The 55944-nt window shown below is 47.7% G+C and carries 62 protein-coding genes, 1 pseudogene and 1 riboswitch (1 of these 64 only partly in view); of the genes and pseudogenes, 20 read left to right on the forward strand and 43 right to left on the reverse strand.

Annotation, left to right across the window (positions count from 1 at the left end; translation table 11 throughout):
• Window positions 1–493: 493 nt before the first annotated feature.
• Window positions 494–1360, reverse strand: coding sequence for a nucleotidyltransferase-like protein (locus J7E21_RS14940; RefSeq protein WP_215109405.1), 867 nt, complete (start codon window positions 1358–1360; stop codon window positions 494–496).
• A gap of 187 nt (window positions 1361–1547) precedes the next feature.
• Here J7E21_RS14940 and J7E21_RS14945 point away from each other — a divergent pair, with 187 nt between their 5' ends.
• Window positions 1548–1901: a YgzB family protein gene (locus J7E21_RS14945; protein WP_215109225.1), complete on the forward strand. Its 354-nt coding sequence runs from the start codon at window positions 1548–1550 to the stop codon at window positions 1899–1901.
• A 33-nt stretch (window positions 1902–1934) separates the two neighbouring features.
• Here the strand turns inward: J7E21_RS14945 and perR are convergent, their stop codons facing one another.
• The 4 genes from perR to bcp form a co-directional block, all read right to left on the reverse strand.
• On the reverse strand, window positions 1935–2378 hold the full coding sequence (gene perR / locus J7E21_RS14950; protein ID WP_215109234.1) for a peroxide-responsive transcriptional repressor PerR: 444 nt from the start codon (window positions 2376–2378) through the stop codon (window positions 1935–1937).
• Window positions 2379–2478: 100 nt separating this feature from the next.
• Window positions 2479–3030: a cob(I)yrinic acid a,c-diamide adenosyltransferase gene (locus J7E21_RS14955; protein ID WP_215109236.1), complete on the reverse strand. Its 552-nt coding sequence runs from the start codon at window positions 3028–3030 to the stop codon at window positions 2479–2481.
• A gap of 2 nt (window positions 3031–3032) precedes the next feature.
• Entirely contained in the window at window positions 3033–3974 is a 942-nt protein-coding gene (locus J7E21_RS14960) for a D-2-hydroxyacid dehydrogenase (RefSeq protein ID WP_215109238.1), read from the reverse strand.
• A gap of 15 nt (window positions 3975–3989) precedes the next feature.
• Entirely contained in the window at window positions 3990–4466 is a 477-nt protein-coding gene (bcp, locus tag J7E21_RS14965) for a thioredoxin-dependent thiol peroxidase (RefSeq protein ID WP_215109240.1), read from the reverse strand.
• A gap of 119 nt (window positions 4467–4585) precedes the next feature.
• Between bcp and J7E21_RS14970 the strand changes: the two genes are divergently transcribed.
• Together J7E21_RS14970 and J7E21_RS14975 are read left to right on the forward strand one after the other, a co-directional pair.
• Window positions 4586–5872 carry a glutamate-1-semialdehyde 2,1-aminomutase gene (locus tag J7E21_RS14970; RefSeq protein WP_215109242.1) on the forward strand — a complete coding sequence of 429 codons (1287 nt, stop codon included), beginning with the start codon at window positions 4586–4588 and terminating at the stop codon, window positions 5870–5872.
• A gap of 33 nt (window positions 5873–5905) precedes the next feature.
• Entirely contained in the window at window positions 5906–6991 is a 1086-nt protein-coding gene (locus J7E21_RS14975) for an FUSC family protein (RefSeq protein WP_215109244.1), read from the forward strand.
• Window positions 6992–7023: 32 nt separating this feature from the next.
• Here the strand turns inward: J7E21_RS14975 and nikC are convergent, their stop codons facing one another.
• The 9 genes from nikC to mutY all read right to left on the reverse strand — a co-directional run bounded on the left by nikC (window position 7024) and on the right by mutY (window position 17059).
• Window positions 7024–7908 carry a nickel transporter permease gene (gene nikC, locus J7E21_RS14980; RefSeq protein ID WP_215109246.1) on the reverse strand — a complete coding sequence of 295 codons (885 nt, stop codon included), beginning with the start codon at window positions 7906–7908 and terminating at the stop codon, window positions 7024–7026.
• A gap of 17 nt (window positions 7909–7925) precedes the next feature.
• On the reverse strand, window positions 7926–8930 hold the full coding sequence (locus tag J7E21_RS14985; protein WP_215109249.1) for an ABC transporter permease: 1005 nt from the start codon (window positions 8928–8930) through the stop codon (window positions 7926–7928).
• Window positions 8931–9010: 80 nt separating this feature from the next.
• Window positions 9011–10594 (reverse strand): ABC transporter substrate-binding protein, encoded by a 1584-nt coding sequence (locus J7E21_RS14990; RefSeq protein WP_483313501.1) that lies wholly within the window; start codon window positions 10592–10594, stop codon window positions 9011–9013.
• A gap of 65 nt (window positions 10595–10659) precedes the next feature.
• The gene (locus tag J7E21_RS14995) at window positions 10660–11643 is read right to left on the reverse strand and encodes an ABC transporter ATP-binding protein (RefSeq protein ID WP_215109253.1); all 984 of its coding nucleotides are present in this window, start codon (window positions 11641–11643) and stop codon (window positions 10660–10662) included.
• On the reverse strand, window positions 11618–12637 hold the full coding sequence (locus J7E21_RS15000) for an ABC transporter ATP-binding protein (RefSeq protein WP_215109255.1): 1020 nt from the start codon (window positions 12635–12637) through the stop codon (window positions 11618–11620). The genes J7E21_RS14995 and J7E21_RS15000 overlap by 26 nt, the downstream gene beginning before the upstream one ends.
• A gap of 159 nt (window positions 12638–12796) precedes the next feature.
• Window positions 12797–14542 (reverse strand): ABC transporter ATP-binding protein, encoded by a 1746-nt coding sequence (locus J7E21_RS15005; protein ID WP_285228757.1) that lies wholly within the window; start codon window positions 14540–14542, stop codon window positions 12797–12799.
• Between the two features lie 60 nt (window positions 14543–14602).
• Window positions 14603–15148, reverse strand: coding sequence for a nucleoside tri-diphosphate phosphatase (gene ntdP, locus J7E21_RS15010; RefSeq protein ID WP_215109257.1), 546 nt, complete (start codon window positions 15146–15148; stop codon window positions 14603–14605).
• 103 nt (window positions 15149–15251) lie between these two features.
• The gene (gene fabL, locus J7E21_RS15015) at window positions 15252–15998 is read right to left on the reverse strand and encodes an enoyl-[acyl-carrier-protein] reductase FabL (protein ID WP_215109259.1); all 747 of its coding nucleotides are present in this window, start codon (window positions 15996–15998) and stop codon (window positions 15252–15254) included.
• Entirely contained in the window at window positions 15995–17059 is a 1065-nt protein-coding gene (gene mutY / locus J7E21_RS15020; RefSeq protein ID WP_215109261.1) for an A/G-specific adenine glycosylase, read from the reverse strand. Before mutY ends, fabL begins: the two co-directional genes overlap by 4 nt.
• A 137-nt stretch (window positions 17060–17196) precedes the next feature.
• Here mutY and J7E21_RS15025 point away from each other — a divergent pair, with 137 nt between their 5' ends.
• Complete coding sequence (locus tag J7E21_RS15025) at window positions 17197–18177, forward strand: metal-dependent hydrolase (protein ID WP_215109263.1); 981 nt, start codon at window positions 17197–17199, stop codon at window positions 18175–18177.
• A gap of 51 nt (window positions 18178–18228) precedes the next feature.
• Here the strand turns inward: J7E21_RS15025 and J7E21_RS15030 are convergent, their stop codons facing one another.
• The 3 genes from J7E21_RS15030 to recX are packed head-to-tail and all read right to left on the reverse strand — an operon-like array spanning window position 18229 to window position 19619.
• Window positions 18229–18483: a YfhJ family protein gene (locus J7E21_RS15030; RefSeq protein ID WP_215109265.1), complete on the reverse strand. Its 255-nt coding sequence runs from the start codon at window positions 18481–18483 to the stop codon at window positions 18229–18231.
• A gap of 4 nt (window positions 18484–18487) precedes the next feature.
• Window positions 18488–18820, reverse strand: coding sequence for a YfhH family protein (locus J7E21_RS15035; protein ID WP_215109267.1), 333 nt, complete (start codon window positions 18818–18820; stop codon window positions 18488–18490).
• The gene (gene recX, locus J7E21_RS15040; RefSeq protein ID WP_215109269.1) at window positions 18813–19619 is read right to left on the reverse strand and encodes a recombination regulator RecX; all 807 of its coding nucleotides are present in this window, start codon (window positions 19617–19619) and stop codon (window positions 18813–18815) included. The genes J7E21_RS15035 and recX overlap by 8 nt, the downstream gene beginning before the upstream one ends.
• Before the next feature lie 102 nt (window positions 19620–19721).
• Between recX and J7E21_RS15045 the strand changes: the two genes are divergently transcribed.
• The 3 genes from J7E21_RS15045 to J7E21_RS15055 all read left to right on the forward strand — a co-directional run bounded on the left by J7E21_RS15045 (window position 19722) and on the right by J7E21_RS15055 (window position 22869).
• Window positions 19722–20621, forward strand: a complete 900-nt coding sequence (locus tag J7E21_RS15045; RefSeq protein WP_215109271.1) for a TIGR01777 family oxidoreductase — start codon at window positions 19722–19724, stop codon at window positions 20619–20621.
• A 41-nt stretch (window positions 20622–20662) separates the two neighbouring features.
• A complete protein-coding gene (gene rlmD, locus J7E21_RS15050; protein WP_215109273.1) occupies window positions 20663–22027 on the forward strand; it encodes a 23S rRNA (uracil(1939)-C(5))-methyltransferase RlmD in 1365 nt (454 codons plus the stop codon).
• Between the two features lie 305 nt (window positions 22028–22332).
• A complete protein-coding gene (locus J7E21_RS15055) occupies window positions 22333–22869 on the forward strand; it encodes a flavodoxin family protein (RefSeq protein WP_215109275.1) in 537 nt (178 codons plus the stop codon).
• Between the two features lie 284 nt (window positions 22870–23153).
• Here the strand turns inward: J7E21_RS15055 and J7E21_RS15060 are convergent, their stop codons facing one another.
• Entirely contained in the window at window positions 23154–24326 is a 1173-nt protein-coding gene (locus J7E21_RS15060; protein ID WP_215109277.1) for an MFS transporter, read from the reverse strand.
• 79 nt (window positions 24327–24405) lie between these two features.
• Between J7E21_RS15060 and J7E21_RS15065 the strand changes: the two genes are divergently transcribed.
• The 3 genes from J7E21_RS15065 (at window position 24406) to J7E21_RS15075 (ending at window position 27356) form a co-directional block, all read left to right on the forward strand.
• Window positions 24406–24786, forward strand: a complete 381-nt coding sequence (locus J7E21_RS15065; protein WP_215109279.1) for an OsmC family protein — start codon at window positions 24406–24408, stop codon at window positions 24784–24786.
• A 320-nt stretch (window positions 24787–25106) separates the two neighbouring features.
• The gene (locus J7E21_RS15070) at window positions 25107–25304 is read left to right on the forward strand and encodes an SE1561 family protein (protein ID WP_215109281.1); all 198 of its coding nucleotides are present in this window, start codon (window positions 25107–25109) and stop codon (window positions 25302–25304) included.
• A gap of 177 nt (window positions 25305–25481) precedes the next feature.
• The gene (locus tag J7E21_RS15075) at window positions 25482–27356 is read left to right on the forward strand and encodes a heavy metal translocating P-type ATPase (protein WP_483313499.1); all 1875 of its coding nucleotides are present in this window, start codon (window positions 25482–25484) and stop codon (window positions 27354–27356) included.
• 31 nt (window positions 27357–27387) lie between these two features.
• On the opposite strand, the gene J7E21_RS15080 is transcribed toward J7E21_RS15075, so the two are convergent.
• Entirely contained in the window at window positions 27388–28305 is a 918-nt protein-coding gene (locus J7E21_RS15080) for a YihY/virulence factor BrkB family protein (RefSeq protein WP_215109285.1), read from the reverse strand.
• A 9-nt stretch (window positions 28306–28314) separates the two neighbouring features.
• Window positions 28315–28752: a YtxH domain-containing protein gene (locus J7E21_RS15085; protein ID WP_215109287.1), complete on the reverse strand. Its 438-nt coding sequence runs from the start codon at window positions 28750–28752 to the stop codon at window positions 28315–28317.
• A 195-nt stretch (window positions 28753–28947) separates the two neighbouring features.
• On the opposite strand from J7E21_RS15085, the gene J7E21_RS15090 reads away from it, so the two are divergent.
• Together J7E21_RS15090 and J7E21_RS15095 are read left to right on the forward strand one after the other, a co-directional pair.
• Window positions 28948–30309, forward strand: a complete 1362-nt coding sequence (locus J7E21_RS15090; protein ID WP_215109289.1) for an alanine/glycine:cation symporter family protein — start codon at window positions 28948–28950, stop codon at window positions 30307–30309.
• A 58-nt stretch (window positions 30310–30367) separates the two neighbouring features.
• Window positions 30368–30589, forward strand: a complete 222-nt coding sequence (locus J7E21_RS15095; protein ID WP_215109291.1) for a DUF1128 domain-containing protein — start codon at window positions 30368–30370, stop codon at window positions 30587–30589.
• 293 nt (window positions 30590–30882) lie between these two features.
• Here the strand turns inward: J7E21_RS15095 and J7E21_RS15100 are convergent, their stop codons facing one another.
• The 4 genes from J7E21_RS15100 to J7E21_RS15115 all read right to left on the reverse strand — a co-directional run bounded on the left by J7E21_RS15100 (window position 30883) and on the right by J7E21_RS15115 (window position 35286).
• Complete coding sequence (locus J7E21_RS15100; protein WP_215109293.1) at window positions 30883–31869, reverse strand: class I SAM-dependent methyltransferase; 987 nt, start codon at window positions 31867–31869, stop codon at window positions 30883–30885.
• Window positions 31866–33173, reverse strand: a complete 1308-nt coding sequence (locus J7E21_RS15105; protein WP_215109295.1) for an FAD-dependent oxidoreductase — start codon at window positions 33171–33173, stop codon at window positions 31866–31868. Before J7E21_RS15105 ends, J7E21_RS15100 begins: the two co-directional genes overlap by 4 nt.
• Before the next feature lie 110 nt (window positions 33174–33283).
• Entirely contained in the window at window positions 33284–34195 is a 912-nt protein-coding gene (locus tag J7E21_RS15110; RefSeq protein WP_215109297.1) for a pseudouridine-5'-phosphate glycosidase, read from the reverse strand.
• Window positions 34192–35286, reverse strand: coding sequence for a carbohydrate kinase (locus J7E21_RS15115; protein WP_215109299.1), 1095 nt, complete (start codon window positions 35284–35286; stop codon window positions 34192–34194). Before J7E21_RS15115 ends, J7E21_RS15110 begins: the two co-directional genes overlap by 4 nt.
• 148 nt (window positions 35287–35434) lie before the next feature.
• Between J7E21_RS15115 and J7E21_RS15120 the strand changes: the two genes are divergently transcribed.
• The 4 genes from J7E21_RS15120 (at window position 35435) to J7E21_RS15135 (ending at window position 38630) form a co-directional block, all read left to right on the forward strand.
• Window positions 35435–36667, forward strand: a complete 1233-nt coding sequence (locus J7E21_RS15120; RefSeq protein ID WP_215109301.1) for an aminopeptidase — start codon at window positions 35435–35437, stop codon at window positions 36665–36667.
• An 84-nt stretch (window positions 36668–36751) separates the two neighbouring features.
• Window positions 36752–36892, forward strand: coding sequence for a hypothetical protein (locus J7E21_RS15125; RefSeq protein WP_215109303.1), 141 nt, complete (start codon window positions 36752–36754; stop codon window positions 36890–36892).
• Between the two features lie 124 nt (window positions 36893–37016).
• On the forward strand, window positions 37017–38024 hold the full coding sequence (gene mreBH, locus J7E21_RS15130; protein WP_215109305.1) for a rod-share determining protein MreBH: 1008 nt from the start codon (window positions 37017–37019) through the stop codon (window positions 38022–38024).
• Window positions 38025–38054: 30 nt separating this feature from the next.
• Window positions 38055–38630 (forward strand): beta-class carbonic anhydrase, encoded by a 576-nt coding sequence (locus J7E21_RS15135; protein ID WP_215109307.1) that lies wholly within the window; start codon window positions 38055–38057, stop codon window positions 38628–38630.
• Between the two features lie 8 nt (window positions 38631–38638).
• Here J7E21_RS15135 and J7E21_RS15140 read toward each other — a convergent pair whose 3' ends face one another.
• The 3 genes from J7E21_RS15140 to J7E21_RS15150 all read right to left on the reverse strand — a co-directional run bounded on the left by J7E21_RS15140 (window position 38639) and on the right by J7E21_RS15150 (window position 41540).
• The gene (locus J7E21_RS15140) at window positions 38639–39121 is read right to left on the reverse strand and encodes a DinB family protein (protein ID WP_215109308.1); all 483 of its coding nucleotides are present in this window, start codon (window positions 39119–39121) and stop codon (window positions 38639–38641) included.
• Between the two features lie 78 nt (window positions 39122–39199).
• Window positions 39200–39748 (reverse strand): GNAT family N-acetyltransferase, encoded by a 549-nt coding sequence (locus J7E21_RS15145; RefSeq protein ID WP_215109310.1) that lies wholly within the window; start codon window positions 39746–39748, stop codon window positions 39200–39202.
• 1 nt (window position 39749) lies between these two features.
• Window positions 39750–41540 (reverse strand): M3 family oligoendopeptidase, encoded by a 1791-nt coding sequence (locus tag J7E21_RS15150; RefSeq protein ID WP_215109312.1) that lies wholly within the window; start codon window positions 41538–41540, stop codon window positions 39750–39752.
• A 187-nt stretch (window positions 41541–41727) separates the two neighbouring features.
• On the opposite strand from J7E21_RS15150, the gene J7E21_RS15155 reads away from it, so the two are divergent.
• The gene (locus tag J7E21_RS15155) at window positions 41728–42468 is read left to right on the forward strand and encodes a tryptophan-rich sensory protein (protein WP_215109314.1); all 741 of its coding nucleotides are present in this window, start codon (window positions 41728–41730) and stop codon (window positions 42466–42468) included.
• A gap of 52 nt (window positions 42469–42520) precedes the next feature.
• On the opposite strand, the gene map is transcribed toward J7E21_RS15155, so the two are convergent.
• Both map and thiT read right to left on the reverse strand, forming a co-directional pair.
• Window positions 42521–43273, reverse strand: a complete 753-nt coding sequence (gene map / locus J7E21_RS15160) for a type I methionyl aminopeptidase (RefSeq protein WP_215109316.1) — start codon at window positions 43271–43273, stop codon at window positions 42521–42523.
• Between the two features lie 118 nt (window positions 43274–43391).
• Entirely contained in the window at window positions 43392–43967 is a 576-nt protein-coding gene (gene thiT / locus J7E21_RS15165; protein ID WP_215109318.1) for an energy-coupled thiamine transporter ThiT, read from the reverse strand.
• 98 nt (window positions 43968–44065) lie between these two features.
• Window positions 44066–44164, reverse strand: a riboswitch (TPP riboswitch).
• 139 nt (window positions 44165–44303) lie between these two features.
• On the opposite strand from thiT, the gene J7E21_RS15170 reads away from it, so the two are divergent.
• Together J7E21_RS15170 and J7E21_RS15175 are read left to right on the forward strand one after the other, a co-directional pair.
• The gene (locus J7E21_RS15170; protein WP_215109320.1) at window positions 44304–45386 is read left to right on the forward strand and encodes a M20 family metallopeptidase; all 1083 of its coding nucleotides are present in this window, start codon (window positions 44304–44306) and stop codon (window positions 45384–45386) included.
• 62 nt (window positions 45387–45448) lie between these two features.
• The gene (locus J7E21_RS15175) at window positions 45449–45598 is read left to right on the forward strand and encodes a hypothetical protein (RefSeq protein WP_215109322.1); all 150 of its coding nucleotides are present in this window, start codon (window positions 45449–45451) and stop codon (window positions 45596–45598) included.
• 78 nt (window positions 45599–45676) lie between these two features.
• Here the strand turns inward: J7E21_RS15175 and J7E21_RS15180 are convergent, their stop codons facing one another.
• The 4 genes and pseudogenes from J7E21_RS15180 to J7E21_RS15195 form a co-directional block, all read right to left on the reverse strand.
• Window positions 45677–46621 (reverse strand): SGNH/GDSL hydrolase family protein, encoded by a 945-nt coding sequence (locus J7E21_RS15180; RefSeq protein ID WP_215109324.1) that lies wholly within the window; start codon window positions 46619–46621, stop codon window positions 45677–45679.
• Window positions 46622–46633: 12 nt separating this feature from the next.
• Window positions 46634–47857: an aminopeptidase gene (locus J7E21_RS15185; protein WP_215109326.1), complete on the reverse strand. Its 1224-nt coding sequence runs from the start codon at window positions 47855–47857 to the stop codon at window positions 46634–46636.
• Window positions 47854–49014 (reverse strand): DEAD/DEAH box helicase, encoded by a 1161-nt coding sequence (locus tag J7E21_RS15190; protein ID WP_215109328.1) that lies wholly within the window; start codon window positions 49012–49014, stop codon window positions 47854–47856. The genes J7E21_RS15185 and J7E21_RS15190 overlap by 4 nt, the downstream gene beginning before the upstream one ends.
• Before the next feature lie 109 nt (window positions 49015–49123).
• Window positions 49124–49854: pseudogene (locus tag J7E21_RS15195) on the reverse strand (MFS transporter); the annotation flags it as partial.
• 63 nt (window positions 49855–49917) lie between these two features.
• On the opposite strand from J7E21_RS15195, the gene J7E21_RS15200 reads away from it, so the two are divergent.
• Window positions 49918–50586, forward strand: coding sequence for a TetR/AcrR family transcriptional regulator (locus J7E21_RS15200; protein ID WP_215109330.1), 669 nt, complete (start codon window positions 49918–49920; stop codon window positions 50584–50586).
• A gap of 46 nt (window positions 50587–50632) precedes the next feature.
• Here the strand turns inward: J7E21_RS15200 and J7E21_RS15205 are convergent, their stop codons facing one another.
• The 10 genes from J7E21_RS15205 to rlmD (J7E21_RS15245) all read right to left on the reverse strand — a co-directional run.
• Window positions 50633–52078 carry an amidase family protein gene (locus J7E21_RS15205; RefSeq protein WP_215109332.1) on the reverse strand — a complete coding sequence of 482 codons (1446 nt, stop codon included), beginning with the start codon at window positions 52076–52078 and terminating at the stop codon, window positions 50633–50635.
• A gap of 110 nt (window positions 52079–52188) precedes the next feature.
• Complete coding sequence (gene fbpA / locus J7E21_RS15210) at window positions 52189–52347, reverse strand: Fur-regulated basic protein FbpA (RefSeq protein WP_215109334.1); 159 nt, start codon at window positions 52345–52347, stop codon at window positions 52189–52191.
• Between the two features lie 96 nt (window positions 52348–52443).
• On the reverse strand, window positions 52444–52866 hold the full coding sequence (locus J7E21_RS15215) for a DUF1801 domain-containing protein (protein WP_215109336.1): 423 nt from the start codon (window positions 52864–52866) through the stop codon (window positions 52444–52446).
• 109 nt (window positions 52867–52975) lie between these two features.
• Window positions 52976–53647 (reverse strand): class I SAM-dependent methyltransferase, encoded by a 672-nt coding sequence (locus J7E21_RS15220; RefSeq protein WP_215109338.1) that lies wholly within the window; start codon window positions 53645–53647, stop codon window positions 52976–52978.
• A gap of 128 nt (window positions 53648–53775) precedes the next feature.
• A complete protein-coding gene (locus tag J7E21_RS16470; RefSeq protein WP_353047798.1) occupies window positions 53776–53991 on the reverse strand; it encodes a GNAT family N-acetyltransferase in 216 nt (71 codons plus the stop codon).
• Between the two features lie 18 nt (window positions 53992–54009).
• Entirely contained in the window at window positions 54010–54255 is a 246-nt protein-coding gene (locus tag J7E21_RS16475) for a hypothetical protein (RefSeq protein ID WP_285228759.1), read from the reverse strand.
• Between the two features lie 281 nt (window positions 54256–54536).
• Window positions 54537–54914 (reverse strand): hypothetical protein, encoded by a 378-nt coding sequence (locus J7E21_RS15230; protein WP_215109340.1) that lies wholly within the window; start codon window positions 54912–54914, stop codon window positions 54537–54539.
• Window positions 54904–55071, reverse strand: coding sequence for a hypothetical protein (locus J7E21_RS15235; RefSeq protein WP_215109342.1), 168 nt, complete (start codon window positions 55069–55071; stop codon window positions 54904–54906). Before J7E21_RS15235 ends, J7E21_RS15230 begins: the two co-directional genes overlap by 11 nt.
• Before the next feature lie 67 nt (window positions 55072–55138).
• Window positions 55139–55618 carry a flavodoxin family protein gene (locus tag J7E21_RS15240; RefSeq protein ID WP_215109344.1) on the reverse strand — a complete coding sequence of 160 codons (480 nt, stop codon included), beginning with the start codon at window positions 55616–55618 and terminating at the stop codon, window positions 55139–55141.
• A gap of 257 nt (window positions 55619–55875) precedes the next feature.
• Window positions 55876–55944 carry the end of a 23S rRNA (uracil(1939)-C(5))-methyltransferase RlmD gene (rlmD, locus tag J7E21_RS15245; protein ID WP_215109346.1) on the reverse strand. The gene runs 1293 nt beyond the window's last position, so only the last 69 of its 1362 coding nucleotides appear in the window; the start codon falls outside the window, past its right edge; its stop codon occupies window positions 55876–55878.

Consider the following 55944-nt stretch of genomic DNA (forward strand, 5'->3'; position numbering starts at 1 on the left):
ATTTGATTGCTCAATACTGCTGGCGTATCGCCGTCCGAAGACGCACGATTCGCTTTGATCTGCACAAGGGCTGATCAGTAAGTTAAGTCACGAACACCGAGATGATCGAAAAGCTGTGCGGTGATCGCCAAAGGCGACCCTCGCAAAAGCCGTTCGCACGCCTAAGCGCTCGTGACGTCTTTCGTTGACGTTTTGCTGTTCAGTTTTCAAGGTTCAAATGTTTCGGTTGCTTCAAGAGCAACTCCTTTAATTTAGCATCGCTGTATGAAAGAGTCAAGCATTTTTTATTATTGTGAAAAACTGAATCTGTTCGAGCGACGTGTATTATCATAATACATTCCTTTAATAAAAGTCAACACAAAAGAGAAAGGATTTATCCGGAATAACTATAGCTCATAACTCTTTGCTTAAATCCACCACCATTGCACAACACGCTATAATGAAGAAAGCTGACAGAGTTGATCTCTGCCAGCTTTCAAATCCATTGAATTTTTTAACGCTTCACCGAATAATAGCGATGGAATATGCCTTCACTTTTCGTCTTTACTCCGTTGATTGCGATTAAATCTTTTTCAATCAGGAACTCAATCAGCACTTCAAGATTAGAAGAATAGTTTTTCAACTCTTCTTGTTCATGCAATTGCTGTATTGTCCAGCTGCTCTGCTTCTCCATTACTTCGCGGATATGGCGTGAACCATCCTGAGTGCGTGAATGGATAAAGAATTCGCTCGCCAAAAACAATAACTCCAGCCGTTTGTCGATCGGCTCATCACTTGAAATGAGCTCTTCGTATAGTTTATAGATGGCAGGCTCCATCTTTTTCACTTGCGACCAGACCGTCACTTCCGGAGGCAACCCGTTCTCAAGCACTGCCAAACGCGCTAAGTGGTGAAGCGATTCTACCATGTGATGATAGGCATCTAGATAGTTTTTTTCTTCGAAGAACATTTTCCCTTCGAGGTAACGGCGAATCAATTTGGCAAACTCCAAGCCCATTTTGATTTTTCTGCCATAGAAAGGATATTCTTTCAGCTCGGTCTTAAGCTTCTCCATAAATTCATTGCGATCGTAAATGACTCGGCCGTTAAAAAGCCAGTCCACAATTTTGCGATTCGTTCCCAGCAGCAACCATTTGTGCAATTGCTTTTCGGTGATAATATGCATCGCAGCCTTTTTATCCAAGTAAGTATAGTGCTTCGTAAAGACCGGCGTCTCATTTTCTTTTGTGATGATGAGAAGAATCGAATCGAATGTATCCGTGATCGGGCTGATGTCTTCTCTCTTCTCTACAAGAATGACACCGAGCGTTGTTTCCTGGCTCGCACGCTCTTGATATAGCGGTCTCAATATTTGTTCCATCATCGTCACTCCCTGCTGTCTATCTTCTTATGTTTTGAAAGTTGCCGGCTGCTCTGTTGGAACGCAGTTGTTCTATGGCGTTTTTCTTTATTTCGACATATTTCCACATAATCCTTTAACAGAATCGGCATAACCCTTTTTCACATCGTTTATGATATAGTATGATGTACGCAAGGAGGGACCGTTCATGAAATCTTATAAAAATAAAATTAACCGCATCCGGACCTTCGCCTTGGCATTGATTTTCATCGGTATCGTCATCATGTACGTCGGCATTTACTTCCGTAATCAGCCCGTCATCATGCTCATCTTTATGCTACTTGGCGTTATCGCCATCATCGGAAGCACCGGTGTCTATGCATGGATTGGCTTGCTCTCGATGAAAACTATTCCAGTCCAGTGTCCGAATTGCGAACGCCATACAAAAATGCTCGGACGTGTAGATATTTGCATGCATTGCAATGAACCGTTGACGATGGACTCTTCACTTGAAGGAAAAGAATTCAACGAACAATACAACAAGAAAAACCCACAATTATAAAAAGAATGTCCGCCTAATAGGCGGACATTCTTTTTATTGTGCTTTAGCGGAATCGCCGATGCAATCGCGGCAAGTTCCATAAATCTCTAATCTGTGGTAATCAACTTGGAATCCCGTTACATGGGAGGCCAAATGCTCCACTTCATCCAGGCCAGGGTAATGGAAGTCGACGATTTTGCCGCAGTCGTTGCAGATCATATGGTAATGGTCGTGTGTCACAAAATCGAAACGGCTGGAAGAATCACCATAGGTGAGCTCTTTGACAAGCCCGGCCTTTTTGAATACACGCAAATTATTATAAACAGTCGCTACACTCATATTCGGAAACGCTTTTTCAAGCGCGCGATAAATTTCGTCAGCTGTCGGATGCGATGTAGAATGGATTATATACTCCAAAATCGCATGACGCTGGGGTGTTATTCGAACACCTGTTGACTTTAATGTATCAAGCGCGTCTTTCAACTGGACTTCAGACATCGCTGGCACCTCACTTCATATAGATTCTTACATTGTAATCGTTATAATTAGTGTACCCAAACGAATGCCTAGATGTCAAGAAATCGCTATAGACCGCAATCTATTCCGCGTGCAAACCTTTTTCTTTTGAACCTAATTGCAGATTGACATAGCGCGCAGCGACAAATAAGAAATCGGATAACCGATTCAAATAAGCCATTACGGACGGAGAAACACCTTCACCGATGGCAATAACATTGCGCTCAGCGCGGCGCACGACTGTCCGGGCAACGTGTAGCGCAGCCCCCGCTGGATGCCCCCCCGGCAAAATGAAATTAGTGAGCGGCGGCAGTTTGGCATCATACTCGTCAATCCACACTTCTAATTGTGCAATATGGGCAACTTCTAGCTTCCACTTTACTTCTTTGCCTTTTGGTGTGGCAAGTTCAGCTCCGACATGGAATAGAACCGTTTGGATTTTGTGGAACGCTTCACACATAACTTCTTTTTCCTCAAAAAACTCCCCGTTCAAATGGCCGACAGCAAGTCCGATCATCGTGTTAGCTTCATCACAGGTTCCGTATGCTTCAACTAGCGGATCATTCTTTTTGACTCTGTCACCGTATACAAGTGATGTCGTTCCTTTATCGCCTGTTTTCGTATAAATTTTCATCGTCAATAGCCCCTTTCCATATCCACTGGATTTGTCGGAGTCGTCCCGCCTTCAAGCCATGCACGTAAATTCGGGATGAAGACGTCCAATGCCCGTTCGACATATTTCCCCGAATGGCTTGAAACGTGTGGTGAAATGACCACATTGTCCATCCTCCAATATGGATGATTGTCTGGCAGCGGCTCTTCTTCAAATACGTCCAATACCGCATGGGCAACTTCCTCATTTTCCAATGCTTCCAGCATGACACGATCTTCCACAAGATCACCGCGGCCTAAATTCATGAAAATAGCTGTTTCTTTCATCGCTTGAAAATGTTCTTCCTTTAACAGGTGGTAAGTTTCTTTTGTGCTCGGCAATACAGAAACGATGATATCTGCGCTTGGCAATACGCTTAAGGAATTGTCAAATGAAACTATTTCATCCATATAATCGGATTCTTTTCCAGTTCGGTTGCAGCCGATTGTGCGGACGCCGAACGCCTGCAGCAGCCTGCCGATTTCCGAACCGATAGCACCAGGACCGAAAATGACAGCGGTCGAACCTGACAGCTCAGATGATTTGGTTTTGCGGTTCCATTCCTTTTTCCGCTGGTTGGCGTATATAAACGGCAATGAGCGTTTAATCGACAATAAATGGGCCAACGCCGATTCAGCCATTGGTGTTTTATGGATCCCTTTAACATTCGAAACGATGATTCCTCTTTCGGCAATGGCAGAGTGCGGCATTTTTTCGATCCCCGCACTCGCGACCATAATCCATTTTAAGTTTTTAGCGCTTCCAATATCTCCTGCTGTCAGATCTTCTCCGTATGTGACGACGATATCCGCTGTCGGCAAATGGGATTTATCCTTGTAAAGAAAGTGGAAATTCACTTCGGGGAATTCGGCTTGTAGCCGCTCCTGCTGATTTTCTCTTGGCAAAAATGTAAACAGAACTTCCATCGGATTCTTCCTCTCTTATTGGCTGCTTAGTTGTTTCACTGTTTCCAATACTTTCTGTATATGTTCCTTCACTTTTACTTTTCGCCATTCTTTGACGACAGTTCCTGTCGGGTCGATCAAAAACGTCGAACGCTCGATTCCCCAGAATTCTTTGCCGTACATTTTCTTCAGCACCCATACCCCGTAGGCTTCGGACACTTGATGGTCTTCATCAACCAAGAGCGAAAACGGCAAGCCATGCTTATCGATGAATTTCTGGTGGCGCTCTTTGGAATCGGCACTGACGCCAAGGATTTCTGCATTGAGTTCTGAAAAATCCTCCTGTGCATCACGGAAATCACACGCTTGCGTCGTACAGCCTGGCGTCATGTCTTTCGGGTAAAAATAGAGTATGACGTATTTCTTACCTGCAAAATCGGAAAGCGAAACCGTTTCCCCCTGTTCGTTCTGCAATGTGAATTCCGGTGCTGCCATTCCTTCTAATGTACTCAAATCCTTCACTCCTTTTCTTTCTTCTATCGTACCGGACGGCTCAACTACTTTCAATTTCTTTGGCGTTTGTCCCCGTTATTGTCTACAATAAGGAATAGATTATTATAGGAGGCTGTTTCATGGATCACTCGTTTTCCGAACAACTGCACGAAGAAGCATTAAAACATATCGTCGGAGGGGTCAACAGCCCTTCCCGTTCTTATAAGGCTGTAGACGGCGGCTCACCGATTGCGATGGATTACGGAAAAGGCGCCCATTTTTACGATGTCGACGGCAATAAATACATCGATTATCTCGCAGCATACGGCCCGATCATCACAGGCCACGGCCATCCGCATATCGCAAAGGCGATTGCCCATGCCGCTGCAACCGGCGTCTTGTTCGGCACGCCGACCAAACACGAAGTCACTTTCGCCAAAATGCTGAAACAGGCGATGCCCGCGATGGACAAAGTACGCTTCGTCAATAGCGGAACAGAAGCCGTCATGACGACGATCCGAGTGGCGCGCGCTTATACCGGCCGCACTAAGATCATGAAGTTCGCCGGTTGCTACCATGGACACTCCGATTTGGTGCTGGTCGCTGCGGGTTCCGGCCCTGCGACACTCGGCATCCCCGATTCAGCGGGTGTCCCGAAATCGATTGCGGATGAAGTCATTACAATCCCCTTTAATAATCCGAAAGCATACGAAGAAGCAATGGAACGCTGGGGCGATGAACTTTCCTGCATATTGATCGAACCGATTGTCGGCAATTTCGGCATTGTCGAACCGGAACCCGACTTTCTCGAACAAGTCCATGCGCTAGCGAAAGAAAAAGGTGCATTGATCGTCTACGACGAAGTCATTACGGCTTTCCGCTTTCATTACGGCGGTGCCCAGAACCTACTTGGCCTAGAACCCGATTTGACGGCACTCGGCAAAATTATCGGCGGCGGCTTGCCGATTGGAGCTTACGGCGGAAAACGGGAAATCATGGACACTGTCGCCCCACTCGGACCCGCTTACCAAGCGGGAACAATGGCCGGTAACCCCGCTTCGATCCAAGCCGGAATTGCCTGCCTTGAAGTGCTTCAGGAAAAGGGCGTATACGAGCGCATGGACCACCTTGGCAAGCGCTTAGAAGAAGGCATTTTGGCGGCGGCTAATACGCACGGTGTCACCATCACCATTAATCGTTTAAAAGGCGCTTTGACCATTTACTTCACCGATCAAAAAGTGAAAAATTACAAGCAGGCGGAAGCAACGGATGGCGAGATTTTCGGCCGCTTCTTTAAACTGATGCTCGAACAAGGCATCAACTTGGCTCCTTCCAAATATGAAGCCTGGTTTTTGACCACTGAACATACAGAAGAAGATATAGAGACGTCGATCCGAGCAGTAGAGCATGCATTTGCCCAGTTATAAACAAGGATTCCTTTATAGAGGAGGTGTTCGCCGATGAAGCTCGGTGCTCGCATATTTAAAACTGGTATCGCTATTTCACTCGCTTTGTTCCTGGCGACATTTCTTGAGTTGCCGACTCCGGTATTTGCCGGTGTTGCAGCAATTTTCGCAATACAGCCTTCCATTTACCGGTCATATCTGACATTGCTCGATCAACTGTACGGAAATTTAATTGGGGCTTCGATTGCTGTCATCTTCGTGCTAACACTCGGACCTAATTATTTGACAATTGGCATCGCGGCGATACTGGCCATAGTCATCATGCTGAAGTTAAAGCTAGAGAATACCGTACCACTGACACTTGTTACAATGATCATCATCATGGATTCGCAATCGGAGGATTTCCTGACGTTTGCCTCATTGCGCTTGTTGACCATCTTTGTCGGTATTTTATCTGCCTTTATCGTCAATTTAATTTTTTTGCCTCCCAAATATGAAACCCGCTTATTCGTATCGATCCATTCAGTTAGTGAAGATGTTATTCGCTGGATCCGCATTTCGATCCGCCATGCCTCCGATCACTCTTCCGTAAAAGAAGACATCGACAAGCTGACAGACCAACTGACAAAAGTCGACCAATGGTATTCATTCTATAAAGAAGAACGCAGCTACACGAAAAAGCAGCAATACACAAAAGCTCGAAAACTTGTCCTTTACCGCCAAATGATTGCGACTTCGAAAAAAAGCCTGGAAGTGCTCCGGCGCTTGAACCGCTATGAAAACGAGCTGAAAGATCTGCCCGAGCATTTCCACATGATGGTGCAGGAACGGCTCGAGAGCCTCGCGAGTTACCATGAACAGCTTTACATGAAGTACATCGGCAAATTGCGTCCTGAGCATAGTGAAAGCTCCGGTCCGGATGCCGTTTTGAAGCGCAATGAAGTCATGTCGATTTTCGTAAAAGAAATAAGTTTATCGACTGAAGTCGATGAAGATGAATTTTCGGTGTACCATTTAATGCACGTACTGTCTGCCCTGCTCGATTATGAAGAATATCTCGAGCATCTCGATTTATTGATCATCGCTTATCATAATTACCACAGCGAAGAAGTCGATCGCGATATAGAAAATTCCATATAAAAAAGCGTCCGGATTTTTTCCGGACGCTTTTTTTATGACTTCATACGTGGATCGAGTGCATCACGCAAGCCATCACCCATTAAGTTGAATCCTAGAACCGTCAGCATAATCGCCACACCTGGAAAAATCATCGTCCACGGTGCATTGGTCAAATACGAGCGAGAATCCGCAAGCATCTTGCCCCATTCAGGAGAAGGCGCCTGGGCACCGAGACCAAGGAAGCCTAGTGCCGCTGCTTCGATGATTGCCGTTGCAATGGCCAGTGTTCCTTGCACGATCACCGGTGCCATGGAATTCGGCAGAATGTGCGAGCGCAAAATCCGGCCGTCTTTCATGCCGATCGCTTTTGCCGACATGATGTATTCATCTTCCTTGATACTCAATACTTTCGAGCGGATCAAGCGACCGAAGTTCGGCACGTTGATGATCGCGATTGCGATCAATGCATTTCGCAGTGATGGCCCAAGAACCGATACGACCGCAATCGCAAGAAGGATACTCGGAAACGCAAGCATAATATCGAATATACGGGAAATGATCGTATCGACCCAGCGCCCGTAATAACCGGCTAAAATACCGAGAATACTGCCGACGACGACCGATCCGATAACCGCTAAAAATCCAACCCATAACGAGATGCGTGCTCCGTAAACGACACGCGATAAAATATCCCGCCCAAAATCATCTGTTCCCATCCAATGGTCAGCGGAAGGAGGCAGAAGCCGCTGGGAAAGATTTTGTTCGTTGATGCCTTGCGGTGTAAACAGTGGGCCAAAAATCGCCAAAAGAATGAAGAAAATGACGATACCCATGCCGACGACTGCAACTTTACTTTTTCGGAAACCGCGCCATGCCTCTTTCCACGGACCGGCGACTTTCTGTATTTCCTCTTTTTCTGTTACTGCTGTTTCAGCCAATGTGCTTCTCCTCCTTCCTAATCATATTTGATCCTCGGGTCGACCAATCCGTAGAGCAAATCAACAAAGAGGTTGATCATGACAAAGATAAACGCGACAATCAAAATGCCGGATTGGATAACCGGATAATCACGGAAACCGATCGCTTCATAAATATAGCGTCCGATGCCTGGCCATCCAAAAATCGTCTCTGTCAAAATTGCACCGCCGAGAAGCAAGCCCATCTGCAAACCGATGATGGTAAGCACCGGAATAATGGCATTTTTCAAGGCATGCTTATAAACAACCCAAAACATCTGCAACCCTTTGGCGCGTGCTGTCCGGACATAATCCGAACGCATCACTTCAAGCATGCTCGAGCGCGTCATACGGGCAATGATCGCCATCGGGATAGTTGCCAGTGCTGTACCCGGCAATACCAAATGCTTCAATACCGTTGCCGTCTGGCTAAAGTCCCCTTGAATCAGTGTATCCAGAACATAAAAATTAGTAATGCTGTTAATCGGATCCCGGACATTTTCGCGCCCGGTCGTCGGCAAGATGCCCAGTTCAATCGAGAAGATCCACTGGTTCATTAGCCCGAGCCAGAAAATAGGCATTGAAACGCCGATCAATGCAAGTACCATTGCTGTGTAATCGAACCATGAGTTCTGGAACCAAGCCGAAATGATGCCGGCATTGATGCCGATAATGACAGCGATGATAATGGCAAATAATGACAATTCAATTGTTGCCGCCAAGTATGGCCAAATTTCTTCTGAAACTGGCGTGCGGGTACGCAATGAATTGCCGAGATCGCCCGTAACCAAACCTTTTAAGTAATCGAAATATTGGACGTACCAAGGATTATCAAGTCCAAGGCTTGTCCGTAAGGATTTAATTGCTTCTTCGGTTGCTTGTTGTCCAAGGATGACTTGTGCAGGATCGCCTGGAATTGCCCGGATGATCATAAAGACGATAAACGTCATGCCGAGTAAAACCGGAATCAATTGCAAAAGCCGCTGCCCGATATAGTGAAGCATCTTCTTCACCTCTCCATCTCTGTTGCAATATGTATTAAAAAGGAGGAGAAATCGGTTTGACCTCTCCTCCTAAAGAATGCCTACTCTAGATCTACTGATGCCAACTTATCAGAGCCAGTTGGGTGCGCTTTGAAATCGATTACGTTTGTGCCACCCGCAAGAAGCGGTGTAGAATGCGCAAGCGGAACCCAAGGCGCGTCTTTGTGGATCATTTCTTGTGCTTGCATATACAACTCATTGCGAGCATCTTCATCCACTTCTGTTTGTGCTGCAATCAGGATATCATGCAATGCCTGGTTTTCGTAGTACGTGTAGTTATTTGAGCCGATATTATCTTGGTCGAGCAAGACATACAAGAAGTTATCTGCATCACCGTTATCGCCTGTCCAGCCAAGAAGGAATGCATCCGCTTCTCCTGCTGCCGCTTTTTCAAGGTATGTCGCCCACTCATATGAAACGATTTCAGCTGTAATGCCGACATCAGCCAAATTGCTTTGGATTGCTTCCGCTACTTTTTGGCCATCCGGCATGTACGGACGCGGAACCGGCATTGCCCATAGTTCCATAGTGAATCCATCTTCTAGGCCTGCTTCAGCCAATAATTCTTTTGCTTTTTCCGGGTCGAATTCGTATCCTTCGATATCATCATTATAACCGCTGATTACTGGCGGCATAGGGTTTTTCGCTACTTCTGCACGGCCTTCAAAGAAAGAATCGACAAGAGCCTGGCGGTCGATTGCATGGTTCATCGCCTGGCGTACTTTTGGATCATCAAATGGCTCACGTGTAGTAGTCAGTCCAAGGTAGCCGACGTTCATCGACGGACGCTCGAACAACTGTAAGTTTTCATTGCCTTCAATCGTTCCAGCATCAGATGGCGTAATGCCATCTGCCAAATCGATTTCGCCGGACAACAATGCGTTCAGGCGAGCTGAGTTATCGGGAATCGCACGGAAAACGACTTGATCGAGTTTCGGCTCTCCTTCTACCCAATAATCATCGAATTTCTCAATAGTTACTGTATCGTTGCGGTTCCACTCCACAAATTGGAATGGCCCAGTTCCGACCGGGTTATCACCGAATGTGTCACCCGCTTCTTCAAATGCAGTTGGTGAAGCGATGCCAAATGGGCTCATCGCTAAGTTTTTCAAGAAAGGCGCCTGTGGACGCTTCAATTTGATAACAACCTCATAATCGCCTGTTGCTTCAACAGATTCGATTACGTGTTCTTCTGCATCCCCAAACCCGCCAAACATAGACTGGTAATATGGGAATTGATCGGAATTCCCTCCAGACCAGCGGTCAAAGTTCGCTACAACAGCTTCTGCGTTGAAATCCGTACCGTCATGGAAAGTTACGCCTTCTTGTAATTGGAACGTGTAAGTCAAACCATCTTCAGCTGCTGTCCATTCACTGGCAAGACCTGGTTCAATTTCTGTATCCTGCTCGCCGAAATTGATCAGCGTGTCGAAAATATTTTTCGTTACTTTGAACGACTCACCATCTGTTACTGCAATCGGATCCAATGAAACTGAGTCTCCGCCACGTCCGAAGATCAAGACTTTTTCTTCGCCGGAATCTGAATCTCCGCCGCTTTCTCCGCCTGATTCCGACTCATCGCCGCCTGAACAGCCATAGAGCGCTGTCGACAACAAGAGCAGCATCAGAAAAGCTAATGATACAATTTTCTTTTTCCCCAAAATAACCCCTCCGTTTTGTTTTTTTATTATCATTGCGGCCTACATGCCTCATAAAGGTGGCAAGCCACAGAATGACTAGGTTCAACTTCCGCAAAAAGCGGTACTTCCTTCGAGCAAATATCCATTTTAAACGGGCACCGCGTATGGAATCGACAACCCGAAGGCGGATTAGCCGGACTCGGCACATCTCCGCTGATGACGACTTCTTCCCGCACAAACCCTGGGTCTGGCACCGGGACTGAAGAAAGCAATGCTTGCGTATACGGGTGAAGCGGTTTTTCATACAAGCTTTCTGTATCCGCGAGTTCTGCCATTTGCCCCAAATACATGACGCCGACACGATCGCTAATATGGCGTACTACGCCGAGATCATGCGCGATGAAGATATACGTCAGTTTCAAATCACGCTGCAAGTCCTGCATCAAATTGAGTACTTGTGCTTGGATTGAAACATCGAGCGCGGAAACCGGCTCATCCGCGATGATCAGTTTCGGATTGGTCATGAGTGCACGGGCGATGCCGATGCGCTGGCGCTGGCCGCCGCTGAATTGGTGCGGATAACGCTTAGCATGATAACTGCTGAGCCCGACAATTTCGAGAAATTCATGCACTTTGCGCTTACGTTCCTTCGGATCGCCGATATTGTGGACATTCAGCGGTTCCATCAAAATCTTTTCGATGCTATGTCTCGGGTTAAGCGATGCGTATGGATCCTGGAAGACCATTTGAATATCGCGCCTCGCTTTGCGCATTTCTGCAGGAGCAAGGCTGGTCAATTCCTGTCCATCAAACGTCACCTTGCCTTCTGTCGGATCAAGCAAGCGCATGAGCATACGTCCAGTTGTTGATTTGCCGCAGCCCGACTCGCCAACAATGCCGAGCGTTTCACCTTCATTGACGAAAAATGAAACGTCATCTACGGCTTTGACATGGCCTTTAACACGGCCGAGAAAGCCCCCTTTGATTGGGAAATACTTCTTTAGCCCTTCAACTTTCAATAACGGTTCTGTCATGCGACTTAGCCTCCTTCGGATCATATAGGAAACAACGCGTCTGGTGATCATCTGCCGTCTGATACAATTCCGGATTCTCTGCACGACAGCGATCAAACGCAAATTCACAGCGCTCCGCAAATTTGCAGCCTATTTTGACCGACCCCGGTTTCGGCACATTTCCTGGAATGGAATAAAGCCGCTCTTTTTTAAAGCGCATATCGGGCACACTTGCGAGCAAGCCGCGCGTATAAGGATGCTGTGGATCTTTGAAAATCGTATGTACAGGACCTTCTTCGACCACTTTTCCGGCATACATGACAACGACACGCTCGCACGTTTCGGCGACGACGCCGAGGTCGTGGGTGATCAATAGTACTGCGGTATCGAGGCGTTCGTTCAAGTTTTTGATCAGCTTTAAAATTTGCGATTGGATCGTCACATCGAGTGCCGTCGTCGGCTCATCGGCGATCAGCACTTTCGGATCGCATAACAGTGCCATTGCGATCATGACACGCTGGCGCATTCCCCCGGATAATTGGTGTGGATATTCAGTGAGCAATGCTTCCGGGCGGGGCAAGCCGACCAGTTTCATCATTTCTACAGCACGTGCTTGAATCTGCTTTTTCGACCAATCCCTCTTGTGGATTTTCAGCGCCTCTCGCAATTGATCCCCGATAGTGAATAAAGGATTCAGCGAAGTCATCGGTTCCTGGAAGATCATCGCAATATCATCGCCTCGGATCTGGCGCATCTGCTTATCGGATAGTTTTGTTAAATCCTTATCTTGGAATAAAATTTCCCCGCCAACAATTTTCCCTGGAGGACTTGGCACGAGCCCCATTATGGACAATGAGGTGACACTTTTTCCGCAGCCTGATTCTCCTACGATGCCGAGCACTTCCCCTTGTCGAATGTGAAAATCCACGTTGTCGACTGCGGGTACTTCTCCATCATCAGTGAAAAAGGAAGTGCGCAGGCCTTTCACATCCAAGATGGTTTTACGTTCGTCCATAGTGATCCTCCCTTTACAAGTAAAATTATTCTGAACATTCTCCGTGTTTCCATTATACGTAATATTAGTATTAATGCAATAGTTATAGGGGATTTGCATTGGCCTTCCTAACTATTAAAAAAAAAAAAAAGCTCCCCGAAATCGGGGAGCTTGAAATAATTAACCTATGTTTTGCACTTGGAATAGTTTGTAATAGACGCCGCGCTTTCTCAGCAGTTCTTCGTGCGTCCCTTGTTCCGCCAACTGCCCGTTGTCGATAACTAGGATCTGATCGGCATGGGTAATGGTCGACAAGCGGTGCGCCACCATCAAGGTAGTGCGGTCATGTGCGAGCCGTTCCAATGAATCCTGGATCAACGCTTCGCTTTCCAAATCGAGCGCGGATGTCGCTTCATCCAAAATCAGAATCGCCGGATCTTTCAGGAATACACGTGAAATGGCGATGCGCTGTTTTTGGCCGCCGGATAATTTCACTCCGCGTTCGCCGACTTTCGTGTCATAGCCTTCGGGCAAATTCTCGATAAACTCATGGGCGTTCGCCGCTTTCGCCGCGGCGATGACTTGTTCATCTGTCGCGTCCGGTTTGCCCATCAGAATATTTTCTTTGACAGATTCGCTGAACAGGATAGAATCTTGCAGCACCAGTCCAATCTGGTCGCGCAACGAATGAATGGTGACATCTTTGACATCGTGGCCATCCATGCGGATCGTTCCTTCCGTTACGTCGTAGAACCTCGGAATCAGCGAAACGATAGTTGATTTTCCGCCGCCGCTCATGCCGACAAACGCGACCGTTTCACCCGGGTTGACCGTGAAGTTCAAGTTCGATAACACTTCACTGCCGCCGTCGCCGTAATTGAACGCCACATTGTGGAACTCCAGCTTCCCGTCGACGCGGCCAAGTTCGCGCGCATTTTTCTTGTCGGTTACATCGTACTCTTCATCGACCATTTCGAATACGCGGTCCATCGAAGCAAGTGACTGTACGAGTGTAGTCGAAGAGTTGACCAAACGACGCAACGGATTGTACAAACGTTCAATATAGGCGATAAATGCCACCATCGTCCCGAGCGTCAAGTCTCCCTGAATCACTTGGTAACCAGCATAGCCGATGACCAGCAGCGGAGCGACATCGGTGATCGTATTGACTACCGCAAAGGCCTTGGCATTCCATTTGGTATGATCGATTGCTTTTCTTAAAAAGTTATCGTTTGTTTTGTTGAAGATTTGCTGTTCGTGCTTTTCCAACGCAAAGCTTTTGATGATGCTCATGCCTTGCACACGTTCATGCAAATAACTTTGCACATCAGCAAGCGCCTGCGACCGATCGCGCGTCAAATCACGCAAACGTCCGAAGAAAAACTTGACGCTAAGTGCATAAAATGGGAATGCAAGAAGCGCGACGATTGTTAAGGAAACATCCATGCTCAGCATAATGATGATGGCAATCAAGATCGTTGCCGCATCAAGCCAGACATTCATCAAGCCGATCATGACAAAGTTTTTCGTTTGCTCGACATCATTGATGACCCGTGAAATGATTTCCCCTGCGCGCGTGTTCGCATAATAGCGCAAGCTTAGACGCTGCAGATGGCTATAAAGATAACCGCGGATATCGTAAAGGATTTTATTGCTTACATATTGAGCATAGTACTGCCTGAAATATTCGATCGGCGGGCGGAGCAGGAAGAATACGATGGCTGTTCCGCCGAGCCAGAGGTAGAGTTGGCTGAGCTTTTCTGCATCGGTTAGAGCTTCTGCACCGATGATGTCATCAATAACGATTTTGATTAAAAGTGGGATAAAGAGGGGAATTGCAAATTTAAATATTCCGATGAAAATCGTCAAGGCAATTTGCCAATAATACGGTTTGACGAACTTCATATAACGCTTCATGCTGCTCAAACGGTTCACTCCATTCTGTTCAAAATGAAAAACCTGTTGGCAGGCAACAGGTTTTTCATGTTAATCATGAATCCGGTTATGCTTATGGAATTCATACCGGTTCGTCCATACTTCGATAAAGTCCTGGGCAAAAGGACCTCTCCTTTGTTTGATCCAGCTGATCAGCTTGTCCACGTTTCGGTAGAGAATCTGGTCGATCACTTCTGGGTATCCCATTTGCCGCTTATGGTCCTCGTATTCGTCTTCATCCAACAGCGTGTAAGACATATCCGGAAACACTTTTACATCCAAGTCATAATCGATGTATTTCAACGATCCATTATTGTAGACGAACGGCGAGCTGATATTGCAATAATAATAGACGCCGTCGTCTCGGAGCATGCAAATGATATTGAACCAATGTTCAGCATGGAAATAACAGATGGACGGCTCTCGCGTCAACCATGTCCTGCCGTCGGATTCCCTCACCAGCGTGCGTTCGTTCGCACCGATTACAATATTGTTCGTCCCTTTCAGTACAGTTGTTTCCTGCCAGACACGGTGGATGCGTCCATTGTGCTTGTAACTGTGGATCTGGATTTTTTCACCCTCCGCAGGAACCGTCATGCACCATCCCACCTTTTCGTCTAACTATCGCTATATGCTTTCTCTCGTTCATTATATCAATCAATTCTGAAAACATACAGCAATAAGACGAAAGTTGCGAGAATCACATGACGATAGACCGACCACCGTCGACGATAATCGTCTGGCCGCGGATCATATCCGCGTGGTCTGAAATCAAGAACATCGCTGTGTTCACCATGTCATCGATCTCGACCATGCGACCAGCTGGCGTGTTGTCGCGCGCATCGCCGAGCAATGCTTCCCGGTTCGGGAAATGCTTTAATGCATCTGTATCAAGCGCACCACCCGATACCGTATTGACCGCAATGTTTTTTGGCGCAAGCTCCACCGCCAAATAGCGTGTAATCGCCTCGACGGCTGCTTTGGAAACGCCGATCGTTGTGTAATTTTCCAGGTAGCGGATCGACCCGAGTGAGCTGATGCCGATGATCTTCCCGCCTTTGTCCATCAATTTCGCCGCTTCTTGCGCACCGAACAGCATCGCTTTGGCGTTGATGTTCATCGTCCAGTCCCAATGCGATTCTTCCAGTTCCATAACCGGGCGCAATACACCGGATGCCGCATTCGAAACGAACACATCGAGACGGCCAAATTCTTCCCGTATCGCCTCGAACATGCCGCGCAGTTTTTCAACATCTCCGACATTGGCACGGACGAGCAAGGCTTTTTGCCCGCGCGCTTCCACTTCTTTTACCGTATCGAGTGCAGCTGTTTTGCTGCGTGCATAGTTGACGACGACGTCATATCCTGCATCTGCTAAGGCAATCGCCATCGCCTTTCCGAGCCCCCGGCTACTGCCTGTTACTAACGCCACTTTTTGTTCTGTCATTTTGCCACATCTCCTCTTTGCTCTAAGGCTGTCTTCATTTTTTGGCCCGGCCCTGCAATCGGCAAGTTCGCCAATTGTTCCGGCGTCACCCATTTCATCTTTTCAGGCGCAGTGAATTCCTGCGCTTTGGCCAGATAGCCATCCACATTCCATGTTAAATGAGAAAAGACATGTTTGAAAGCTGTGATTTGTTCGACGTCCGCAACTTCACCATTTAACGTTTCCGCATACAGTTCACCCGCTTCATGCGGCGCGAGTGGTGCGGTCAGCTCGAGCATCGGATATTGCCACATGCCCGCAAGTAAACCTTTATCCGGCCGCTGCTCCATCAAAATTTTTTCCCCGCTCCAAATGGCCATCATGGCAAAATCGGCAGAGCGGTTTTTCTTCGCTTTGGTCTTGACCGGCAGCTCGGTTTCTTTTCCGGCATGAAACGCTGTACAATGTTCGCGCACCGGGCATAATAAACATTTCGGCGATGTCGGCGTGCAGATAAGCGCACCGAGTTCCATCAGCCCCTGGTTAAATGATGACGGATCTTCATGGCTGATCAATTCCGTCACCGCCTGCTCGAATACTTTCCGCGTCTTCGGTTTGGCAATGTCCTCTTCGATCAACAGGATTCGGCTCAAGACGCGCATGACATTTCCGTCCACCGCATGTTCCGGTACACCATAAGCGATGCTCAGTACAGCGCCGGCAGTATAAGGCCCAACTCCTTTTAATGCAGAAATCTCTTTGCGTGTATTCGGGACAATGCCTCCGTAGTTCGCAGCCACTTCCCGGACGCCCGCCTGCAAATTGCGCGCACGCGAATAATAGCCGAGCCCTTCCCACAGCTTCAATAATGTTTCTTCTTCTGCCGCAGCCAAAGTTTCGACAGTGGGAAATTTCTCGACAAAGCGTTTATAATAAGGAATAACCGTATCGACTCGTGTTTGTTGGAGCATAACTTCAGAAATCCAAATTTGGTATGGGTCGGCAGTGCGCCGCCAAGGCAAATCCCGCTGCTCTTTTTGGAACCAGCCGATCAGGTCTTGTTGAAATTGCTGTTTATTCATATTTATGCTGACTGCCTCCGTTCTTGCTGATTATTCCGCCCGCAAATTGGGTATGTAGTTATTGAAGGAATATGCTTATTTTATCAAATGAAGAGCATACAAGACATTATAAACGCTCACAAAAGGGGGATGCGTCCATGGATACAGGAACTCATATTGTCATGGGCATTGCACTCGGGGGTCTTGCAATGGCCGACCCGGTTGTCGCCGCTCACCCCGCGACCTTGACTGCGGTCATTACCGGCACCATCATCGGTTCTCAGATCCCCGATATCGACACTGTTCTGAAACTGCGCGACAACGCAGTTTATATACGGCACCACCGTGGCATCACCCATTCTGTTCCAGCGGTGCTAATGTGGCCGATTTTGCTCACCGGCGCCATCTCCCTTATATTACCAGAAGCTAATTTGCTGCATTTGTGGTTGTGGACATTCTTCGCGGTGTTCCTGCATGTCTTTGTGGATATATTCAATTCCTACGGCACACAGGCGTTGCGGCCATTTTCCAATCATTGGGTAGCGCTCGGCGTCATCAACACCTTTGATCCGATCATTTTCGGCGCTCATGTCATCGCGCTGATGATTTGGGCATTCGGTGCTGACCCTGTATGGACGATGAGCATTTTATATATCATCCTGTTGTTCTATTACCTTTCCCGTTTTGCGTTGCAGGCCGCAATCAAACAAGCGATCCGCAACACGATTCCCGGAACGAAAGATGTTTTTGTCGCCCCGACGATGCGCTATTTCCAGTGGCGCATCGCCGCTGATACCGATCGCCACCATTACGTCGGCCAGGCATACGGGCGGTCGATCAATATTTACGACAAATTCCTGAAAAAACCGATGCCTGAAAACGCATTGATCCAAAGCGCGATGAAAGATAAAAACTTGGCTGCGTTCGTTTCATTTTCTCCTTTGTACCGGTGGGAAATCAACCAGTACAACGATATTTACGAAGTACGCTTGATCGACCTGCGCTATCGGAGCAATGATTATTACCCATTTGTCGCCGTGGCGCATTTGGATGAAGACCATAATGTCCTGAACTCGTATACCGGCTGGATTTTCAGCGAAGACAAGCTGCGGAAAAAACTCGACTTCAGCCATAACTGAATTTATTTTCAAAAAAACGGCCGGGGATAAACCCCGGCCGTTTTTTCATTTTTATGAATCCTGCAGAAGATGGGAATACTTCGGGTTGTTCACTGCAAACTCATGGATTTTATCTCCGTAGCTTTCAATCCATTGACGCACGACTTTCTCTACGACAGCGGTGCCTTGATAATCATAGCCCGCTTTAGCATAGGAAGATTCAAAATCAGAAACCAATAATTCTATCCACGTCCGCGCTTTGTCTTCCGACAACTCGGGGTTTTTCTCTCTTAATTCTATGATCAATTGCTCGATAACTTCTTTCATCGGTTCACTTCCCCTCCTTCAATGGGCGCAGCATGGAAATCGGCAAGGCTTCTGTATGTTTCTCTCCACCCATGCGATAACCCCATGCAAAGCGTCCTTTTAAATAATCAACTTGAAAATAGACATTCGGATCGCCTTCAATCCGGTATACTTCACCGGATTTGAAATCTTTCGGATCCAACAAAAACGAAGCGGCCATAATGGCTTTGCGCTCGAGTACGGCAAACTCATTGACGATGCCGAGCTGTTCAGCTTTGCGTGCTTTTTCTTTTAAGCGGGCGATTTCGTTGCGCAATTCTGTTTCATCCATTTGCGCATACGGTTTGTTTTCACTCATCTTCCTGCTCCTTTTCCTCCAAATAAGCGCTGATCACATCACCGGGAAAGCCTTTCTGATAAAGCCCTTGCTTTACTTTACGGCTCAAATCGTTTCCTGACAATTTGCTTTCATGTTTGCGCCACAACTTATCCCCTTGCTGGCGGACGCTATCGAGCCACTGATCTCCGTCTCGCTCCAAATCGAGCCCTTCGACCGCTTGTTTAATGATCGAATACGGATAGCCTTTTCTCATCAACGAGTCGTTGATTTTCTGTTTGACCTGGCTTGGTGTTTTCGATTGTTCTTTCGCGGCGATTTTTTCCGCGAGTCCCGTGGCGACTTCTAGTTGCTCTTCTTCAGTATAGGTTGTTAAGACGTCTTTTTGCACGGCTTTATCAATTCCTCTCTTTTGCATATCTTGCTGAATCGCCCGCGGACCTTTTTTTCCGGATTTTATTTGCGTCCGCAGCAGTGCTTCTGAAAACTGCTGATCGTCGAGGAAGCTCAGGGCGTAAAGCTTTTTGACCGCTTCGTCGATCACCGCTTCACCGAATTCTTTTTCCTTCAGCTTCTTGCGGACTTCACCTTCACTGCGCATGCGGAAACCTAAATAATGCAATGCTTTATTGAATGCCTTGCGGACTTCATCTTCAAAGTTCACTTCTTCAATCGTCCATTGATCGAGCTCTTTACCTTTAGTCAATTGGTATTGAATCAGCACCGTTTCGTCGACACTGAACGCATATTTTTCTTCCATATATATATTGTAACGCTCCGGATTATTTTTTCCGCGGGTTATTTTTGTAATGATCGGCATCAATATTCCCCTCGCTTCTCCTGCTATTATACACCTTTAGACGACCTGTTGGCATATGCTGCGCTCCATTTGGGTATGGGATAACAATGGAGGAGATAAAAAATGAAAATGGCGATTACAGGCGGCACGGGGTTTCTCGGTTCCGCATTAACAGAACTACTACTAGCTAAGGGACATGAAGTGTTGATTTTGACACGCTCGAACAAAGCAACAGAACGGGGCATCACCTATGTCCAGTGGCTGACAGAAGGGGCCAAGCCCGAATCACAGCTTGAAGGCATCGATGCCATCGTCAATTTAGCCGGTACTTCGATCAACGACGGCATGTGGACAGACAAGCAAAAAAAGAAAATTTATGACAGCCGCGTGTCGGCCACCAAAGAAGTGCTGCGCATCATTACAGCACTGGAGAACAAGCCGGAAGTACTCGTCAATGCGAGTGCCATCGGAATCTATCCTGCTTCCGAACATAAAACCTACACCGAAGCAGACCGTGAGTATGGCACGGATTTCCTCGCTGAAACGGTGCTTGCTTGGGAAAGCCTTGCAGAACAAGCAAAGATCGACGGGGTCCGTACCGCATACGGCCGCTTCGGCATTTTACTCGGGAAAGATGACGGCGCCCTTCCTTTAATGGCGCTGCCTTATAAATTGTTCGCCGGCGGAACTGTCGGCACCGGCAGGCAATGGCTGTCCTGGATCCATGTACAGGATGCCGCACGCGCAATTTTGTTCGCCATCGAACAACATGAGCTTTCCGGGCCGTTCAACGTCACAGCACCGAACCCGCAGCGCATGAAAGCATTCGGCAAGGAAATTGCACGCGCTCTCGGCAGACCACACTGGATCCCTGCTCCGTCATTTGCACTGAAGGCGGCACTCGGTGATAAAAGCCGTCTTGTCTTGCAAGGCCAGCGGGCGCTTCCAACTGTGCTGCTTGAACACGGTTTCCGATTTGAATTTCCGAATTTGCCGGAAGCACTGGCTGACATATACAAATAAGCGTATAATGAAGGGATGACCAAATGAAGGACGTGACCTGAATGACTGAAAAACCAATCATTGAAATGGGACAAAAGTTTCCATTAACGATTAAAAAGCTCGGCATCAACGGAGAAGGTGTCGGCTTTTTCAAGCGCAATGTCGTCTTTGTTCCTGGAGCATTGCCAGGAGAAGAAGTCACGGCGCAAGTGACCATCGTCAAACACAATTTTGCACAAGCGCGGATGCTGAAAATCCGCAAACCATCACCACACAGACAGACCCCACCGTGCCCAATCTTTGAAACGTGCGGCGGCTGTCAATTGCAGCACATGACTTACGCACAACAGCTCGTCGAAAAGCGAGATTTGGTGTTGCAATCGCTCGACCGCTATTTGCGCGGCACGGATATCGAAGTGCGCGAGACGATCGGAATGGAAGACCCATGGCATTACCGCAACAAAAGCCAGTTCCAAACGCGCAAAAAAGATGGCAAAGTGATGGCCGGCCTGTTTGCCGAAAACTCTCAACAGCTGCTCGACATCGAGCAATGCCTAGTCCAGCATCCGGATACGGTGAAAATCACCAATGCAGCGAAGCGCATTATAGAAGAGTTGAACTTGTCCATTTACGACGGCAAATCGATGAAAGGGCTCGTTCGGACCATTGCCGTCCGCACCGCGGTCAAAACAGGCGAAATCCAGCTCGTGCTCATCACGACACGGAAAGACATACCGAAAGAGAACACGCTGGTCGAACGGTTGAGCGCTATCGATTCACGCCTTGTGTCCATTGTCCAAAATGTCAATACGGAAAAAACCTCGCTCGTCTTTGGTGAATCGACACGGACCCTGTTCGGCAAACCGACCATCCACGAAGAACTCGGCGAACTGTCATTCGATTTATCAGCGCGCGCGTTTTTCCAATTGAATCCTGAACAAACCGTCAATTTGTATAATGAGATCAAACGTGCGGCCCAGCTGACCGGCAAAGAATCCGTAGTCGATGCCTATTGCGGCGTCGGGACCATCGGTTTGTGGCTCGCCGATTCCGCTCGGGAAATCCGCGGAATGGATACGATGCCTGAAAGTATCGCGGATGCCAAAGCAAATGCGAAAAAGCAAGGCTACGAAGCGACTTACGTCACGGGTACTGCGGAAAAATGGCTGGAGACATGGCGCAAGGAAGGCTACGTACCGGACGTACTAACAGTAGACCCGCCGCGCACCGGGCTAGACGATTCCCTTTTGAAGACCATTTTAAAAGTAAAACCGAAACGCTTTGTCTACACATCCTGCAACCCGTCGACACTGGCGAAAGACTTGCAGCAATTGACGAAAATCTACCGCGTCGAGTATATCCAGCCAGTCGATATGTTCCCGCAAACTGCCCAAGTTGAAGCGGTTTGCTTACTAACTATTAAATGACCAGCGTAATCACAGGATAAAAAAACGGCCAGCTTCTTTTTAAGGCCCGTATCGGCAAAAAGCTGTAAAAAGAATCAGCTCGGCCGAATTATGAAGATTCGAGATGTAATACGAACCGATTAGCTTCGTACACCTTGACTAGTGATTGACACAAAACTCATCTGTCTGCCTCAATTCATTTGATTCTAAGCTGGCAATAAAAAATGGAAATCAACTTTTGAAGGAGAATGACGAGACACCCGCTGCCCGTCTTCTTCGTCCATCAGCAGAGACACGTCGAAATCAGATAGTCAGGAGGAATTTTCATGAAGCCGTTAATTGTCTATTACTCTCACTCTGAAAACAATAAAAAGTTGGCTGTAGAACTACAGGACAGAATCGGATGCGACATGTACGAAATCAAGGAGAAAAAGAAACGGAAAGATTTATCTATTTTTATAGATTTCTTGGTGAAGCGCGAATCTCGCTTGGCGCCTACTTCTTTTGATGTGAAAGATTATGGGCCGGTCATTCTGCTGGCACCGATCTGGGCTGGGAAAATCGCTACGCCTATGCGAACATTTTTCAAGAAGGCAAAGGGTGATTTAGGGGATTACTCTTTCATCACCTTATGCAGCGGGATACCCGGACAGCGGGAGAAAATAGCGGCTGAGCTGTTCAACCTTACATCGCAAAAACCGGCAGCAGTGACCGAGCTATGGATCAACCAGCTGCTTCCTGAAGAACAGCGCAACAAAATCAAATACACCTCCAAGTTCCGAGTCGGTAGACAGCATTTCCTGCTCCTTGATAAAGAGATCAGGTTCTTTATCGAGATGGCGCTGCATACAAATAAAGAATGAACCCCGGCACGATGAGCTCCCAGACCATAGATACATTCGATACATTCGATGTCTATGGTCTTTTTTTTGCGTGGGATAGCCCCTCCAATAACCGCTTTGGAAAAAGCTCCCCCAAAAGTGTTCTTTACTAATTGTAACTTTTGCATCCAACGTCCATTATTCGCAACCTATAGACTGCGTTCAAGCCTGAAACAGACAAAAGGGTCTTGGAATATGTTAATTCCAAAACCTTTGTGGTCTTCAGTCTGTAAGGACAGAGTTTCTTCTCTAATCCGTTTTTGAATTTAAGCCATTTGCTTACGCGGCCCCTTAACAGCAATGATCGTGAAAAGTGTCAGCAAAATTCCAGTAATCAGAAGCAAGAAACTCAATTCATCCGTTACTTCCAAGAACAAGCCTCCTGCTGCCGGCCCGATCAAGCTTCCGACACTGAACGCCACACCGCACAATAAATTGCCGGTCGGCAACAACTCTCTCGGCATCAAATCGGTCATATATGAAATGCCGAGTGAAAAGGTCGAACCGACAAACATGCCGGCTATCACAAAGAACAACAGCGTCAGCCACGCATTAGACTCGAAGAATGTCGCCGCGAAAAAGGACACAGCCCCTCCGCTAAGTGCCAACAGCAGCACTTTTCGCCGGCCGATCCGGTCACTCAACTCCCCGAGCGGCAATTGAGTCGCAATGGCACCAACTGAAAAGGCAGCAAGAATATACGACACCGTGCTGATATCAAACGACTGGCGCAGTGCATAGACGGGATAAATCGCACTTAACGACGCTTCTAAAAAACCGTAGCCAAGCGGCGGCAAAAAAGCGACCCAGCCTACTATGAGCGCCGTCCGGAACCTGTTCAACGTGCCTTTTGCGCCCATCGCACTGGCAGTCGCTTCCGGAAAATCATTGCGCAAGAAAAAAACGAGCGACCAAGCAAGTAAACAAAGCAATCCAGAAATAATGAACGGCAATGCTTCAAACACTTCGACGAGCGGCACAAATAACGGTCCTGCACCGAAGCCAACACTGAACGACATGCCATAAATCGCGATATTGCGCCCTAATTTATGACGAGGAGAAGTGCTCGTAATCCATGTTTGGGTTGAAAAATGCAGTGCCTGATCACCGATGCCAATCAGAATCCTCAGGAAAAACCAAAACAACACACTTTTCCATAACGGAAAAGCCAATAGTGCGAGAACGACCATTGCGCCACCGACTAGAATAAGCGGCTTAAACCCGAAGCGCCGAAGCTGCGGCTCCATAAAAGGAGCTACCACAATAATGCCTATGTATAAACCGGTCGCGCTCAGCCCATTCAAGGTAGATGATACCCCGTCCTGCTCGAAAATGACTGCAATGAGCGGCAATAGCATCCCTTGGGAAAAGCCTGAAATCGATACGATGGCGACCAAAATCCAAAAGCGGGCACGTTCGCTTGCTAAGAAATATTTCATAATGCCTCCCCGAACGAGCACGTTCTTTTCTATTTTCCAAAGTTTCCGCTACAATTCTAACATAAGGAGGAGATACAAGATGAAATTTTCCATGAACGAACACGGTTTTACCGGCCACTTGCCATTTGGTGAGCTGCACGTATCGACAAACGAGGAATACGGCTTCCGCCCTTATCAATTGCTGGTGTCTTCACTCGCCATCTGCAGCGCAGGAATTATCCGCCAAGTACTGGAGAAAAAACGCATTCCTGCAGAAGATATCGAAGTCGAGGTGAAAGAAGTCGTGCGCATTGATGAGGAAGCTGGGCGCGTTGCGAAAGTCCATTTGCATTTCCGCATCAAAGGCGATATCGACGAAGCGAAAATGCCGCGAGTAATGGAGTTGACGCGAAAAAATTGTTCGATGGTCCGTTCTGTCGAAGATTCCATCGAAGTGGTGGAAACATACGAACTCATTTAAATACATAAAAGGCTCAGTCCGTTTCTGCATCGCAGATTGGGGCTGAGCCTTTATGTTTTATAGTTACAGTTAGTTTTCATAATCGCATTTTTGGTGAAGCCACCTGAATGCTCGAATCGCCTCCTCTTTCCAAGTTGAATACTTTGTTAGTTTGTCGATTTGCTTTGGCCTCCCCTCATAAAGGATTAGACTCACTATAACACATATTTTGAATAGTGTAAATATTCAATTAAAAGATTATTGTTTTTTTGTTTACTTCTGCTCTGTTGATATTCTGGCTGTTTTCGGCTACTATTAATTAGCGAAACGAGGTGGAATCAATGGGAAAATCCATTACGGATAAAGAACAGCAAGTGTCTTACATGAAACAAAGACTCAGCATGTTCCTCGATGTATTAGATGCAATCGAACCAGAAAGCACAGAACTTGAAGATATCGACCGGCTGATTGCCATGGTTGATGACCTTGAAGATAAAATGAAGCAATTCAAAAACCGCCCAGCTTCCGATAGCGAATAGTTCTTTGGCCTCGATGTTTCTTACTGAAACATCGAGGCCGTTTTTTTCCGCTCAGGAAAGTGTATTATCTAGATTTCTGAATTGACACGGAATAAGCGGAATCTGTCCTTCATTTCTATAAGGCTATGGTAAAATGACTGTAATAAAGATATCTGACTGTCATGTGGAGGAATGCAAATGTGGAGCAAAGTTCATCCTCACCTAGAGTTGATTGCTGCTATTTTATCTGGTGTTCTGATCATCATCGCCTATATTTTAGAATTGCAGGAAATTACCGCTCCTTCCGTAGCCACCTATTTGCTGGCATTTGTCATCGGCGGCTACGCGAAAGCGAAATATGGCATCAAAAAAACGCTTGCAGACAAGCAGTTGAACGTCGAATTTTTGATGATCTTCGCAGCGGTCGGCGCATCCATTATCGGTTTTTGGACAGAAGGCGCCATTTTAATCTTCATCTTTGCACTCAGTGGTGCACTTGAAACCTATACGATGAACAAAAGCCGCAAAGAACTTTCCGCCTTAATGGAAATGCAGCCGGACGAAGCCTGGCTATTGCAAGAATCCGGAGAAACTATACGCGTTCCTATCGGTGAACTGAAGATCGGGGATCACGTCGCTGTCAGGCCGGGCGAACGCATTCCGGTCGACGGGGAAGTCTTTTCCGGACAAACGGCGGTAGATGAGTCCGCCATCAGCGGTGAAGCGCTTCCTGTGTCGAAATACAAGCGCGACAACCTGTTTGCAGGCACGGTCAATTTATCCGGCTCTATCGCCATGGTCATGACCAAACTGAGCACTGAGACGATGTTCCAAAAAATCATTGAACTCGTGCAGTCAGCAGAAAGTGAAAAGTCCCCTTCCCAGCAGTTTATTGAACGCTTTGAAGGACGCTACGTGAAAATTGTTTTGATTGTTTTCGTGCTCATGCTGTTCGTTCCACATTTCCTTGTCGGCTGGAGCTGGAACGAAACATTCTACCGGGCCATGGTGCTACTTGTAGTCGCCTCTCCTTGCGCTTTGGTCGCTTCCATTATGCCAGCGACGCTTGCTGCCATTTCCAATGGTGCCAAAAGCGGTGTCATCTTTAAAGGCGGCGCCCATTTAGAGAATTTAAGCGTCATTAAAGCAATCGCATTCGACAAAACCGGCACATTGACACGCGGCAAGCCGGAAGTCACTGATTTTGTCATACGCGAAGGGGCAGACCGCGAACAAGTGATGGCGCTTGTGGCAGGAATCGAATCCCAGTCCAACCATCCGCTTGCCAAAGCCATCACCGATTTTGTCGTACAGCAAGGCTTTCAACCTTTACGCAGTTTGCCGGTCGAAGATGTTCCGGGAAACGGCTTGAAAACACAATACAGAAGCGATGAAATTTTGGTTGGTAAACCGGGATTTGTCGGCGAAGCCGATGCGTATGCTTTTGAAAACGGGATTCTTGAAGGCTTGGCAAACGAAGGGAAAACAGTCACTTTCGTGCGGGACGGCAAAGGGATCCTTGCTGCGATGGCGTTAAAAGACACCGTGCGGGACATTACCAAAACGACCATCGCCGAACTTCAGGACCGTGGCATCTATTGTATTATGCTGACAGGCGATAACCGGAAAACTGCCAAAGTCATTGCAGAAGAGACCGGTGTCGATGAATACATCGCCGAATGCTTGCCTGGCGACAAAGTAGACCATTTAAAAAAACTTTTGGAAAAATATAAATATGTCGCGATGATCGGCGATGGCATAAACGACGCCCCGGCGCTTGCGACAGCAACTACCGGTATCGCGATGGGCGAAGGCACGGACATCGCATTGGAGACAGCAGACGTCATTTTAATGAAGAATGACTTGTCCCGCATCTCTTACTCGATCCGCTTAGCGAGAAAAATGCAGCGCATCATCAAACAGAATATCTTCTTTTCAGTGGCAGTCATTTTGATCTTGATTTTATCGAATTTCTTTCAGGCGATTTCATTGCCACTAGGCGTTATCGGTCACGAAGGCAGTACCATTCTTGTCATATTAAATGGTTTGCGTATGCTCAACCGCAATGTCTAAAATATTATACATTGAAAAGACGGCTTTCCCCTTATGTTTTATCGGGAAGAGCCGTCTTTTTTTTATGCAATAGTTTCTGAGAATTTCTTCTTTCTTGCATGACCGCGTTAATTTGCCCGCCAACGATCAAGAGCATGGCAGAAAGGTATAGCCAAAGCATTAATAAAATAATCCCGCCGATACTGCCGTATGTTGCAGAAAAATTCCCGAAGTTGTTCACGTAAATGGAAAACAGGAAAGACAGAATGAGCCAACCAATTGAAGCGAATGCCGCTCCTGGCAGCACCGCCCAAAAGCTGATTCGGACATTAGGCGCCAGCCAATATATAACGACGCACACGATAAATGTGATAAGGGCTGGAATCGTAAAGCGAATCATCGCCCATAATTCCAAAAATCCTTCCTCCAGTCCGAAAAACGCAAAAAAGAACAAACCAAGCTGACGGCCGAATATCGGCAGCGCCAATGCCACGACCAGCATGATAATCAGCAGAATCGTCATTAAAATCGACATGCCTCTAGCGATCAGCAATGGCCTGCTTTCTTTTACTCCATGTGTGGCGTTTAAGGACTTGATCAAGGCATTCATACCAAGGCTTGCCGACCAGATCGTCGCTAGCACACCAAAAGATAGCAGTCCGCTATTTTGATTGGTGAGTATTTCGTTAAGCGTTTGTTCAATCAAACTATAGATTTCTGCCGGAATTACATCTTCCATAAATCGGTATACTTCTTCTCTCGGCAAACTTAAATACGGCAATAACGTCACGAGAAAAATCAATAATGGAAAAATCGATAAGAGGAAAAAAAACGCCAATTGCGCTCCGAGTCCCGGCACATCGACGTCTTTGATCCGTTTCCCTAATTCTTTTAAAAAGCCGCGGCCAGTCAACACATCATATCTCACTTTCTGAAGTTCGGGCTGGCCACTTTCTTTTTGCGGAGCCATTTTTCCTTCTCAGTTGCGGTTCTGTATGTCGGATTGTGAAGAAGAATCGTCCGTCAATGAAGAGCTCGGTGAAGGATCGTCTTCTTTAACTGCTGATAAGACATCGTCTTTTGAATCCACAACCGCTTCTTTTGTTTCCACTACTGCAGTTTTTGCATCCTTTGCTACTTCTTTCACTTCTGGAACCAATTGTTTTACTTGCTGCACTTTGCTGCCGACATAAGAAGCATCTTCTGAGATTCGTGCATAAAGATTTTGAGCACGTTCTGCCTGTTCTTTGAATGCAGATTTCAGCTCATCTGTATGGTGTGCATAGTACTTGGCGCTTTCAGTCGCCTTTTGTGATTTGTGCATTACATCCTCACGGGTATTGCGGTCAAGAAGTGAAACGATTACACCTACCGCTGCCCCTACTAGTAAACCTGTCATCAATTTGTTTTGGCTCATTCTAAATTCCTCCTACTGTAAGATATCATTATCATTACTATCATACTTTGATTTTTTCCCTAATCCAACCTATTCTAAACACTTTCAAAATTATTTTTAAAAAATAACTTGACTATACCGCAAAACTTTCGGAATATTAAATTTACAGGAGGAGTGTTTTCCTTTTAAACAAAACATTCTAAAGGGGGAGAAAAGATGGAAGCATTTACAGAGTTTCTTGGTACGATCAGCGGTTATGTATGGGGACCGCCGCTTTTAATTCTCCTAGTGGGGACAGGGATTTTCCTGACTGTGCGCTTAGGCGTGCTGCAAATACGCATGCTGCCATATGCATTAAAGCTGACATTCAGCAAAAATCCCGATAAAGATGCACAAGGAGATATTTCCCATTTCCAGGCATTATCCACGGCAATGGCTGCTACAGTCGGGACAGGGAATATCGTCGGGGTTGCAACAGCGGTCATTCTCGGCGGCCCGGGAGCTGTCTTCTGGATGTGGTTTTCTGCATTCTTCGGGATGGCGACAAAATACGGCGAGGCGGTTCTAGCCGTCAAATACCGCGTCGTCGATTCAAGAGGTCAAATGGCTGGCGGACCGATGTATTACCTCGAACACGGATTGAAACAAAAATGGCTCGCGGTCTTGTTTGCGATATTCGGCTCTATTGCAGCATTCGGTATCGGTAACGGCACGCAGTCCAACTCTGTGGCATCCGTCGTGCGCGATACATTTTCTGTGCCAACGTGGATTACCGGAATCATCTTAACAATCTTTGCCGCTGTCGTTATCATCGGCGGAATCAAAACGATCGGAAAAGTGACAGCATTTTTCGTTCCATTCATGGCCTTATTCTATATTATTGCCGGAATCATCATCATGATCCTCAACATGGACCTTATCCCTGCTGCGCTTGGAACGATTTTCAGTGCCGCCTTTACGGGTGAAGCAGCAGCCGGCGGTGCTATCGGTGCCGCAATCCGCTACGGTGTTGCACGAGGCGTCTTCTCAAACGAAGCCGGCCTTGGATCTGCACCTATTGCGGCGGCAGCGGCGAAAACCGATATGCCAGGGCGCCAGGCTTTAGTATCAATGACGCAAGTATTTTTTGATACTTTGATCATCTGTTCGATCACCGGTATCACCATCGTCATGTCCGGTTTGTATTTGGATGACACCCTTCAAGGTGCGGCCCTTACAACAGCTGCATTCGAGCAGTTCCTAGGCGGGGCAGGCCCGATCATCGTAGCAGTCGGCCTGATTTTCTTCGCTTCTTCGACCATTATCGGCTGGTCCTATTACGGCGAAAAATGTTTCCAATATTTGTTCAAAAATCCAAGCTGGCTTATAGTTTACCGCATCGCCTTTGTTGCTATGGTATTTGTCGGGGCGACGGTATCACTTGATGTCATCTGGACATTCTCCGATGTGATGAATGGCTTGATGGCCTTCCCGAACTTGATTGGCCTTCTCGGCCTGTCCGGTGTCATCGTCTATGAGACGAAGAGAATCAACGCAAAAATCAAGGAAGAGAAAGAAGAAGCCCGTTCTCGTAATTGACATTCCATTTGAATAATGAAATGATAAAGTATACCCACCCGAAAGGCAGGAATAAATCATGGATTTATCCAAAAAATCACCTGAGAATGTCGATTTTATGATCGAGGAAATAAAGACGAAATTGCGCATGGTCAATGTGGATGCGATGAAAGCTGAGCATTTCAATACCTCTGAATATGAAGACTTGCGTGAACTTTACGAAATGGTTAAAGGACGCAGTAATTTCAGCCCGAACGAAATGCAGGCCATCGCCTCTGAGCTTGGTTCATTGCGCAAATAAGGAAAGCCCTGAAGCAGCTGCTTCAGGGCTTTTTCTTATGGCTGGTTAGGACGCGCTCCCACTCCACATATGCATGGTAATTGAATGAGTCCGTAAGCCTCATTCATTCATTCTCTGCAGCTTGCAGCCGCTGCGCAGTCGGCTTATGCCTGTCGGAGCTTAACGGGCGCTTTCGCTTTTCTTTTAGTCTAGCTTCGGCAGCCAGATTCTCGGGGCATAAGTCAACTGCCTTGTGCGGCAAAAGGCGCCGCTTCGGGAACTCGTCTTATGCCTGTCGAGCCATAACGGCCACTTCAGCTTTTCTTTTCATATTGAACGATGTACCAGCCGCCTTCTTTGATGACGGTGCGCAGGCTGAGGAAATCGAGTCCGGATTCTTCTCCCCATTCAATGAGCTCTTCGCGTTTCGGCAACCGGTAGAGATTGTCGAAAGAGGAAAAGAAGCTGTTGAACACGTTGGCGAACGGCGTGCTGTCCGGTCCTCCGGCAATCGGCGTGACAATCGATAAGACGCCTCCGTCAGCCAGCCAACTGCTGAGTTCCTTGAATAAGGCTTGGCGCTTTTCGAGCGGAATATAATGCAGGACATTGTTGAGCATGATCATGTCCTGTGGTGATTCTGGCGTGTAATCCCAAAGGTCTGCCTGTTCGATCGAAATATTCTTTCGTCCTTTGGTCAAAGCTTTGGCCGTATCGACGACTTCTTTGCTGATTTCAATTCCCGTGAACTGCGTAGAAGGGAATTTTTGTGCCAGTTTTTTTATGTAGCCCCCTTCTCCGCATCCAATATCGAGAACGCGACGGCACTTTTTCTCTTTCAACCGAGCAGCCATTTTCGGATACGCCAATACTTCCAGCAGCCGGCTTGTTTCAGCGACAGTCGGCGCATGCTCGTCTTCGTTAAAGTGGAGGCGATTTTTGCTGCGCATCATTTTCGGATATTCCAAAAGTGTCGGAATGTGCAGCTCCATCATTTCCTTCAGTAACACACCCGATGAATTATTGCCTTTGGATTTCGGCAGTTTCCACCTGTTCTTCAGTTGATAGCGGTTGCGGCCGACTTCTTTCAAGTAGCCGATGGAAACACCGACTGCTACCCATTGCGCCAGCAATTGCTCGTCGAGATCGAGTGCATCCGCCACATCAAACTGTGTCACCGGCCGTTCGAATGCTTTGTATAAATCCATCTCATAGCCGACATACGCATGCCAGCTGTATAAGAAGGGCTCGTTGCGTTTCATATAAGTACGGGCTTTCACCATTTTCATTATGTCTATCATATTAGTCCCTCCACTTTCCACGGGTAATCATCTTCGGGTTTGTAATATTTCAGTTCCTTCGTGTCTTCCGCCAATTCCTTTGCTCGAACCGGCATGAACCCTCCTTGGATAAAGCGGTCGCGGACATTTTCTTTCCACAAACCGAGCCCTGAAACGTTAAGCATCTGCTTGAAGTGAAGAATCGGATCTTCCTCCATCCGCTCGAACGTCCGCTGGCGCAAATAACTGACCGGGCGATACGGGAACGAATACGCGAGTGCCGCCAAATGGCTCAACTGGATGACATGGTCTGCCCGGCGATAGCGCACTTTTTCGTACCATTCGAGGTTTGCCGGATTATTCTTTTCTTCCGTGAGGATATCTGCAGCGAGTTCTCCGAGCACATCTGCATCCTGTATCGCCATATTCATGCCTTCTCCCGCCATCGGATGAACAGCATGTGCTGCATCGCCGATAATCGCTTTATTGCCTTTGACGTACGATTCTGCATGATACATGATCGGAATCATCAGCTGGATTTTTTTCCAGTCCGTCAGCCGCTGGACATAGCCGTCCACAACCGGTGCCAAATCGGTATAGAGTTTGTGGAAATGGCTGATTGGCTTTTCTTTTAAAGTTTTATAATCTCCCTGCGGAATCAAATAAACGCTGCGCACTTGATTATCGGGAAGCGGGAACAATCCAAGAAAGCGGTTATACGTTGAAATGATTTTGCCGTCTGTGAAATTTTCCGCACGTGGAAACGTGACAGTCAGGAAATGGTGGTTATATGTCGTTTGCTTTACTTCGATCTCCATCGTTTTTCTCGTAACCGAAGAACGCCCTTCCGCCCCGAAGAAATACTTGGCTTCCACTTCAAATTTTTCCGTGCCTTTTTGGAGGATAGCCGTATTTTCTGTATAGCCTTTGCAAGCTGTGCCTTTTAAATAATGGAAGTTTTCATATTCAGAAGCTGCTTTTCGAATGATGGTTTTCAGCTCTTCGTGATGGATCATATAAGCAGCATTATATTTTCCTGGTAAGACACTGTAATCCATAAACGATTGGTCTTTTACTTTCAGCGAACTCGACAGCTCGAGCATGTCGAGCACTTTGATTTCGTTGGACCGGTCGCAAATCGATTCATAGACGCCAAGGCCATCAAAAATCTGCATGCTCTTCGGCTGTAGTAATTCCCCTTTATATGTCGGTGACCTGACAGCCATCCGTTCCGCGAGTATGACGTCAAAGCCGCGCCGAACCAATTTCAATGCGAGCGTTAACCCGCCTACACCTCCGCCGCCGATGAACACATCCGTTTTCATGAGCTTCAACTCCTTGACATTCCTTACCCTGAAACAGAGTTCATGAAAACCGAAGAAACGGCAAATGACAAAAAAAAGACTCCCTAGGGGTCTTTTTTCACAAATTGTTCTTAAAGCGCTTGGTATGCAGCTGCAAGCTGTGCGCCGACTTTGGCATTGTGCTTGACGAGCTCGATATTGGCGACCAAGCTTTTGCCTTTTGTTAGTTCCTTTATTTTGCCGAGCAAGAACGGTGTCACTTCTTTTCCGCTGATGCCATTTGTGTTTGCTTTTGCCATCGCCTGTTCGATGATTTGGTCGATAAAGGCTTTATCGAGGGCATGTTCTTCGGGGATCGGGTTGGCGATGACGGCGCCGCCTTTTAACCCTAATGTCCATTGCGCTTTCAGGATGCGCGCAAGTTCTTCAGTCGATTCCGAACCGTAGCTTAAGGCGAAGCCGCTGTTGCGTGTGTAGAATGCTGGCATCTCGTCCGTTTGATAACCGATCACCGGCACTCCCTTCGTTTCTAAATATTCCAAGGTGAGCCCGATATCCAAAATTGATTTTGCACCGGCACAGACGACCGCGACACCTGTATTCGAAAGTTCTTCCAAATCGGCGGAAATATCCATCGTCGCTTCCGCTCCGCGGTGAACGCCGCCGATGCCGCCTGTGGCAAACACCCGGATGCCGGCAAGCTCCGCACAAATCATCGTTGCTGCGACTGTAGTCGCCCCGATTTTTTTCGTTGCGAGCAATTGACCGATGTCGCGGCGGGAAACTTTCGCCACGTCCGGTGAATTGCCGAGCAATTCCAGTTCCTCTTCGGACAAACCGATGTTGATGCGCCCATCCATCAACGCAATCGTCGCCGGCACTGCACCATAGTCGCGGACAATTTGCTCGACTTCGCGTGCTGTTTCGACATTTTGTGGATACGGCATGCCGTGGGAGATGATCGTCGATTCCAATGCAACAATCGGTTTTTTCTGGTCTATGGCTTCCTGTACTTCTGTTGAATAACTGATCATATCTATCATATTAATTCCTCCAATTCATTAGTTAACAGCGTTTCGTTCAATTCTGGGCGTACGGTCTGTGCGCTGTCGAGCGTTTTGGCTGCGTTGACCATGCCCAACCGCACCGCTTGTGTAAAACCGTATCCCGATAGACACCCGTGCAGCAGTCCGCCCGTAAAGGCATCTCCTGCGCCTGTTACATCTTCCACACGCTGCGTTTCGATTGCTTTGAAATGGGCAATGCCTTCACCGTTTCCAGCCATTGCCCCGTCTTTTCCTCCGGTCACCACGACCGCCCCCGCTCCCTGTTGGAGCAGCAGTTCGACAGAGCGCCTCCAGTCTGCTTCATCAGTGATTGAAAGGCCAAGCCGCAGAGCTGCTTCGTCGCGGTTTAAAATCAACCAGGAAATGCCGGTCAGGCTTTCTCCGAGGCGGTCCATTTTCGGAGCCGATACAGGAATGACGGCAACCGGCACTCGAGCGGATGATGCCAAGTCCTGTAAATAGCGCACCGTTTCTTTCGGGCAATTCAAATCAACGATCAACAGTTTTGCGTGCATCAATTTCGCCCGGTGCGGCTCAAGGTAAGCGGGTGTCAATTCACTGTAGATGTCCATATCAGCAAGCGCCAAAGTCATCTCGCCGTCCGGCTCCAAAACGGCGGTGTAGCTGCCGGTAACGCCGTGCGCTATATTTTTCGTCAGCGCCGTATCCATGAATGCTGCAGAAGCTTCTTCGATAAAGCGCCATTCAGGGTCATCCCCCGCTACTGTGATTAACTGGACTTTATGTCCAAGCCGCCCGATATTTTCTGCGATGTTGCGCGCGACTCCCCCGACGCTCCTTGTTACTGTTGCCGGATTCGACGTACCGGGTACAGACGTCGCCTTCAGGTGGAATTTGCGGTCGACATTCGCGCCGCCGATACACAGGATCGCATCTTCTTCCGGCAGCACATACGCTCTTCCGACAATCCGCCCCTGCTTGATCAAGCCGGATATCAAATTGGCCAGTGACGGCCGTGAAATGCCTAAAGCATCGGCCATTTCCTGCTGGGACATATACGGATTTCGTTCGATCAGCGTCAGGATTTCCTGTTCCTTCCGGGTCATAGGATTCCCTCCTTTTCTAAACTTTTGTTTATATAATAAACTTTTATAATAAATAATGCAAATCATTTTTCCTCACCACTCTGTCTTCTATTGCGCTTTCTGTTTGAATATTGCTACTATAGAAAAGATGAGAGGAGTGTTTTTGAAAATGTCCACATTTGAAGAAAAGTTATCCCGTTACGCTGAATTAGCTGTAAAAGTAGGTGTCAATATTCAGCCTGATCAAAAATTGTATATTGCGGCTTCTATAGATGCAGCACCCTTCGTTCGATTGATTGTCAAAAAAGCCTATGAAGAAGGTGCAAGACAGGTTTTCGTCGATTGGAGCGATGATGCCATCTCCCGTACCCGCTTTGAAAAAGCACCGGAAGATTCGTTTACCGAGTTTCCTGCATGGAAAGTGCAAGAGCGCGAGCAGCTGGCCGAACAAGGCGCAGCATTCATCAGCGTTGTTTCGCAAAGCCCGGACCTATTGAAAGGGATCGATTCAAAGCGCATCGCCGCGTCACAAAAAGCTGCCGGACAAGCACTCAACAAATACCGCCAATACGTGCAATCCGATAAAATCAGCTGGTCGGTCCTAGCAGCCCCGTCTACAGAATGGGCGAAGAAAGTATTCCCGGACCTGCCGGAAAACGAGCAAATGGATGCGCTGTGGGAAGCGATTTTCAAAGCTGTCCGTGCGGATCTGGAAGATCCGATCGAAGCATGGCTCGAGCATGACCGCACGCTCCATACAAAAGTCGATTATTTGAATGGCAAGAAATACGCGAAACTACACTACACCGCACCTGGCACGGACCTTGAAGTGGCCCTTCCAAAAGGCCATTTGTGGGCTGGCGCCGGTTCCATCAACGAAAAGGGCGATGCGTTCATGGCCAACATGCCGACAGAGGAAGTGTTCACTGTTCCCCATAAAGACGACGTCAACGGCTATGTCTCGAGTACGAAACCGTTAAGTTACGGCGGCAATATCATCGATGGCTTTAAGGTGACGTTCAAAGACGGACGCATTACAGACGTTGTTGCCGAACAAGGAGAAGAAGTGCTAAAACAATTGGTGGCAACCGACGAAGGCTCCCATCGCCTCGGGGAAGTCGCACTTGTGCCGCACCAGTCGCCGATCTCGGATTCCGGCATCCTGTTCTTCAATACACTTTACGATGAAAATGCATCCAACCATTTCGCCATCGGCAGCGCGTATGCTTTCTGCTTAGAAGGCGGCAAGACGATGTCACCTGATGAACTCCAACAACACGGATTGAACCAAAGCATCACCCACGTCGATTTCATGGTCGGCTCTGCTGATATGGATATCGATGGCATCTCAGAAGACGGCTCGCGCGAAGCGATTTTCCGCGGCGGCAACTGGGCATTCTAAAGGTCGTTAATTCGACACTTAATTTTCTTTAGAGTTTCATGTATACTGAATATGATAATTACAGTTTAGAGAGGAGTTATCATTATGTTCTACGGTATAACTGTTGTTCTTGGGTTTACGGTCGTAATCTTTATATTCTTCTTTACGCTGATGCATTTTATTGGCAAAGTGCTTCGCAGCCACGATGCAGAGCATATCGATCCGTTACCGAAAGAGCGCTACTAAAAAAAAGCTCTGCCTCAACACGAGGCAGAGCTTTTTTCTGTTTTGCAGTGCCACTATCACATCTCCCAGGAAAGTGATAAAATTTGAATAAGCATTGTCCATACCGATTAGGAGGAATTCATTCATGTTTTCTGCAACGGATATCGGGATCGATCTCGGTACCGCAAACATTCTTGTTTATACAAAGTCCAAAGGCGTCATCTTTAACGAGCCGTCCATTGTAGCGCTCGATGCACGCAGCGGAGCCGTCATCGCAATCGGCACCGAAGCCAAAGCGATGCTCGGCAAGGCACCCGATTCGATTCGCATCGTGCGGCCGATGAAAGAAGGCGTCATCGCTGACTTTGACGTCACGCGCGAACTGTTGAAGCTGGTTATGCAAAAGGCATCGAAACAGCTCGGCGGATCACTCCGCAAACCGAAAGTCATGGTTTGCACCCCGTCCGGTGCGACAGCGGTTGAACGCCGCGCCATCCATGATGCCGTCAAGCAAAGCGGCGCAAAATCCGTGCATTTGATCGAAGAAACCGTCGCTGCAGCCATTGGAGCGGACTTGCCGATCACAGAACCAGTCGCGTCGGTTATCGTCGATATCGGCGGCGGTACGACCGAAGTGGCGATCATCTCGTTCGGCGGCGTCGTGTCTTCCAGCACGATTAAAATTGCCGGCGACCGGATGGATGAAGACATCATCCAATACGTGCGCAAGCATTATAATTTGTTGATCGGCGAAAAAACGGCCGAAACGATCAAAAAGGAAATCGGCTATGCCCCGATTCCCCACGAACCGAAAAAGATGAACGTCCGCGGCCGCGACGTATTGAGCGGATTGCCGAAAACGATTGAACTGAGTTCCGACGAAATGCAAAAAGCGCTGAGCGAATCCTTATCAGCCATTTTGGAATGCATCCGCGCCACTTTGGAGAATTGTCCGGCGGAACTGTCCGGCGATATGGTCGACCAAGGCGTCGTCATCTCAGGCGGCGGTGCATTATTAAAAGGATTGCAGGAATGGCTGACAGAAGAAATTTCTGTACCGGTCCATATCGCACCGGACCCATTGGAATCCGTCGCTATTGGTACCGGGCGGTCGCTCGGCATGATCGACCAGCTCGAAAAGATGTCGCGGTAATTAATCAAATCACCTCAAGGAGGAACTAGTATGTCTTTATTGAATGAGATTTTGGGCTATAACGAAAAATTCGTCCAGGAAAAAAAGTACGAAGAATACAGAACAACCAAATTCCCTGACAAGCGCATGGTCATTTTGACGTGCATGGATACGCGCTTGTTCGAACTGTTGCCGAAAGCGATGAACTTGAAAAAAGGTGATGTGAAGATCGTTAAAAGTGCCGGCGCTGTCATCAACCACCCGTTCGGCGGCATTATGCGCAGCTTGTTCGTTGCTGTTTACGAGTTGAATGCCGACGAAATTTACATTATCGGCCATCACGATTGCGGCATGGCTCAAGTGAAACCGGAAGGCATCATCGAAAAGATGAAAAGCCGCGGCATTGAACAAAGCACCATTGACCTGATGGATTACTCAGGCGTCAACCTCAACGAATGGCTGAAAGGCTTTGACGATGTAACAGAAAGCGTGCGCCACAGCGTCGACATGGTGCGCAACCATCCGCTGATGGATAAAAAAGTACCGGTCCATGGTCTTGTCATCGACCCGACAACCGGAAAACTCGATGTCATTGTAGATGGCTACGAAGATAAAGAAAACCGCTGAGAAAAATCTCAGCGGTTTTTTCTTTGGAAATGTATATAATCGAGCGGGATGCCCGATTGGTCGAATTGGCGCAATAAGGATGTGATCTGGCCGCGGTGGTAGCTCGCGTGATTGATGACTGTGAACAACATTTCATCGCGGCTATGACAAAACTTGAGGCCTTTCATATTGCGGTACGTAAATTCCTGTTGCCAACTTTCTTCGGTTAGTGAGGCGAAATAAAGTTCCATCTCTGCGTGCAATAGCAGGAACGCTTCCATCGCTTTCTCCACCGTCTCTACATCGAACTTTTCGAACGCCGGATTCTCGGCTCCGTTCATCCGTTTGAGCCAAATTTTTTCGACGCCGATTACGTGAGCAATGGTGTCCCGGATTGACGGGAAAGAACTTTTTCCCGCTTGCGTGTAATACGCTTCATTCAGTTCCTGGACATGCTCCAAAATTCGCTGGCTGGCCCACTTATGATAAGCAAATTGTTTTAATCGATCCACGCTCCATCCACTCCTCCATCAATTTTCAAGCCATCTCCGCACATTTTTCCACCATTTCCGATAGGCGGCCTTACCCTTTCAAAAATCTTGTTCAAGAAGCGCATAGTAATAATGGTCTTTCCATTCCCCATTGATAAACAAAAACCGCTTCAGCAAGCCTTCTTTTTGAAAGCCTGCTTTTTCGAGTACCCGCAGCGACCCCACATTATCGGGAGATACGTACGCTTCAATCCGGTGCAAGCGCAATTGTTCGAACCCGAAAGCCGTGATCAATTTGACCGCCTCGCTCGCAATGCCACGGCCGATAAATTGTTCGTCCATCGAATAGCCGACCAATGCACTTAGGAACGGCAATCGCTTAATGCTGTAAATCGAAATGTGGCCGATCAGCTGATTGGATTCATGCGAAAAAATCCCGAAACTGTATTCCCGGTTTTCGCGTGCCTGGTAAATGGCTTCACGTATTTTTTCACGCTGGACGGCAATGGTAAAGTAACTGTCCCGATGCCGCGGTTCATAAATCGCCCAGTAATTGCGGTTCTTCTGCAGAACCCGCACCATGTCTTCTGCATCTTCGACAGTAAGCGTACGGAGATAACACGTTTTCCCTTCAAATAGCAGATTCATCTTATCCCTCTTCTGCAGTCAATTTGATGAACTCTTCGACATCTTTTGTGCATAGCGCAATACCTTTTTCCCAGAATGCTTTTTGGGTGATGTCTTCCCCCAGATGCTTCATCGCCAAGTCTTCAGTGCTCATGATCGCCGTATCCCGCAGCAGCGCCATATATTTTTCTTCAAAGCCCTGCCCTTCTTCCAATGCTTTTGCATAGACGCTCAACGAGAAGAGATAACCGAACGTATACGGAAAATTATAAAACGGCACGTCGGTAATATAAAAATGCAGTTTCGATGCCCAAAAATGCGGATGCACACTCGATAAGCTGCCGGCAAACGCTTCTTCTTGAGCTTGCTCCATCAATTCATTCAAGCGGCTTGCCGCAACGACACCATTCTTCCGCTCCTCATAAAACCTCGTCTCGAACAGGAACCGAGCATGGATATTCATGAAAAAAGCTACGCTGCGCTGAATTTTATCCTCCAGTAAAGCGATTTCCTCTTGTTTGGTCTCCGCATTTTTCACCGCTGCATCCGCCACGATCATTTCTGCAAACGTCGACGCTGTTTCAGCGACATTCATCGCATAAGAACGGTTCAAATAATGCGCTCGCTGCAGTGCATACGTATGGAATGCATGGCCCAGTTCATGTGCAAGCGTTGCAACGTTCGACATTGATCCGCTATAGGTCATAAAAATGCGCGATTCATCGCTTTTCGGCAGCGATGTGCAAAAGCCACCCGGCATTTTATGCGGACGGTCTTCCGCTTCCACCCAGCCGTTTTCCAGTGCATGGCGCGAGAACTGCTCCAATTCCAGGCCGAATTTCCCGAACTGGCGAAGAATAAACTCAGCGCCTTGCTCATAGTCAAACTGCTGGGAGTTTTCGATAATGGGTGCATCGATATCATGCCAAGCGAGCTTTTCTTTGCCAAGAATTTCGGCTTTGCGCGACAAGTAATCCGCAAACGGCTGCTTGTGTTCGCTAATCGCCTGCCACATGACATCCAACGTTTCCTGTTTCATACGGTTCATCCGAAGCGGTTCTTCAAGCACACTTTCCACTCCACGCTTGTTGTACATTTGCAGGCGGAATCCCGCTAAGGAATTCAAGGTTTTCGCAAAAAGCTCTTCTTTTTCGCTCCATGCCTCCTCCAATTTCTCGTAAGCTTGTTTTCGGACTGTGGCATCTTTATGCGAGCTTAAATTATTCGCTTGCCCAACCGATAACGTCTTCTCTTCCCCGTCCACATCGACGCGCACCTTGGTCGAAGCAATCAGCAAATCGTATAACTCGCTCCAAGCGTGGTAGCCGTCGATCCCAAGCCCTGTAATCAGGCCTTCTTCTTTTTCGGACAACAGGCGTTTCGCTTCCTCGCGCCATTCTTCCAAAACGAAAGCAAACTCCTGCAAACTTTCGGTCGCCAATAGCTTTTCCCAAGCTTCCTGTTCGGTAGCCATGAGCGCTTGTTTGAATTTCAAAAAAGCGCTTTGGAAACGGGATTTCAAAAGCGCATGTTCACTTTGCAAAAGTGCGGCTTGCTTATCTTCTGTGTTTTGGGCCATCAAACAGCCGATAAACGCCCCCGCTTGGCGGACATCTATCGACACGGCAGCCGTCTGCTCCAAAAAACCCGCCACTTGTGACGGTTCTGCCGGGACCACGAATTGCTCTGCCGCCTGTTCGAAGTTCTTAAGTTTTTGAGCCGTATCGCCCAAATGCTTTTTCAGCTCAGCTGACTCGCTGCCCCCTTGAAATAGACTGTCGAGCTCCCATACTTCCGGATAAATAGCTGTCATATTGTTTTCCCCCTGCACTCACGAATTTTCAAAATACATTAATTAGTATAACATTTACCCTAGCTCAACGAAAATGGCGACCTGCCGGCACTTTTCACGATATCGCCATTTTTAGGAAACTTCCTGCACTTTCTTATTGGTCGTAACAGCGTACGAGTTTATACTGATACATGAGGAGGGATTTCATATGATTCGCATACTGCTGATGACGTTCGCCTTTATCGCCGTCATCATAATGAATGCCTTGGCTAATATACTGCCGATCAACGGTCAGGCTACCGGTGAAATCTCCAACCGGGTCCCGGTGCTTTTTACACCGGCCGGTTATGCGTTTTCCATTTGGTCTGTTATATATATTCTGTTGGCTGTCTGGATTGTCGGCTTTTGGCTGCGCTTGAAAAAAGGAGTATATCCTTCAGCGCAAGTTACATTGTTTTTTGTATTAAGTGCCATTTTTAATATTGTTTGGCTGCTTTGCTGGCATTACGAGTATTTTATCTGGTCGATTGTCGCGATGCTTGCTTATTTATTGTCGCTCATCGCCTTATATCTGCAATACAATAATTTCGAAAGCGGTTTTACCGAGCGCTTGCCCATTTCCGTCAATCTGGGCTGGATCAGTGTGGCGACAATCGCCAACATCAGCTACGTGCTGACCTTTTATAGTTGGAACGGCTGGGGACTCAGCGACCAATTATGGACGGTGATTATGTTGACGGTGGCAACTGCGCTAGCGCTGCATATCCGCTTCCATCATTCGGATATTCCGCTGACACTAGTGTTTATCTGGGCATTCATTGCAATCGTCGTAAGGCATGGCATGGATGAATTATTGGTCAGCACAGCAGCCCTGTTCCTAAGCGGCGTTTTGATGACAGGTATTTTATTGATCAAGAAGAAACCGGCGAAGCAGGACTTTACGCCATAAAAAAACAACCATCGGGTGATGGTTGTTTTTTTTCTTATTTCATTCACGAGCTTCAGTTTTCCAATTTCGTCAGCAAAATCGGTTCGCCTTTTGTGACGAGTACTGTATGTTCGATTTGTGCGACAAGCGACTGGTCCGGTGTGATGAATGTCCAGCCGTCCCCGGATTCGATGATGTGCTCGGATTTTTGGGAAACAAATGGTTCCACGGCGAGCACCATTCCTTCTTTAAGGATCGTCGTCTCCCACGCATCATAATAATTGAGGATGTGCTGCGGTGCTTCATGAAGCGATTTCCCGATGCCATGCCCAGTCAAGTTTTTGATGACGAAAAGCCCTTGGTCTTTTGCTTCCCGCTCGACTGCTTTGCCGATCTGGTTAAGCTTCGCACCTGCTTTTACTTTCATCATGGCGCGATCGAATGCAGATTCTGCCGCTTTGCATAATTTCTCCTTGGCTTCATGCCCTTGTCCGACGACAAAAGAAATGCCAGTATCGGCGAAATAGTCGCCATATGAACCCGACACGTCAATATTGACGATGTCGCCTTCTTTAATGACGCGTTTTCCGGGAATGCCGTGAGCTACTTCTTCGTTGACGCTGATGCATGTATAACCCGGGAAATCATATTCGGATTTCGGTGCGGACACGCCGCCCCATTGTTCGAATAAACGGCCGCCCAGCTCGTCGATTTCTTTCGTCGTAACCCCCGGTTTTACAGCGGCTTTCATCGTTTCACGGATTTCCGCCACCATGCGGCCGGCTTTTTTCAGTCCTTCAATATCTTTTTCAGTAGTTGCTATCATACTTACCCTTCTTTCACACTATTCTATTTGAGCATTATAACATAAAACAGTCGGAAACTGGCTTCTCGCACCGGTTCGGACCATATAAACACCGCCTACAGCTAGACGGTGTTTTCCATTACGATTCAGGCCGCGTAAGACGCGGTGCTGTGACAAAAAGCAAAGAGCAGACAACTGCCGCGACAACCGCGACAGGAATCATATACGTGGCGTTATAGACTGCCGAATAGATGAAGACATTGCCGTCAGCAAACATGCCGAAAAAAAGAATGCCGGTGATGACGTGGGTCACATAGCGGAGAAACGAACCGAGCAATACCCCGAGTGTTACCATCAGAACGATTTTGCCGGTTTTTTTTGTGAGGGTGGCTTCCAAATAGCGGCCCCGCAAAAGTCCGGCGAATCCGACGACACTGTACGCCAGCAGATAATCCAGAATCACTTGCATGACAACAAAACCGAATGACAGCGGGGCAACTGAGATAAAGCCGGTGACAATCTGCAGCAATCCGACCAAAAAACCGGTCGCCACACCTGCCAGAACGCCTCTCCGGAACGCCATCAGCACAATCGGGATCATCACCAGGCTGACCGATCCGCCTTGTGGCATACGGAATGCCACAAAGTCCAATACAAAGCCGAGCGCTGCAAAAATCGCAATCTCGACCATTAATAATACGCGCAAATTTCTCATTTAAAATTGCCTCCTTTTGGATTTGCACATCACCAGAAGGGCCGATTTTGCTGAAAAATACAAAAACGGCGCCAGGATAGATCCTGGCGCCGAAAGGGCCGGTTTTCCATCCACATCCCTGCGCAAGCATTAACTTACAGGTTCGAAGGGTAAGAACAAATCGTTCACTCTCAGCTATAGCTCCCCTTGTGGTGTATACAATTAATTCGTTATCATTTGTATTGTACACAAGGGATTTGAGGCTGGCAATCGTTTCAAGCAAAAAGGATAGGGTAGGTAGTAAATTAGTAGACATTTAAGAAAGGTGGTGGAGGCAGCTTGCGAGCTGCCTAACGAATGATTGATTTATTAAAAGACCTAATTAAAATTCAAAGTGATACGAAAGAAGGGGCAAATGAGGCGCTGTTATTTTGTTCTGCCTGGCTGAAAGCAAAAGGTGAAGACGTTACAGTGCACGATAATAAGGGCTACCTCATGCTGACGGCGAGCAAAGGAAAAGGCTTCGAGAAAGTCATATGGAACGGCCATGTTGATGTCGTGCCTGGCCATCCTGAACAATTTTCGACCATGGAAGAAGGGGACAAATTATACGGACGGGGCTCTGCCGATATGAAAGCCGGTGTCGCTGCCATGATGCAAGCTTTTATCGAGCTTGATGCTGCGGCATTGACACGTGAAGTGCAGCTCCATATCGTGACCGATGAAGAAATCGGCGGGCGCAACACCTCCAAGTGGTTAGTTGATGAGGGCTATTACGGTGATTTTGTCATTTGCGGCGAACCGACCCACTTGAAGATCGGCCTCCAGTCGAAAGGTATTTTACGGATGGATTTGACGTTCAAAGGAAAACCCGCTCATGGTTCGCGCCCTTGGGAAGGCATCAATGCCATCGAATCAGCGATGAAATACCATGCTGGCATGAAAGATCTGCCCTTCCGCAAAGAATCCACGGAGTATTACGAGCAGCCATCCGTCAATTTGCCGATCATCAATGCCGGCGACCGCTACAACGTCGTACCTGAAATCTGCAATATGTCTTATGATATCCGCTTTATGCCCGGACAAGACAAGGACGAGATTATCCGCCAGATGGCTGAACTTGCAGAAACAGTCGGCGTCGATATGGAATACAAAGCGAGCGGGTCGACTCCTGCCTTGACGACGACAGACGATCACCCATATATCCAAACCTTGATGACCGCAGTCGAACAGATCACCGAAGAACAACCAGTGCTCTTTGGCCAGCACGGCGCTGCGGATACGCGCTATTACGCTGAAAAAATCGACGGACAAGGCGCGATTGAGTTTGGCCCGAGCGGTGACGATTGGCACGGCAATGCAGAATACGTTTCGATTTCAAGCGTCCACGCCTATAAAGATATTCTCCTCGCCCATGCCTATGCCCAGACAAATGTTTAATTTGTGATGAAAACGGGTAAATACTATGAAACCCTTAAATGAAAACGAATGGAGCGATAAATATGGCTATTGGAAGACTCGTCAGATCAGCAATCAAATACGGACCGATTGCTTACCCGATCATCCGTAAAGTGATGAACAATAGAAAAAAGAACAGCGATAACGGTGAAGATACTTCACCAAACCGCAGTGACTCAAGCAAACGCCGCTAAATGAATAAAAGGACGGAGAAAATGAAATATTTTCTCCGTCCTTTTTTATGTTGAGTTTAAAATCCGCACCCACATTCCTTAAACAAATGGCAATGCTTGTCGGATGGCTAGATAATCATGCGGCGTGCGCTCAGTTGGCCGGGCTGCGGCATCATTGTCCGCAGACTCATCTTGAGCATCTTGTTCCGGCTGTTGCGTTTGTTCCGGTTCTTCAGAAGATGAATCTTCTTGCGTTTGCTGGATTTCTTCAAAGCTCATCGGTGCTAGTGGCGGCAGCTCTGCATCTTCTACAGTAGAGCCTTCCGAATACTGCTCAAAGAAAGCATTCGCCATTTCCTGATAGCCGTTCACGTTCGGATGCACGTCGCCGGCATTCGGCACCAGTTCCACAGCCTCTTCCCCGAAGCGCTCTGAGACTCCGACAAATGTCGCGCCTGCCCGCTCCGCTTCCTGCTCCAGAATAGCGTTCAATTGATCGAGCTGTTTTGCCGTGCCTTGCTTTTGGCTGTCACGGGCATGCGGATATGCGAAATAATACCCCATTACATAGACATCCGCAGACGGCGCGCTGTCAGACAGGTCCGCCAAAATCTTCCCGACGTTCTCACGAGCCGCATTCAGTGCATAATCCGCCTGGATCTGTTCATAGTTCAATGAACCTTCGGCAGCGTTCGGCTGCACGAGGCGCAATAAATCGTTTGCCCCTGCAGACACTGTGACAATATTCGCTGAAGCGAGTAATTCCGCTGCCTCATCGGATTGGATGCTGTCCAGTACTTCCGCTGCAGTGAAACCTGGAAACGCCAGGTCTTTCGAATATAACGCGACCGGCTGATTGCGCGTTAATTCCTGTGCAATCAAATCAGTATAACCGCTATCGATGGCACGGTCCGGCGTCTGTCCGGCAGCCAGTGAATCGCCGATCGCGACATACACGGCCGGCACCTGCAATTCAGCAGATGCTGCAGACGCAGAGCCCGTTAGTATAAGTCCTGCCAGTAACATGCTTGCTGTTTTCTTCATTTTCTCACCTCGTTAGAATGCCCAATTGCCGTTGCGGAAAACCGCTTCGACCTTGCCATCAGCTGTAATTCCGTCGATGTCCATTTCACTCGAGCCGATCATAAAGTCCTCATGGACGATTGATGTGTTAAGGCCATAATCTTTCAGCTGATCCCGCTCCAATTCTTTCCCGCCTTCAAGGCAAGTCGGATAGGAATCGCCGATCGCCAAATGGTTCGACGCATTTTCATCGAACAATGTATTGTAGAACAAAATGCCGGAATCTGAAATCGGCGACTGATGCGGCACGAGTGCCACTTCACCGAGATACGCCGCACCTGCGTCCGTTGTAATCAATTCACGGAGCAAATCCTCGCCGACCTCCGCTTGCGCTTCCACAATGCGGCCATTTTCAAAGCGCAAAGTGAATTCATCAATTCGGTTGCCCTGATAAACGAGCGGCTTCGTGTTGCGCACAATGCCGTCAACTTGTTCTTTTGACGGAACGGTGTACACTTCTTCTGTCGGCATATTGGCGATAAACGGCACTTGTTCCGGCGTGCGGGATGCACCGCTCATCCACATATGAGCCGGCGGCAACCCAATCGTCAAATCAGTGCCGGGCGCCCGGTAATGCAATTTTTGGTAGCGCCGTTCATTGAGCAGCGCTGCGCGTTGTTCGAGCTTTAAGATATGCTTTTGCCAAAGCTCAACAGCATCCGTTTCACCGATGCGCACAGTTTGAAAGATCACTTCCCATAAAGCGGCCATTTGGTCCTCTTCGTCCGGAAACACTTTTTGCGCCCATTTTTCCGACGGGATCGCTACGATCGACCAAGCGATTTTGTCGGAACCGACTGCTTGCCGGTAACGCTCCAGCGCCTTGCCGGCAGACTTTTGCGCATCGCTCAGACGCTTCGCCGGGATACCTGTCAAAAGATCCGGATCTTCGGCGTCGATCCATAAAAACGCGCCTTTTTTGTCGATGATGGCATCGCGCTGTCGCACAACCCAATCCGGAAACTCGTGAAACGCTCTGTCCGGCGCCAGTTCATAATGCGTCCGCGTGACGACCGGATCAGAAAACGCAACATGGACTTGTTTCGCGCCCGCTTCATAAGCTTTCGCAACGACTAAGCGCGTGAATTCCACGGTATCCGTCGTCGTTGCAATCAACAGTTCCTGGCCCGGCTGGACATTGACCCCAACGCGAACAGCCAGTTCTGCATACTGCGCTAACTTTTCCTCAAAACTCATCGGTTTTTCCCCTTCGCCGAGATGGTTTTGCTATTGCCTTCGATCAGTTCACCGCCGTGCATGATTTTCTGCACCGCTTTATCCGGCAATTGCTTCGTTAATTTCTTATAATATTTCTCATCCGCATACGCCAAAAGCGTCAATACTTCCCCGTCGGCTCCAGCACGTCCCGTTCTGCCTGAACGGTGCAAGTATTGCTCAATCGACATCGGCACATCGACGTGGACAACATGCGTCACTTGGTCGATATCCAAGCCGCGCGCTGCCACTTCCGTTGCAATCAACACAGCGGTGTCGCCTTTACGGAAATCATCGAGCGCTTTTTTGCGCTCTTCTTTTTTCATTTCGGAATGCAAAGTCGCGATTTTGGCATCGCGGAACTTCAGTTTACTTTCTTTCATCAGTACTTGGTCCAAACTGTTCACAAACGCCAATGCTTTGACGCCCTTCATATGAGACAGGCTGCGCAACAAATCAGTTTTATCCCGCTCATCCACTTTGATGAATGAATGGGTTACTTTTCCTTGCTTCGGCAAATCTGCCGCAGATACTTGCAGTCGAGTCGGGTACTTCATCAAGCGCTCCGCGACCAGTTCGATTTCTTCGGTGATCGTCGCCGATACCAACACCAGCTGGCGGTCCTGCTGGGTTTTTTCGATCAAATCTTTCATGACGCCGCGGTGCTCACGCGCCATCAATTGATCGCCTTCATCGAGAACCATGATGCGGATTTCATGCATCTTCAGTTTTTTGTTTTTGACCAGTTCATTCAATCTACCGGGCGTACCGACGACAATCGTCGGTTTTTTCTTCAGCTTATCCAGCTGCCGCTGGACGTTGGCACCGCCGATCAATGGCGTGACGGTGACATCCGTCCCCTCTGTCCATTCGCGCAAGACGTTGACGATCTGCATCGACAACTCTTGAGACGGGGCGATGATCATCGCTTGCGTCGCTGGTTTTTTTGGATCGATGCGCTCGAGTATTGGTAAAATATACGCCAATGTCTTGCCTGACCCCGTCGGAGATTCCGCGACAATGTCATTTCCTGCGAGCATTTCCGGAATCATCTGTTCTTGAATCGGCATCAATTCGGAAAAACCGGTTTTTTGCCATTTTTCCTGCCATACAGGACTCAAATCTTCTATACAATTCATGTGCCATTCCACCTTCTTTTCGATGCCTTTAGTGTACCATATCCGGCGCGCGGACGCCTTTTTCGGCACATGAAAAGGCGGCTCCATTTCCGGAAAACCGCCTTGCCTGTTAATCTGCGTATCGCCGTTTGTAGACGCGTTCTTTTTCTTCTTCTGTCGCGTGCAAGTCTGGCTTTTTAATGAAAAATGCCAGTACTAAAGAAGCGAGTGCGATGAACGTCGACACGGTGAACGAAAAGTTGATTCCTTCTAGCATTGCGGGAATCATGGCCGCTTGTTCTGTGGCCCCCCTGCTATGAGATTTTGTGCCACGGATTCGGTCCGCGTATTCATCAAAGTAACAAGAAACGCAGAACCGATCGCACCGGACACTTGCTGCAAAGTATTATTGATTGCTGTTCCGTGCGGATAGGATTTCATCGGCAATTGGTTGAGGCCGTTCGTCATGACCGGCATCATGACCATCGAGATGCCGAACATGCGCAAAGTGTAAATCGCCATGATTTCAAAATACCCGGTCTCAAGCGATAAATTGCTAAACAGAAATGTTGTATAGACGACAATCGCCAGGCCCGTAATCGCCAGCACTTCGGCGCCGTAGCAGTCAAACAATCGACCCGTCACCGGCGACATGATGCCCATGATGATGGCACCGGGCAGCATCAAGAGGCCGGATTCGATCGGTGAAATCGGCATGAGGATCATCGCCGAGAACATCGCCATCGATAAAGTGACCGAGATAACAGACGACAACGCGAACATCGGATGCTTATAGACGCGGAGCTCCAGCAGCGGTTCCTCAAGCTTTAGTTGGCGAACGATAAAGGCCGCCAGTGAAAGGTACGTTCTATAATTATTTCACGTCCAAGTCAGAATGCTTGATCGCCTTGATGGAATCGATCAGTGAAGATATCCGCACAGAACGCATCTCCGTCGCGTTCGGGCAATCGGCCTTCCGATGCGGATCTTCTCGCTAAGCAATTGGCAATCCGCATCCGCATGAATCATGAGAAAAACTTATTCTCGCTGTATGAAAGCATTTTCTATTCCCAGGACGAAGAGCTGAAGGCATTCGCCAAAAGCCAGTATATTGGCGAATTGAACTGGATCAAGGATCGCATCATCGACCTGTTCGGGGAACAAGCACGGCCCTATGCCCTCGAAAATGCCGCAACGGCAAACGGTGCGCTCCAGCAATTGATGCATGTTTGGCGCCTCAGCACCGACCAGCAATTGCCTCTCGTTGAATTGACCGACTACATTGTGCGCCGCATGAAACAAGCGCTTGAAATCCAATTGGCGGACGGCGAGCGCTTCTTGTCCGACCTGTTCCTGCAGGAGTCGACTGAACAGATGACGCTGACTGAAAGCACAAAACAATTGGAACGCTTCGCCGTTTCCGCCGAGCTGCCGGAACAGCAAGAGCTACTGGCATTTCTTGAGGAAGAACTCATCGCTGAAAAACCGCGCATGGCAATCATCCACAGCGCCCTGACGACTTTAGGTGCGTCTCGGGGACTCGATGCACAGTTGCAGCTGACACTCGAACAAATTTGGCGCCAATTGAAATAAACCTAAAACAGCCTCTTCGCAAATTATGCGAAGAGGCTGTTTTAGGTTATGGACGCTGACGCCCTTTGGTTGCATGTTCAAACGCATAAGCGTACTCGATGAGTTTCGGCTCATCAAATGCTTGTCCGGCAAAAGTGATGCTGAACGGTTCGCCAGCTTGCGTCTGGCAATACGGCACCGTAATCGACGGGAATCCGGCAGCGGCTCCGATATTGCAGCCGAAATCCTGCGGCAACAGCAGCGCATCGACCCTTGCTTTCTGAAGGCTCGCATTCATCCCTTGTTCCGCCGCCAAAAAACGATTGCGCTCAAGCGCTTCGACATATTCCCTTTCCGTCAGCATGCCGCTTAAGCGATCGGCTTGTTCGAGCAGGTTCTGGCCGAACTTCAGCATCGTTGTTGAATGCTCGTTGTTGAAACTGATGATATCCCGCAGCGAGCGGATCGGCTGCCCCGGGTTGGAGCTTGCCAAATAGGCATTCAGGTCGGATTTGAATTCATGGAGCAATACCGCAAAGCCGAGGTCTTCCTGGTCGGCTCCAAGGCTGATTTCCTTGATGTCCGCACCGCATTCGCGCAGCTGATCGAGCGCTTTTTCAAACGCATCCAGTTGTTCGTCACCGATTTTTTTGAACAACTCACGGTCAACACCAAAACAGACACTGGACAGCCCATTTTTTTTCAAGTGTTGATGCCAATCATAACTATTGAACGTCTCGGCAAATGCTGTAATCGTATCCTCTTCATCTTTCCCGATCAAAGCCTCAAATACTGTTACGGCATCTTCTACTGTCCGAGCTAGCGGGCCTGCAGTATCTTGCGTATGCGACAATGGAATGATGCCACGCCGGCTTATGAGCCCGATGGTCGGCTTGATCCCCACTAGGCTATTTTGAGCGGCTGGGTTGATAATCGAACCGGATGTTTCGGTTCCGATGGCCGCTGCCGCCAAATTCGTGGCGATTGCGGCCGCTGCGCCCGAACTCGAACCGCCGACATCAAACGGGCCGTAAGGATTTTTCACTTGTCCACCGCGCGAGCTATAGCCATTGGTCATTTTATCGCTCATGAAATTGGCCCATTCGGTCATATTCGTTTTGCCGAGAATGACCGCACCCGCTGCACGCAACTTCTCCACGACTGTTGCGTCACGCAAAGCATAATGATTTTCCAGCGCCAGAGACCCGGCACTTGTATGCATTTTATCGCCTGTATCGATATTGTCTTTGATGAGCAGCGGGATGCCGTGGAGTTTCGAGCGCGGTCCTTTTTGTCTCCGTTCGAAGTCGAGTGCTTGTGCAGTAAGCAGCGCGTCTGGATTGATTTCCAGCATAGCGTTGAGGTTTTGGTTGCGTAAGGAAATATTTTCTTTATACATCAACACCAGTTCTTCCGACGTTACATTCCCCAATTCCATTTCTTCCTGCATTTTGGCGATGGTCATTTCGTCCAGCTTGCCTGTTCGGTAGCTTTCCAGTTTTTGATGATGCATGCTTGTCCCTCCTATATTGTCCAGAAATAGCGTCCATTTTTCTGCAGCCATAAATCGGGTTGTCACATGAAAATTTCATTGGCTCCCGCGAATATTAAAAAAGCCTGAGCTTATGAGCTTAGGCTTTTATCAGTGTGTTCCTTTAGCAATTCATATAAGGACAGTTCGTATAGTTGTCGGCCGTTAATTTTAAAAACATTGTTCGCAACAAGTTCTTCGATCACCAACGAACGTTTGTCCTCAAACTTGGAAATGGGTATGTGATCCATCTTGCCTCTACTCCCTTTGTAGATAGTTTCACTCCTTCTATACCCGAAATGAAAGGCTCCTAAAACCTTCCAACCAAAAAACTCATTTACTGTTTGTCATTTTTCCGGGTAAGTTTCCTTTAAATACGCCACCGCATTACGAATCAAAGTTTTTAGCACTTCGGGGTCGATATCGCTGAGCTTATTGACATAAATGCACGATTTTCCCGACGTGCATTTGCCGAGCCGTTCGAGTGCATCCGGTTCTTTTTCCGCACAGCCGGTGAGGTATAAGCTGATTTTCGCCTTGCGCGGGGAAAACCCTGCGAGTGGCGCATCGCCCTCATGGCCCGTTGCATAGCGGTAATGATAGGAACTGCAACCGATGATACTGTCGCCCCACATTTTCGGCGGATAACCCGTCGTTTGTTCAAATATCTCCAACAATTTATAGGCATCTTCTTTCATGCCCGGTTTTTGCACCGCTTCAATGAATTCGACAACATCGCCGCCGTGCTCTTTCGTTTTCTGTTCGTACATTATCATTACTCCTCTGTCGCATTTAACTTACCGAACCCGCAAAAGCATGACAGCAGTGACATCGTTCTCCAATTCAGCGCACTCAGCCTGCTGGCTTGTCATATACCCATCAAAAAGTTGTGCTTTGCCCGGATACTCTTTCTTCAATTGCTGTGCCCGTTTTGCAATCAAAGCCTGCTGCACGGCATTGAGTTCGCCATTTTTCCCCGTCCATTTCCCGGTCGGCAATCAATTCCACCCCAGTCCGCCCGAAAACCGCAAGCCACTGTTCTTTCGTCAAGGAGCCACCTGCTTTTTCATGCGCATAGGCGTCATCGAGGATCATATAGCCTCCACTTTTAACCGTTCCTATCAGTTTGCGGAGCGTTTCTTCAGGAGTGCCGAGCACATCCCCCGCCGCCCCGAGAATGGCCGCATCATAACCGTTTTCCGTTTTGACGGTTTCGTTAATATCAGCGACAGCAAACTCACATAAATCTTGCACTTTGTGGTCATGGGCTTTTTGTATGGCGAACTCGATAAACTCTGGAACAAGGTCCACTCCTTTGACGCGGCATCCGAAACGATTAGCCAAATGGACGCTGACCGCCCCTTTTCCGCAAGCCAAATCCAGAATTTGTGCTGTATTCAACATCGGAACATGCGCTGAAAGCAGTTCACTTATATCTCCCGGAGAAGAACCAAGCTCCCATAAATCCTGTAACAAATACGGCACATGTGGAAGCAGTTCGACTGATTCCGCAGTCAGTGATTGGGCTGATTTTTCTTGGATTTTGCTCACGCCCATTCTCCTTTCATCGTTCCAGCGTCACTTTTTTTAACTATTGCTTTTATTGTTAGCTTCGCTTAGCCGTAAAACTATCAACTGCCCGCAGAAGAGGTTCCCCTAGACTGCATTTACCAACCTGTTTATTCGGTTCGTTTCTCCACCTCGAAATCATAGTGAAACACTTCCTTCCGGATGCCGAGCGATTCGTATAGTTTTACAACAGCTGTATCGATGGGATCTGCTTGGACAAAAACCACCCACGCGCCCAAGCCGGCAGCTTCATCTTTCAAAAAACGGATGAGATTCGTAGCAATCTTCTTTCTGCGGTGTTGGCTATCGACAGCCAAATCGTAAATATATACTTCACTTCGTTCCTACTCGAACTTCTCCAAAGCATACGCGACAAGGCCTCCCGCCACACAGTCATCGGCCAGTGCAACACAAACGATGAAATGATCTTTCGTTAATAGTGATAACAGATAATCATCCGAAGGCTTGTTTCTGAGATACGTGTCGGTTTCCTCAAAAGCATCAGCAAAAAGTCCGTTCAGCTGCCTGAACAACTGGAGAGATTCAGCATCCTGAGTGAGCCGCTTGAATCGAACACTCTGATCTGTCATCTTCTGTCGGTTCCCCTTTCTTTCGCCCTCAGCGCAGTTTACTAGATGGCAATTTCTTTACTGATTATTTCATTGTAATAATCCAGGTCATACTGTTTCAGAACCATTAATCCTCTCAATGTGTTCATTGCACCGATTTTTGTATTTTTCATTTGGAAATGAACACGCCCTGGGTGTTGAGGCCCTTTGGTCGAATACCCTCTTGCGAAACTTCTTTTTAAGGATGTCCAACCCTTCCTTTAATGAGGGCTCATATGGATAATTGATAGCTGCAAAATAACTTAACGCCCGCAAGACGTCATATTTCCATCTTGTTGGAAAATGAAAGTGGAAGGAGAGATGATCTCTCCGGTCGATTGTTTGCGCATGAGTTTCCTGCGCAGCAAATACGCCTGTCCCGCTTGTGTTTGCTCTCTAATAGCGGGAAGTAAATTGGTATAGCCTTGTTTTTCGTAATCTGTGTAGGCTTCAAGAACTGACAAAGTGGTGTGAATGGAGCTTTTCCTGCTTGGCCCGTGAACGGTAGCGCAGTTCCAGCCACCATCCGGCATCTGCATTTCGATTAAATAATGAACCATTTCATCAATAATGGACGTTGACTGCTGGCCATAACTTAGCAAACTCACGAGCATTGCCACGACACAAACGTCATCTTCCACAGACATTTCCCCAAGTTTGCTGTTGTTCGTTATACCGAGAGAGAAATTCACCGATCCACCCATCCTCTATATAAGGGCTTTGAACGCCCAACAGATAGATTTCTGTCTGCCTCTTGACGGCAGGGTCACTATTCCATAAAAAATCGATAATCTTCATCGCGTAAACCTCCTGCGCAACATAATCGCGTGCAATCAGTAGAGAAGAGCTTTGCAATTTCCAGGATTCAGGCCTCGTATTGTCCACTAAAACGGGCAACGAGCTCATCAATTTGCTGTTCCTTTTTTTTATTGGACCAATTAATGACACCCGATGAACTTACCTTGACGCCTTTTTCTGCGAGCAGTTTCTTCATTTTGGACAAAGCAAAACTGCCTCCCATCCACTTGTACCGGAATTGCTGGGTTACAAAGCACGATACATGCTTCCTCTCAATTTCAGGTAATTGCTTTAGATACTTGGAAAATCCGGGACATAAATTAAAAGCCTGTACCCAAGCTCCAAAAATCAAAGCATCGTATCCAGTCACTTCCGGCATACTATCCAGTTCAATGTCTTTAGGATTTTGAGTTGCACTTGGGTCCCCAATATTTTGCATCCTGGTTAGCGTAACTTCATGGCCATCGGTCCGTAATTTTTCAAGCAGTTTTTCACCGACAAGTAATGTGTTTCCAGTCTGAGAATGCACTATAATTCCAATCTTCATACCGTTATTCCTCCCTTTCATTAGGATGATTCGATATCAAACTTCATTCTTAGTAAAGTGGTTCTTGATTATTTCAATACCCCATGACAATTCCCTTCATTCAAAAGTCTTTAGTTTTCGGACAATTTCATTGATTGCTTTATACAGAAAAAAACCCCGATAAAGTTCTATGAACAAATATCGAGGGCGAAAATATAATGGGGTTAATTACCATATTTAAAAATATCCACATTTCGGAATCATTTTTTTACGGGCTGTTAGTTTCTTGTCAGCCACGCGACACATTCCACATGCGTCGTCTGCGGGAACATATCGACTGGCTGGAC

Origin of the sequence: Planococcus sp. ISL-109, from assembly GCF_018613655.1 — a bacterium.
Taxonomy (GTDB): Bacteria; Bacillota; Bacilli; order Bacillales_A; family Planococcaceae; genus Planococcus.

What these genes read in the sequence shown, in the direction of transcription:
- J7E21_RS14940 (WP_215109405.1), bottom strand. Translation starts at nt 1,360, where the DNA reads ATGGAACAAATATTGAGACCGCTATATCAAGAGCGTGCGAGCCAGGAA.
- J7E21_RS14945 (WP_215109225.1), top strand. Translation starts at nt 1,548, where the DNA reads ATGAAATCTTATAAAAATAAAATTAACCGCATCCGGACCTTCGCCTTG.
- perR (WP_215109234.1), bottom strand. Translation starts at nt 2,378, where the DNA reads ATGTCTGAAGTCCAGTTGAAAGACGCGCTTGATACATTAAAGTCAACA.
- J7E21_RS14955 (WP_215109236.1), bottom strand. Translation starts at nt 3,030, where the DNA reads ATGAAAATTTATACGAAAACAGGCGATAAAGGAACGACATCACTTGTA.
- J7E21_RS14960 (WP_215109238.1), bottom strand. Translation starts at nt 3,974, where the DNA reads ATGGAAGTTCTGTTTACATTTTTGCCAAGAGAAAATCAGCAGGAGCGG.
- J7E21_RS14970 (WP_215109242.1), top strand. Translation starts at nt 4,586, where the DNA reads ATGGATCACTCGTTTTCCGAACAACTGCACGAAGAAGCATTAAAACAT.
- J7E21_RS14975 (WP_215109244.1), top strand. Translation starts at nt 5,906, where the DNA reads ATGAAGCTCGGTGCTCGCATATTTAAAACTGGTATCGCTATTTCACTC.
- J7E21_RS14985 (WP_215109249.1), bottom strand. Translation starts at nt 8,930, where the DNA reads ATGCTTCACTATATCGGGCAGCGGCTTTTGCAATTGATTCCGGTTTTA.
- J7E21_RS14990 (WP_483313501.1), bottom strand. Translation starts at nt 10,594, where the DNA reads ATGCTGCTCTTGTTGTCGACAGCGCTCTATGGCTGTTCAGGCGGCGAT.
- J7E21_RS14995 (WP_215109253.1), bottom strand. Translation starts at nt 11,643, where the DNA reads ATGACAGAACCGTTATTGAAAGTTGAAGGGCTAAAGAAGTATTTCCCA.
- J7E21_RS15000 (WP_215109255.1), bottom strand. Translation starts at nt 12,637, where the DNA reads ATGGACGAACGTAAAACCATCTTGGATGTGAAAGGCCTGCGCACTTCC.
- ntdP (WP_215109257.1), bottom strand. Translation starts at nt 15,148, where the DNA reads ATGACGGTTCCTGCGGAGGGTGAAAAAATCCAGATCCACAGTTACAAG.
- fabL (WP_215109259.1), bottom strand. Translation starts at nt 15,998, where the DNA reads ATGACAGAACAAAAAGTGGCGTTAGTAACAGGCAGTAGCCGGGGGCTC.
- mutY (WP_215109261.1), bottom strand. Translation starts at nt 17,059, where the DNA reads ATGAATAAACAGCAATTTCAACAAGACCTGATCGGCTGGTTCCAAAAA.
- J7E21_RS15025 (WP_215109263.1), top strand. Translation starts at nt 17,197, where the DNA reads ATGGATACAGGAACTCATATTGTCATGGGCATTGCACTCGGGGGTCTT.
- J7E21_RS15030 (WP_215109265.1), bottom strand. Translation starts at nt 18,483, where the DNA reads ATGAAAGAAGTTATCGAGCAATTGATCATAGAATTAAGAGAGAAAAAC.
- J7E21_RS15035 (WP_215109267.1), bottom strand. Translation starts at nt 18,820, where the DNA reads ATGAGTGAAAACAAACCGTATGCGCAAATGGATGAAACAGAATTGCGC.
- recX (WP_215109269.1), bottom strand. Translation starts at nt 19,619, where the DNA reads ATGCCGATCATTACAAAAATAACCCGCGGAAAAAATAATCCGGAGCGT.
- J7E21_RS15045 (WP_215109271.1), top strand. Translation starts at nt 19,722, where the DNA reads ATGAAAATGGCGATTACAGGCGGCACGGGGTTTCTCGGTTCCGCATTA.
- rlmD (WP_215109273.1), top strand. Translation starts at nt 20,663, where the DNA reads ATGACTGAAAAACCAATCATTGAAATGGGACAAAAGTTTCCATTAACG.
- J7E21_RS15055 (WP_215109275.1), top strand. Translation starts at nt 22,333, where the DNA reads ATGAAGCCGTTAATTGTCTATTACTCTCACTCTGAAAACAATAAAAAG.
- J7E21_RS15060 (WP_215109277.1), bottom strand. Translation starts at nt 24,326, where the DNA reads ATGAAATATTTCTTAGCAAGCGAACGTGCCCGCTTTTGGATTTTGGTC.
- J7E21_RS15065 (WP_215109279.1), top strand. Translation starts at nt 24,406, where the DNA reads ATGAAATTTTCCATGAACGAACACGGTTTTACCGGCCACTTGCCATTT.
- J7E21_RS15070 (WP_215109281.1), top strand. Translation starts at nt 25,107, where the DNA reads ATGGGAAAATCCATTACGGATAAAGAACAGCAAGTGTCTTACATGAAA.
- J7E21_RS15075 (WP_483313499.1), top strand. Translation starts at nt 25,482, where the DNA reads ATGTGGAGCAAAGTTCATCCTCACCTAGAGTTGATTGCTGCTATTTTA.
- J7E21_RS15080 (WP_215109285.1), bottom strand. Translation starts at nt 28,305, where the DNA reads ATGGCTCCGCAAAAAGAAAGTGGCCAGCCCGAACTTCAGAAAGTGAGA.
- J7E21_RS15085 (WP_215109287.1), bottom strand. Translation starts at nt 28,752, where the DNA reads ATGAGCCAAAACAAATTGATGACAGGTTTACTAGTAGGGGCAGCGGTA.
- J7E21_RS15090 (WP_215109289.1), top strand. Translation starts at nt 28,948, where the DNA reads ATGGAAGCATTTACAGAGTTTCTTGGTACGATCAGCGGTTATGTATGG.
- J7E21_RS15095 (WP_215109291.1), top strand. Translation starts at nt 30,368, where the DNA reads ATGGATTTATCCAAAAAATCACCTGAGAATGTCGATTTTATGATCGAG.
- J7E21_RS15100 (WP_215109293.1), bottom strand. Translation starts at nt 31,869, where the DNA reads ATGATAGACATAATGAAAATGGTGAAAGCCCGTACTTATATGAAACGC.
- J7E21_RS15105 (WP_215109295.1), bottom strand. Translation starts at nt 33,173, where the DNA reads ATGAAAACGGATGTGTTCATCGGCGGCGGAGGTGTAGGCGGGTTAACG.
- J7E21_RS15110 (WP_215109297.1), bottom strand. Translation starts at nt 34,195, where the DNA reads ATGATAGATATGATCAGTTATTCAACAGAAGTACAGGAAGCCATAGAC.
- J7E21_RS15115 (WP_215109299.1), bottom strand. Translation starts at nt 35,286, where the DNA reads ATGACCCGGAAGGAACAGGAAATCCTGACGCTGATCGAACGAAATCCG.
- J7E21_RS15120 (WP_215109301.1), top strand. Translation starts at nt 35,435, where the DNA reads ATGTCCACATTTGAAGAAAAGTTATCCCGTTACGCTGAATTAGCTGTA.
- J7E21_RS15125 (WP_215109303.1), top strand. Translation starts at nt 36,752, where the DNA reads ATGTTCTACGGTATAACTGTTGTTCTTGGGTTTACGGTCGTAATCTTT.
- mreBH (WP_215109305.1), top strand. Translation starts at nt 37,017, where the DNA reads ATGTTTTCTGCAACGGATATCGGGATCGATCTCGGTACCGCAAACATT.
- J7E21_RS15135 (WP_215109307.1), top strand. Translation starts at nt 38,055, where the DNA reads ATGTCTTTATTGAATGAGATTTTGGGCTATAACGAAAAATTCGTCCAG.
- J7E21_RS15145 (WP_215109310.1), bottom strand. Translation starts at nt 39,748, where the DNA reads ATGAATCTGCTATTTGAAGGGAAAACGTGTTATCTCCGTACGCTTACT.
- J7E21_RS15150 (WP_215109312.1), bottom strand. Translation starts at nt 41,540, where the DNA reads ATGACAGCTATTTATCCGGAAGTATGGGAGCTCGACAGTCTATTTCAA.
- J7E21_RS15155 (WP_215109314.1), top strand. Translation starts at nt 41,728, where the DNA reads ATGATTCGCATACTGCTGATGACGTTCGCCTTTATCGCCGTCATCATA.
- map (WP_215109316.1), bottom strand. Translation starts at nt 43,273, where the DNA reads ATGATAGCAACTACTGAAAAAGATATTGAAGGACTGAAAAAAGCCGGC.
- thiT (WP_215109318.1), bottom strand. Translation starts at nt 43,967, where the DNA reads ATGAGAAATTTGCGCGTATTATTAATGGTCGAGATTGCGATTTTTGCA.
- J7E21_RS15170 (WP_215109320.1), top strand. Translation starts at nt 44,304, where the DNA reads ATGATTGATTTATTAAAAGACCTAATTAAAATTCAAAGTGATACGAAA.
- J7E21_RS15175 (WP_215109322.1), top strand. Translation starts at nt 45,449, where the DNA reads ATGGCTATTGGAAGACTCGTCAGATCAGCAATCAAATACGGACCGATT.
- J7E21_RS15180 (WP_215109324.1), bottom strand. Translation starts at nt 46,621, where the DNA reads ATGAAGAAAACAGCAAGCATGTTACTGGCAGGACTTATACTAACGGGC.
- J7E21_RS15185 (WP_215109326.1), bottom strand. Translation starts at nt 47,857, where the DNA reads ATGAGTTTTGAGGAAAAGTTAGCGCAGTATGCAGAACTGGCTGTTCGC.
- J7E21_RS15190 (WP_215109328.1), bottom strand. Translation starts at nt 49,014, where the DNA reads ATGAATTGTATAGAAGATTTGAGTCCTGTATGGCAGGAAAAATGGCAA.
- J7E21_RS15205 (WP_215109332.1), bottom strand. Translation starts at nt 52,078, where the DNA reads ATGCATCATCAAAAACTGGAAAGCTACCGAACAGGCAAGCTGGACGAA.
- fbpA (WP_215109334.1), bottom strand. Translation starts at nt 52,347, where the DNA reads ATGGATCACATACCCATTTCCAAGTTTGAGGACAAACGTTCGTTGGTG.
- J7E21_RS15215 (WP_215109336.1), bottom strand. Translation starts at nt 52,866, where the DNA reads ATGTACGAACAGAAAACGAAAGAGCACGGCGGCGATGTTGTCGAATTC.
- J7E21_RS16475 (WP_285228759.1), bottom strand. Translation starts at nt 54,255, where the DNA reads ATGACAGATCAGAGTGTTCGATTCAAGCGGCTCACTCAGGATGCTGAA.
- J7E21_RS15235 (WP_215109342.1), bottom strand. Translation starts at nt 55,071, where the DNA reads ATGAAGATTATCGATTTTTTATGGAATAGTGACCCTGCCGTCAAGAGG.
- J7E21_RS15240 (WP_215109344.1), bottom strand. Translation starts at nt 55,618, where the DNA reads ATGAAGATTGGAATTATAGTGCATTCTCAGACTGGAAACACATTACTT.